The organism is Parapedobacter flavus, from assembly GCF_035818675.1.
GTDB classification, from domain to species: Bacteria; Bacteroidota; Bacteroidia; order Sphingobacteriales; family Sphingobacteriaceae; genus Parapedobacter; species Parapedobacter flavus.
Window position 1 is genome coordinate 57,672 of record NZ_JAYKZZ010000009.1, and the last position, 57,671, is coordinate 115,342.

Below are 57,671 nucleotides of genomic sequence, written 5' to 3' on the forward strand. Positions count from 1 at the left end.
CCTGCTGCTCATTGCCAAAAACCCGGAAACCTACCGGCTGGTATCCATAGAATTTGAACGCCGGCGCGTTACCAAAATATACCATGCGATCATCGGCGGTACCCATGTATTTGAAGATGTACTGGTTGATCTGCCCATACTCAACCTGGGCAATAAAAACGTGACGATAGACCGTGCCAATGGCAAACGGGCCGAAACCTATTTCAACTCGCTCCGTTATTTTAAAAACTTCACCTTGGTGGAATGCCGTCCCGTGACGGGAAGGATGCACCAGATACGCATACACCTAGCCACGCAACAAGCAGCCATTGTGGGCGATGCTATGTACCATGGCAAACCGGCATACCTGTCGCAGGTCAAGAAACGCGGATTTACGCTGGGGCGAGGAAAGGAAGAGCAGCCGATTATGCGGCGCTTTGCGTTGCACGCAAAAGAATTAAACCTTACTGTAGGCGATAAGCCCTATCATTTCGAAGCGCCATACCCCAAAGACTTCGCTACGTTACTCCGCCAATTGGAGAAATACGACGATTGATTAAGGGAAGAGCTTGCTGTCGGGGCCCCTTACCTCGAGTCCAAGCGCCTCATTGAGCCGATCGATAAAATAGGTGGAAAGGAGGGGGGATTCGACTTCAATATTTTGGTGAACAAAAAAGTAGAGCGACTGCAATCCAGCGTCTCGCAATTCTTTGATGCGGGCAACCCAATCATCCAGCCGGTTCTTATCCGTTGGGTGATTGGCGCCTACATAGCGGACGAAAGCTGTAGGCGTGGTGAGGCGCATGTGCAGCATGTCCCGCCGCCCCGCCGTATCCACAAGTACATTTGCAGTTCTTCCTTCTTCCAGCAGACTATATAATTTTTGGCTAGTGGGAGCGTCAGCGAACCATTCCGCATTCCGTACTTCAACCGCCAATGGTACAGATTTCGAAAACTTCTTGACGAACGTCGCCAATCGATCAAAATCTTTCGGTTTGAAGTTGTCATGCAACTGGAGGAAACTTACACCCAGCTTCTCCTCGAATAATGCGATCGCATCAGCGAATGTGGTCATTTTCTCATCTACATTGAGCAAACGGCCATAGTGACTGATGGATTGCGGAACCTTTGGGAAAAATTTGAAATCAGCGGGGGTTTTGGCTTTCCAGGTCTCCACCTGCTGCTTGTCGGGCGAGTTGTAGAACGTACCGTTCAACTCGATGCTGTTGAATTGCGTAGCGTAATAGGTCAACTCGTCTTTGGTACCCCGCGGATAGAATCCTTTGAGATCCTGCCTGTTCCATTTAGCGCAACCCACATACACTGCCAACGGCTTGGTGGGCTTTTTCTTGCCCAATAAGGCCAGCGTATCCGGGTGGGTGGGCGGCAAGGTGAAATCTATCGCTTCCGGATTTTCAACGCTTCCGAATTTCATAACCGAGTTGTTTTTAATGTTTAAAATGCCGTACGCCGGTAATCACCATCGCTACGCCTTTATTGTTGGCCATTTCCACCGATTCCTTGTCGCGGATAGATCCACCGGGTTGGGCTACAGCTGTTATACCCGCTTCGGCTGCAATCTCTACACAGTCGGGAAACGGGAAGAATGCATCGGAGGCCATTACCGCCCCGTGGAGGTCAAAACCAAAGGATTTAGCTTTTTCAATAGCCTGTTTCAGCGCGTCTACGCGCGAGGTTTGGCCCACGCCGCTCGCTGACAGCTGACCATCTTTGACCAGTACAATGGTATTGGATTTCGTGTGTTTAACAATTTTATTGGCAAAGAAAAGGTCGTCCAGTTCCCGCTCGGTAGGAACCTTGTCCGTAACTGTCTGCATCTGCTCAGGACCCTCTATAACGGCATCCTTATCCTGCTCGATCACGCCGTTGAGCAACGTTTTGAACTGGCTTTTGGGAAGTGTCGTTTCTTTACGTTGCAGCAAGATCCGGTTTTTCTTATTGGTGAGTATGCGTAATGCCGATTCACCGTAGGCCGGTGCGATTAATACCTCGAAGAAAAGTTTGTTGATTTCGGTGGCCGTTTGCTCATCAATTTCACCGTTGCAGATAAGCACACCGCCAAATGCCGATACCGGATCGCAAGCCAGCGCATCTTCCCATGCTGTGAGCAACTCCGAACGGGTGGCAACGCCACAGGCATTCGTATGTTTAAGTATGGCGAAGGTCGGCTTTTCAAATTCATCAATGAGTGCCACCGCAGCATCCACATCCACCAAATTGTTGTACGATAGTTCCTTTCCGTTCAGTTTATCGAACAACGCTTCCAAATCGCCGTAGAAAATTCCTTTCTGATGGGGGTTCTCGCCGTAGCGGAGCACCTGTGCCCGCTGCTCACTTTTTTTGAATACCTGTAGCGGCTCCTTTTGGTTAAAGTAATTGAATATCGCCGAGTCGTAATGTGACGATACGTTGAATGCACGTTTTGCCAGTTCCTTCCGATGGTCAACGAAAGTATAACCCTCGTTCTCGGCGAGGATATCTTCAAGGTATTGATAGTCATCTTTGGAGGCAATGATGGCCACATCGTTGAAGTTTTTGGCTGCCGCGCGGATAAGCGAGATGCCACCAATATCTATTTTTTCGATGATATCCTGCTCAGACGCGCCCGATGCGACGGTTTCTTCGAAAGGATAGAGGTCTACGATGACCAGGTCGATTTCGGGAATTTCGTATTCCTGCAATTGCTGGCTATCAGCCTCCAAGGGCCTCCGCGACAGGATGCCGCCGAACACCTTGGGGTGGAGGGTCTTCACGCGTCCACCCAAGATGGAAGGGTAACCGGTGAGGTCTTCCACGGGAACGACATCGTGGCCCAGCTCGCGGATAAATGTTTCCGTGCCACCGGTAGAATAAAAGGTGACACCTTGCTTGTTCAATAGGTTAATTAAAGGTGCAAGGCCATCTTTGTAGTATACGGAGACCAGTGCATTTTTGATTTTTACGGGATGGCTCATTCGCTATTCAGCTATTTAGTTTATGAGCCGCAAAGATAATAAAAATCCCGTCGGTCACATTTTCTTCAGTAGGCTTTCGATGACTTTTGGGTAATGGAGATGCTCCAGTTGCTGGCCCTTGAACTTAATGACTTCTAAATTGTCTGTAGATTCTATGCGGAAACGGCCTTGATAGATGACTTCTCCCTCATCGAAACGCTCATTGACAAAATGGATAGTGATGCCCGATTCCTCCTCGCCGGCGTCAAGGACGGCTTGGTGTACTCGGTCGCCGTACATCCCCTTACCACCATAGGCAGGCAGCAAAGCCGGATGGATGTTGATGATTTTATTGGGGTATTTTGCCAATAGGTTTTTGGGAACCAACCACAGAAATCCTGCAAGGACGATCAAATCAATCTGGAGTCGGACGAGAAGGTCAACGATTTCATCCGTTTCATATAATACGTGCCGATCGAAAATATGGGTAGGCACCTCGAAATTGTCTGCACGCTGGAGTACATAGGCGTCCGGATTGTTAGTGAGCACCAAAGCAACTTCGGCTCGGTCGTCGTATTTGAAGTGTTCCATGATTTTCTGGGCATTCGACCCAGACCCTGAAGCAAAAATAGCGATTCGTTTCTTCACGTTTTTTTGTTGAATTGATGTATTCTCCAGCAGAATGCACCCAAACTTAATAAAGTTTGCTAAATAAAACAAGACAAACGATTATCTTTGGGCGCTGCAAAAATAGTGTTTATATTGTGGTCGACCAATAATTGCAGTAAGCCCATGAATCCTTCTAGCATGCAACACCTCGCCTGCGAAGGTTATATATTAAAATTGTGACAGCACACCCCAAGTTTTATTAATATAATTATTTAAATAATCTCATTTTTTTGAAAAAATGATTAAAAAAAATAGTTTTTGTTGCGAATGTCAATATTTTATGCGTTACTTTGCAACATTAGCAATAATGAATATTTAACTGTATTACATTTATGTGTGGAATCATTGGAGCTTTTGACTTGAAAACAAAGTCGGAAGAATTGCGCCCCCAAGTATTGAAGATGTCGAAGCGGATTCGCCATCGTGGACCGGACTGGTCGGGGATATATAGCTCAGACCGGGCTATCCTTGCGCATGAACGTTTAGCAATCGTTGATCCGAAATCTGGCCAACAGCCACTGTACAGCTCGAATCGTAATATCGTGCTCGCGGTGAACGGCGAGATATATAATCACCAACAGTTGCGGAATGAGCTATCCAATTATGGTTTTTCCACACAGGTGGACAGTGAGGTGATTTTGGCGCTATACGCGCAAAAAGGACCACGCTTCATCGAAGATTTGAACGGGATTTTTGCGTTTGCGCTTTACGATGTTGAAAACGATGCTTATTTGGTAGCCCGTGATCATATGGGAATCATCCCGCTATATATGGGTTGGGACGAAGCAGGTACGTTTTATGTGGCGTCTGAGCTGAAGGCGCTGGAGGGCTTCTGCAGTCGGATCGAAACATTTCCTCCGGGGCATTACCTGTATAGTAAGGAAAGCCACACGCCGCAGAAGTGGTACACCCGCGATTGGGAACAATACGATGCCGTGAAGGATAACGTGACTGATATCGATTTGTTACGTAAAGGGCTGGAGGACGCCGTGCACCGGCAGTTGATGTCTGATGTGCCTTATGGGGTATTGCTCTCGGGCGGACTGGATTCGTCGGTAATTGCCGCTGTGACGAAGAAGTTTGCATCGCGACGGGTGGAGTCTAACGATCAGGAAAAGGCATGGTACCCACGGCTGCATTCGTTCGCGGTGGGGTTGGAGGGCTCGCCGGACCTGATTGCGGCAAAGAAGGCTGCCGACCACATCGGCACGATTCACCATGAAATCAACTTTACCATACAAGAAGGGCTCGATGCGGTTCGCGATGTGATTTACCACTTAGAAACCTATGATGTAACGACCATCCGGGCATCGACACCCATGTACCTCCTCGCACGGGTTATCAAATCAATGGGTATCAAAATGGTGTTATCTGGCGAAGGGTCCGACGAGTTATTTGGTGGTTACCTATATTTTCATAAAGCACCGAATGCCAAGGAGTTTCATGAAGAAACTGTCCGAAAGCTGGGTAAATTGCACCTCTACGATTGTTTACGTGCAAACAAATCGCTGGCAGCATGGGGTGTAGAGGGGCGTGTACCATTCTTAGATAAGGAGTTTATGGACATCGCCATGCGCCTGAACCCCGAAGACAAGATGATCCGTGAGGGGCGGATGGAAAAATGGGTAGTTCGGAAAGCATTTGAGGATTACTTACCAGAGAGTATTGCTTGGCGACAAAAAGAGCAGTTTTCCGATGGCGTAGGATACAGTTGGATCGACACCCTGAAAAAGCAAGCTGAGGAGCGCGTCAGCGATGCTGAATTAGCGGGGGCGGCGGACCGGTTCCCCGTTAATCCGCCGCAAAACAAAGAGGAATACCTGTACAGGTCAATTTTCACGGAGCATTTTCCTTCAGCCGCTGCGGCGGTAACGGTACCATCCGTTAAATCCGTAGCGTGCAGCACGCCTGAAGCGTTGGCATGGGATGCATCTTTCCAGAACTTGAACGATCCGTCTGGCCGGGCAGTGGCCAGCGTACATAACGAAAGCTACGAAAAAACGATTGTCAATTTTTAATGGTTAATTTTTAATTGTCAATTATAGAAGAAAGGGCTGGAAAACATTGAGTTTTCCGGCCCTTTCCGCATATTAACCATTGACCATTAACTAATCACAACGGCCTGATCCAGATGTTACGGAAACTTACCGGATTGCCATGGTCTTGCAATACGATAGGGCCCGGGCCATGCGCTTTGTATTTAGGAAGGCCGATGTATTCGGTTGGACCGTCCAGTTCTACGTTGTTCTGTACCAGTACGCCGTTGTGCAATACGGTAACCCGTGCTTTGCTGATTAAAATGCCTTCCGCATTGAACCTCGGAGCGGTCCAAATGATATCATATTTTTGCCATTCGCCAGGCGCTTTAGTCGCGTTGACGAGCGGGATACGCTGTTTATAGAGGCTTGCCGCCTGTCCATTGGAGTATGTACGGTTATTATAACTGTCCAATACTTGCACTTCATATAACCCCTGCATAAAAATACCGCTATTGCCGCGCCCTTGTCCGTCACCAACGATTTCTGCGGGCGACCGCCACTCCACATGGAGCTGGTAATCGGTGAATTGCTGCTTGGTTTGGATAGCCCCTTTGCCGCGCACCACCGTGAAAGCCCCATCGGCTACTTCCCATTCGGCGGGGGAAGACCCATCCTTTTGGCTCACCCATTGATTGAGAGAGGAACCGTCGAACAGCACGATGGCGTCCGACGGCGCCTTATTAGGGGAAGTAGTGACCACACGGGGTTCCGGCTCCCACACTTCGGTTTCTTCCGGTTTCATGTTTGATTGCTGTGCTAAGACCGGTAGCGTGAGTAGTACGGCCGCCCCGGCAATGATAACTGATTTTGTATACATACTTATTTTTAAATAATGATTAAAGACAAGATTAACCAAACGCATCAATTCCTGTGATATCCATCCCCGTGATGAGCAGGTGCACATCATGTGTGCCTTCATAGGTGATCACCGATTCCAGGTTCATCATGTGTCGCATAATGGGATATTCGCCGGTGATACCCATGGCACCCAATATTTGACGGGCTTCTCGGGCAACATGCAAGGCAGTCGCTACGTTATTGCGCTTGGCCATCGAAATCTGCGCCGGCGTAGCGCGATTTTCATTTTTGAGTTGCGCAAGCCGCCATACGAGCAATTGCCCTTTTGTGATCTCGGTGAGCATCTCGGCAAGTTTTTTTTGCTGCAATTGAAAGCCTGCGATGGGCCGGCCGAACTGCTCGCGTTGTTTGGCGTAGCGCAAAGCCGTGTCGTAGCAATCCATGGCCGCGCCCAAAGCGCCCCATGCGATGCCATACCGCGCCTGGTTGAGGCAACTGAGTGGTCCGCGCATACCGGTTACCCCCGGAAGGATATTTGATTTTGGCACACGTACGTTATCGAGTACGAGTTCACCGGTAGCGGAAGCCCGCAGGCTCCATTTATTGTGCGTTTCAGGCGTGGTGAAACCTTCCATTCCCCGTTCCACGATCAGTCCTTGTACCTTGCCTTCAGGACTTTTGGCCCACACCAACGCGATGTCCGCAAACGGTGCGTTTGATATCCACATCTTTGACCCATTCAATAGCACAGTATTGCCATCATCTTCGAAATGGGCGAGCATACTGCTGGGGTCTGATCCATGATTAGGCTCCGTGAGGCCGAAACACCCTAACAGTTCACCGTTGGCTAGCTTAGGTAGGAAGCGTTGCTTTTGCTCATCGCTCCCGTACGCATAGATGGGATACATCACGAGCGATCCTTGCACGGATGCCGTGGAGCGGATGGCTGAGTCGCCGCGCTCCAGTTCCTGCATCATGATGCCGTAAGCCAGGTAATCCAGCCCGGCACCCCCATGATTCCCTGGGATGGTAGGGCCAAACAGGCCTAATTGGGCCATACCGGGGAGCAGTTGTTTTGGGAATTCCGCCCGCTGGGCATACGCCTCGATTAAGGGCGTAAGCTCACTATTTACCCATTGCCTCACGCTGTTGCGGATAAGCAGGTGTTCGTCGCTGATGAGTTCGTCTAGCAGGTAATAATCCGGTGCAGTATATTGGCCCATCCATCATCTATTTGATGCACAATTATAGCGATAATATCTGGCTTTACGAATATCCCTATCGTCATCCCGGCATCCCTTGTTCCCTACGGTTTCCCTATAGGTATCCGACAAAGTGCCGTGTTTTAGCGTTTTTTCCGAGGTACGGTGAGATATCACAGGGATAGGGCAGGGATATCGCCACTATAACGTCATCAAGTTCGCCTGCGTTTAATTTAATCTAGGTTTGTACCTTTGTGGTTATGGGAAAGATTCATCAACAAGTGGCAGTTGCCGATGCACGCTTTTTTGCGTATCACGGTTATTACCCCGAGGAGCAGGTGCTCGGCAACGAATTTTCGGTCGATATCTGTGTCGCGTTCAATCGGGAGGACCGCGAAACAGCCGATGAATTGCAGTACACCGTTAACTACGAGCTGCTTTACCATATTGCAAAAGCCGAGATGCAGCAGCCCCGTAAATTGTTGGAGACGGTAGCCGAATCGATACTACGCCGTGTGCGAACCGATTTCCCTTTCGTTTCGGATATCGAAGTAAGCGTTACCAAACACAATCCACCTTTCGGTGGCGACGGTGCCAACGCCCGTGTAGTGCTTAAGTGGGAAGCCGCTTCTCCCGGTGATGTAGCGTAGCGGTCCACCTCATCTGTTATAGACCGGCTATTTCCTTTGCCGTTCTGCGGTTAGCGATTGCTGCAAGATGCTCGGATCTCATGGTACGGAAATTATGACCTTGAAACTCTTGATTACAAGACAAAATGTCATTGAGTGTTTGGTGAATAATGACACAAAGTCATTAAAATCTTTTTTTTCTCCGTTGGTATATAATTTGGAAGGTTGGTATCGAAGTCAAAAACAAAAGATATAGGAGGATAAAAAATGACACTGGTAAAATTTTCTGGAAACAAAAACAGGGGAGTAGATAACTGGGTAAACGATTTTTTCAACCCAATTTTCAACGATTCATTCTTGTCGGACCGCTTTACTTCCCGCGTTCCCGCTGTGAATGTGGCGGAAACGAGCGAAGCGTTTCACATTGAGCTGGCAGCGCCAGGCTTGGAAAAAGGTGATTTCAAAATCAACGTCGACAAGGACGTATTGACCATTTCCGCCGAGAAAAAAGTGGAGAGCACCGACGATAGTAAGAAATACAGTAAACGTGAGTACAGCTACACTTCTTTCAATCGATCATTCACCTTGCCCGAAAGCATTGACCACAACAGCATCGATGCCAACTACAAAGACGGTGTGTTGAGCGTGGCTATCGGTAAGAAAGAAGAAGCCAAAGTAGCTTCACGGTTGATTGAAGTGAACTAAAAAAATCGGCGAAACGATGAATGGTGATTCAACCATTCTAAAAACCCATGGTGCATTCCATGGGTTTTTTTGTTGCCCTGTTAGGTAGTTGTTTCTTCATAGTCCCCACCTTTGGGCAGGTGGGTGACGATGGCTTGCCATTCTTCCGGTAATACGGTAAGCTTCCGTTTTTCGATATCCATCCAAGCCCCGTCTACCGTCACCACTGCGCATTTCGTTCCATCCGAACGGTAAATCTCGTGCCGAAATGAAAACCGGGAGTTGACGGTATTGTATTTCGTCATCACGACAGTTACTTTTACTTCGTCATTGAGGTGTACCTCGCGTAGGTATACCAGTTCCTCACGGAAAAGTATAGGGCCGATATTCATTTCCGCGATTTTGTCGAGCGAAAGCCCCGTATCCCGCAGCATATTGCTCCTCGCCTGGGCGCAGAGATCGGCATAGGCAGAGTGGCGTAGGTGCCGATTGGCATCGATCTGTGCCCATATTATTTGTCCCGCGTAGAATACATTTTCTTCCATAACCCAAACATACCAATAATATCGTTAAACCAACCGCCATTTTTTTTGTTTACGTGCTAATGATGTTGGAATTTACAAAACGTGGCATATATTGTCCGCGCGCTGATATTTACATTGATCCTTGGCTTCCCGTGCAAAAGGCGCTGATCACCCACGCCCACAGCGACCATGCGCGGCAAGGTATGGGACGTTATCTCTGCCATCCGCACACCGCAGCCATTCTCCGCCTGCGGTTGGGGGCCGATACCGCTATACAGCAGCAGGAATATGGACAGATAGTCACCGTAAATGGTGTGCGTATCAGCCTGCATCCGGCTGGCCATATTATCGGCTCCGCGCAGGTAAGACTGGAATATAGCGGCGAGGTCTGGGTGGTTTCCGGAGACTATAAACTCACTCGAGACGGCATCAGCGCTCCCTACGAGCCCGTGAGTTGCCACGCCTTCGTCACGGAGTCGACATTCGCACTGCCCATATATCGTTTCCTCGATCCTGCATCCGTCTTGTCAGAAATCAACCATTGGTGGCGGCAGAATGCTGCCGAAGGTTTCAATACGGTGTTGCTGGCCTATGCTTTGGGTAAATCGCAAGTGCTTCTCCAGCACTTGGACCCCTCGAACGGACCGGTGTTCATGCACGGAGCAGTGGCCAATGTAAATGCGGTACTTGGGGGTATTGGCTATCGCTTCGCCGGTGAATACATCGCTCCGGAAACCGACCGGGCGGCGATAAAGGGGGCTGCCGTTGTGGCGCCGCCATCGGCACTTGGCTCGCCGTGGTTGAAAAAACTGGCACCTTTCCGGATTGCTTTATGTAGCGGTTGGATGCAACTACGCGGTGCACGGAGACGTCGGGGAGTGGACTGGGGGTTCGTGCTTTCGGACCACGCCGACTGGGACCAGCTGAACCGGGCGGTAGCTGCTACGGGCGCGGAGACCATATACGTAACCCACGGTTATGAGGGGCCCTTCGCCCGTTGGCTACGGGAAGAAAAAGGTCTCGATGCACACGAAGTGCATTTACAAGGCGAGGAGCCGATGGGGGGTGACTTATGAAGCGGTTTACGGAATTGTTTACAGCTATTGACCAGACGACAAAGACGAATGTAAAAGTAGCCGCCATCGTCAATTATTTGACTGATAGCGATGACAGGAACAACCTGCACACCATTGCATTACTCATTGGCAACCGGCCCCGGCGTCCTGTAAAAACGGCCGACCTGAAAGGTTGGGCTGCGGCGGCAGCCGGTATACCCGATTGGCTTTTTGAAGCATCATACCACATTGTGGGGGATTTGGCTGAGGCCATTGCCCTTGTGCTCCCGCCTCCCATGGCCTCGGGAAATGCATTCACATTGCCCAGCATCGTCGACGAATTGGCCAAACTTTCGGAGCAGACCGAAGCGGAAAAAAAGAAAACCATAACCGGTTATTGGCAACGCCTGAGCAAAGATGAGCGGTTTGTTTTCACCAAATTGATTACCGGGAATTTCCGGATGGGCGTATCCCGTCAATTGGTCATCAAAGCACTAGGAATCCACCTCGGTATGGATGAAGCTTCTGTAGCACATCGCCTTATGGGCAAGTGGCTGCCCGCAGACGAAACCATGGATTCGCTGTTTTCGAAAGCGACTTTGGGCGACCGTGATTTCCAACCTTATCCCTTTTACCTGGCTTATCAATTGGATGCATCGCCGGAGTCACTGGGCGAAGTCACCGACTGGTACATTGAAAAGAAGCTCGACGGTATCCGGGGCCAATTGATCGTGCGGAACGGGAGGCTGTTCGTGTGGAGCCGGGGTGAGGATTTGCTCACCGATAAATTTCCCGAGTTCGGGCCGCTGGCAGATATGCTGCCCAATGGCACCGTTATCGACGGCGAAATCATTCCGTGGAAGGATGGGCAACCGTTGCCGTTCCAGGTGATGCAAACACGTATCGGACGCAAGAAGCTTTCGTCTAAATCACTTCGCGATGCGCCGCTGGTGATGGTATGTTATGACTTGCTCGAATGGAACGGCGAAGATATCCGGGGCAAGCCGATGCGCGAGCGCCGCCACCTGCTACAGCGCCTGTTGTCTTCTCCCAAGTCCTATCCGGCGCTGCTGCTGTCGGAAACGATGACTTCCGATGGTTGGCGCGAAGTAGCGGAGTTCCGCCAACGGGCGCGTGAATTCCATTGCGAGGGCGTGATGCTCAAACGTAAGGAAAGCCCTTATGGCAGCGGTAGGCGGCGCGGGGACTGGTGGAAATGGAAAACGGACCCACTCACTGCCGATGGGGTGCTGATTTATGCCCAAAGTGGCCATGGGCGGCGTGCGAATTTATATACCGATTATACCTTTGGTGTGTGGGACGAAGACGGCGCATTGGTGCCATTCGCCAAAGCCTATTCAGGCCTTACCGACAAAGAAATTATCGAGCTAGACAACTGGATCAAACGCAATACGCTGGAACGTTTCGGTCCGGTACGGAGCGTCTCACCGCACCATGTCTTTGAAATCGCTTTCGAGGGCATCGGGGAAAGCAGCAGGCATAAATCCGGTGTGGCGCTACGTTTTCCGCGCATGCTGCGATGGCGACGGGACAAGTTGCCCAAGGATGCCAATACCAAAGCTGACTTGTTGCAGTTGATCGAAGCACTGAAGTAAAAGGTTATCTTTGTTAAAGGGGTATTTTCATTGAACGTATTTGCAGACACATGGTTTTTCAATAAAGGATGGCAACCCCACCGTTTCCAGCAGGAAACGTGGGCTGCTATCGCTGCCGGTAAATCGGGATTGCTGAATGCACCTACAGGATACGGCAAAACTTTCGCCGTATGGTTTGGTATCCTCCAGCGGTATTACTGGAAGAAGAAACGTAGGAAAGGACTTCATGTATTATGGATTACACCATTGCGTGCGCTTTCCGCTGAAATTTTGCAAGCCACCCAAACGGTGAGCAATGACCTGGAGCTCGACTATCGTATCGGACTGCGGACGGGCGATACCGGCACCTCCGAGCGGCAACGGCAGCGGACCAGTCCACCCGAAGCGTTGATCACGACACCCGAGAGCGTTCATCTGCTATTGGCATCAAAGGGTTATACCGACTTTTTCGGTGACCTGGAGTTCGTCGTTGTAGACGAATGGCATGAACTGGTGGGAAGCAAGCGAGGGGTGTTGGTACAGCTGGCCCTCAGCCGTCTACGCACGATTTGCCCAAAGCTCCAGGTATGGGGGATTTCAGCAACTATAGGGAATATCAACGAAGCGATGGATATCCTGTTGGGCAATGGCCATAGCGGTAAACTTGTGCGGGCTGACTTGAAAAAGGACATCCACATGGAAACGCTGCTGCCCGATGTGTTGGAGCGCTTTCCTTGGGCAGGCCACATCGGTACTTCCATGATCGACAAGGTCATACCTATTATTGAATCGCACAAATCGACATTGTTATTTACCAACACAAGGTCACAGGCGGAAATCTGGTATCATCGGTTGCTCGATGCCGCACCACAACTATCCGGTGCATTAGCTATCCATCACGGTTCGTTGAGCGAAGAACTGCGCGTATGGGTGGAAGACGCGCTGCACCGAGGGACACTTAAGGCCGTGGTTTGTACAAGCAGTCTCGACCTGGGGGTCGACTTCCGCCCGGTGGATTGCGTGGTGCAGATCGGGTCGCCGAAGGGCGTGGCCCGATTCGTGCAGCGTGCAGGTAGGAGTGGCCACCGGCCGGGTGAAACGAGTAAGATATATTTCCTGCCTACCCATTCACTGGAAATCATGGAAGGGGCTGCCATACGATATGCCGTGGCCAATGGTCTGCTGGAGCAACGACTGCCGTATGTCCGGTCGTTCGATGTGTTACTCCAATACATGGTTACGTTGGCCGTGTCCAATGGTTTCCTCGCGGATGAGTTATATGGCGAAATCAAACGGACGCATTGTTTCGAATCCATCAACCGTGAGGAATTCGACGAATGCCTATTGATGGTTACGCAGGGCGGTCGAACACTAGATACCTATGAGGAATTCCACAAGGTCGTGGTGGAAAACGGCGTATATCGCGTCACCAGCAAATGGGTGGCCATGCGCCATCGCCTGAGTATCGGTGCCATCGTTTCAGACACGATGATGCGCGTAAAATTCTTGAGCGGCAAATACTTGGGCACCATTGAGGAATGGTTTATTTCACGGCTCCAGCCCGGCGATGCCTTCTGGTTTTCGGGGAGGCTGCTGGAGTTGGTGCAGGTAAAGGATATCCAAGCCATTGTACGTCCAGCAAAAGGCAAAAAGGGTGTTGTTCCGTCGTGGATGGGCGGACGATTCCCGATGTCGGATAACTTCGGGTCTGCGCTGCGACACACGTTTGCGCAAATCCAACGGAAGGGCAGGGGACACCCCTTGGAATTACGGTTTCTGCAACCGCTGTTTGCCGAGCAGCGTCGTGTTTCGGCGCTGCCGGGTGAAGACGAACTCTTGGTGGAATACATCCATACGCGATATGGCCACCACCTATTTGTCTATCCGTTTGAAGGAAAGCTGGTACACGAAGGGATGGCCGCCGTGGTGGCCTACCGACTAAGCCGTATCCAAAAGGCGACATTCAGCATCGCAAGCAATGAGTACGGATTTGAGCTGCTTTGCGATGCCGCTATCCCCTTGGATGAGGCCCTGCAAAATGGCTTGTTTGCCACTGACGGCCTGTTCGATGATATCCGTGATGGCATCAACATCCGGGAGATGGCGAGGCGCAAGTTCCGGGACATCGCGGGTATTGCCGGTTTGGTGTTCCAGGGCTATCCAGGCAAGCCCATGAAAACGAAGCATCTCCAAGCCAATTCGGGGTTATTTTTTTCTGTTTTTGAAGAATATGATGACGGCAACCTACTGCTTAGGCAGGCCTATGATGAAGTATATGATTTTCAGCTGGAGGCTACGCGTATGCGTAAAGCATTCATGCGGATTGAGGCGCACCGGATCGTCGTACAACACCCCCGTCAGCTCACACCGTTTGCCTTCCCCGTATTCGCGGAGTCTTTCCGCGAGCGGTATAGCAACGAAGACTGGCAATCGAGGTTGGAGAAACTAAGAACCCAATTGGAGGCTTAACGATATGGGAAAAACAATCCGTTTGATGGATACAAAGCTTACGCTATTGCCTGAAAGGGCGCTGCTGCTCCCGGATTACAATACGTTGGTAGTGGCCGACTGGCACTTAGGGAAGGGCACCCATTTCCGCAAAGCGGGCATTTTCATACCGCCCGCGTCTGTTGATAAGGACGTGCTGCGCCTTCAGTCGGTTTTGGATCGGTTCGCCATACACACTGCGGTCTTTTTGGGCGATCTCTTTCATAGTGATTTGAACAGCGAATGGCTGGCATTTGAACGATTCCGCGCAGCCAATCGTTCCATCCGCCTTGTCCTTACGCGAGGCAATCACGACATCCTACCGGATGAACTGATGCGTACGGCGACTGTTGAAGTGGTAGATCATTACACCGCCGCGCCGCGCATTTATTGCACGCATCACCCCCAAAGCAATAGCCCGATCGGATGGCTTAATATTGCGGGTCACGTGCATCCGGGCTGCCTTGTTACGAATGCCGGGAGACAAAGGTATCGGCTGCCGTGCTTTTACCATCACGGGCAGACCTTATTGCTGCCCGCTTTCGGCACATTAACCGGTCTCCATTTGATGCCACACCGGTCTGCCGCTCGTATTTTTCCTGTCGTTGGCGACAGGGTAGGGGAATTGAAAAAAGGATAAAACAATCTTTCGGTCTTTGTGTAAATCCTTATAAGAAAAGGAGAATGTTTTATGGCTGATGAATTGAAAGACCGGAAGGTAGCTATTTTGACAGCGGATGGATTTGAAGAAGTCGAGCTGACAAGTCCGCGTGATGCCATCCAGATGGCCGGCGGCAAGACGTATATTGTATCACCCAACAATGACGTGGTGCGCGCAATGAAAGGAAAAGAATGGAGTTTGGATTTCGATGTTGATGTCCCGTTGGAGCAGGCGATGCCTGATGATTATGATGCGTTGCTCGTTCCCGGCGGCGTGATCAATCCGGACAAGTTGCGCGTGATCGACAAAGCGTTGGATTTTGTGAGGTCTTTCTTTGATGCTGGCAAGCCGGTGGCAGCGATTTGCCACGGACCGCAGGTGCTCATCGATGCTGACGTGGTGGCGGGTAGAAAGATGACCTCGGTAAATAACATTCGCAGGGACCTGATGAATGCGGGCGCCCGTTGGGAAGACCGCGCCGTAGTGGTAGACCAGGGGCTAGTCACCAGCCGGACACCCCACGACCTTCCCGATTTCAACGGAAAGGTCATCGAGGAATTCGCCGAAGGAAAACATGCAGGCCAGCATGCGTAATGCTAACGCGCGCCTTTCACTGCCATTTGAAGCGTGAATACCTTATCGCTCGCGGTGATGAATAAGACATCGTAATTGGGCCCACTGAAGCATACGTTAGCTGTCCAGTTTGTGGGTATATCGATGTGTTGGATTTTGTTTCCATCAGGGTCATATACGTCGATGCCCTTTCCTGTAAGGTAGATATTGCCTCTTTCGTCAATGGTCATCCCATCAGATCCTTGGTTTGCAAAGAGCTGCCTGTTGCCAACGATGCCATCCTTACGGAGCGTATAGCGGTATATTTTACTTGCCCCGATATCTGCGACATATAAAAATTTGCCATCCGGCGTGCCGATAATTCCGTTCGGCCGGTCAAATCGACCGTCTAAGCGCGTTACCTGTCCATTTTTGTACATATAGAGTGCTTCAGCGGCAAGATCGGGCATGGTGCGCTCCCAGTAATCGCGCTGGTAATAGGGGTCCGTGAAGTAGATTACCCCTGATGGGGAAGCCCACACATCGTTAGGCCCGTTGAAAAGGGAGTCACGGTAACTTACGACAAGTTTTTCGACATGCCGATTCATCCCTATACGCCAAAGCTGATTATGTTCATCGGCGCAAGCTAGCAGTCGTCCTTGTTTATCGAGATAAAGACCATTAGCCCGACCCGCCGGCTCCATAAAAATGGCGAGGTTCCCGTTGGTGCCATATCGCCATATCCTGTTATTGGGCTGGTCGGTAAAAAACACATTCCCGTACGGATCGGCAGCCGGGCCTTCCGTAAAGCGGAAGCCATCGGCAACAAGTTCCAATGATGCCTCGGAGCTAACGACTTGCGCGACGCTATGGTGTCCTACTATCACAGATAACAGCGCGGTGAGATAGATCGTTCGTTTCATATTCTGTTTATCGTTTATTCGTTCGTACTCATTCAATGATGGTGAAGTCGGTGCGTCGATTGAGCTGCCGGCCTTCCGGCGTGTCGTTGCTAGCTACGGGCTGGAAAGGGCCATATCCTTTAAACGATAGCCGGGATGCAGAGATGCCAGCGTTGAGTAAATAGTCATATACGGCTTTAGCGCGGTTTTCCGACAACTGTTGGTTATAAGCGTCGTTACCCGTATTATCGGTATGCCCTACGATTTCTATCCGGACGTTGCTGTTCAGGCTTAGGAACTTGATCAGTTGTTCGAGATCACTTTTGGACTGGGGGAGTAAGGTATATCGATCAGTCTCAAAGAAAATGTTGCTGAGCGTTGTGGATTTACCAACCTTTATTCGGGACAGAGGGATACGTATTTCGTAAGCATCATTGATTTTTGTACTGTCGGCAAGAGGATAGCTTTCCGAGAAGAAAAGGTAACCTGGCTGGTTAACGTGAAGTGCATAGGTCTTGCCAAACGGCAATGGAGCGAGAAATGTCCCGTCTTCATAATCTGCTTGTTCGTCATATAGAACGCGATTGGACGCGATATCGGTCACCGTGACCCCCGCTTGGAGCGGCGTGTTGCTTTCAGCGTCGACGATAATACCTTTAAGATAGGCCACCGGGTCGGGCCGTGATGCTTCGGGAAGCTCAAAAGTATATATATCCAATCCACCGATGGCGTCGGTACGCCGGGTAGAAAAGAACGCTTGAGCACCATTCATGCTTACCGTCAATGCACTTTGCTCGTGGTGGTCGTTAATCGGATAGCCGAGATTGACGGGTTTTCCCCATTGCCCGCCGCCATCTTTCCCACTTTTGAAGATGTCTTTGTTACCAAGGCCCGGCCACCCGTTGGAAGCGAAATACAAGGTTCGATTGTCGGCGTGGATGTAAGGTGAACTTTCATCGAACGGTGTGTTAATGGTCGGTCCGAGGTTCTGCGGCGCTTCCCATTGTCCATCGCTTTTCAAGGAGGTTTTCCAAATATCGTAGCCGCCCTGTCCACCGCGGCGGTTACTGACGAAGTAAAGCGTTCGCCCATCGGCTGCCAAAGCGGGCTGCGCTTCCCAACCAGGGGTATTAACGGGTGTTCCTAAGTTGTGAGGGGTGCCCCACTGGGTGCCCTCGCGTCTGGATACATAGATATCGCAACTGCCGAGACCGTCTGGCCGATTGCATCCCGTGAAGAACAGATACTTACCATCCGGCGAGATGCAATGGGCGCCTTCGTTGTATAGGTCTGAATTGATCTGTCCTGTTAAAAATGATGCTGCTGTCCATGCGCCGCTACTATCGCGACTGCTTTCGAAGAAATTCTCGCGGTCATCCTTCTTGCGGGTGAAAATAATGGTATGTTGATCAGCGGTAAGCCGCGGAAAATACTCATCGTACCGACTATTAATCGCAGGGCCGGCATTTTGTGGGGAAAACGGAACTGGGTTGCGCACTGCTGATACGCCAAACTCACAATCCGCAATATATTTATCGGTAAGCCGTTTGCCTTCCGCTGCCAAGCCCGGCGTATCCCGATACCGATTCAGGGCAGCCAGCGCATCGGTGTAATTACCGGTGTGGAGCAAGCTTTCGCCGAGACCAAACCAAGTGAGTGGCGTCAGCGTAGAATCCAGCCGGATGACCTTCCTATAGCGATCAACAGCTATCTCGTAGTCGCGTTGCTTGCGGTAGATGTCGCCCAGTTGTTGATAGGCAGCGGCAAATTCGGGATCCAATGAAATGGCCTCTTCCAGCGACGCGACGGCAAGTCCATATTTTTGGTTCTTAAGTTGCGATCCCGCTTTATCGAACGCCCGCTGTGCGCGCCTATCATTGGAGCCCCGCTGTGCCGCGACAGGCAACGCGTATAACACAGCGAGTAGAATCAGTATATATATAGCATTGGCTGCTTGCATAATGCAGACCTTTTTTGTTTTGCCTACCGTTGTTTGAATTCGCGGAGCGAACGTTTCGATTCTTCACTTAGCGCGAGACGGCCGCTCACCGCTGCGAGATCATACAGCAAGACCTCCCAATGGTCGGTGTTCTGCCATAACACCCGTTTTAGCGAGGTGAGCGCTTCCTGGCTTTTACTAAGCAACGGACGGCAGAATTGCCCGATAGCCAGATCCATTTCGTTAACGGTTGGTTCTAGGGCATGGATTAAGCCATGCAGCTGCGCCCAGTGGGCATCGAAAAACACGGTTGGATTTAACGAAAGCATCGTGAATGCGGAGAGGCCGATTTTCCGTTCCAAGGGCGGAGCGATAACGAATGGGCCGATATTGATGCTGATTTCACTGAGTTTCACGGCCGTGCTTTCGGAGGCGAAACAGTAATCGCACGCGGCCATAAGCCCTACACCTCCGCCTACCGCCTTACCTTGGACCCTACAAACAATGATTTTTGGCGACCGGCGGATGGCGTTGATGACATGTGCAAATCCGGAGAAAAACGCTTTGCCAGCCGCTTCATTGGTTAGTGAAAGTAATTCATCAAAACTTGCTCCCGCACAAAAGGTACGATCTCCCGCACTTTTAAGCAGGATAAGTTTGGTGGAAGCCGCGGCTCCGGCCGATTGGATATGGTCACTGAGTTGATCGAGCAACGAAGAAGGCATCGCGTTATGTGCGGGATGCCCGAATGTGATCACGGCTAGCCCATCGGGGTCAATTTCTGTTGTTACGAAGCCTGAATCCATATTAACCTGGGTTCCATTATCAAATATATTTATTTCCAAATTTCCCTTTCACATCCGCTACAATTTCCTTGACGTCCTGTTCCTCGTCTTTGGGGCAAATCATCAATGTGTCTTCGGATTGGACCACGATGAAGTTGTGAAGTCCTTTCAGAATGACAAGTTTTTCTTTCGGCACATGGATCATGCAATTCGATGAATCGTATGCGATCACGTTTTCGGAGGAAGAAGATACATTCCCGAGGTAGTCCTTTTCGGACAATTCGTAAACAGAGCTCCAGGTACCTAAGTCGGACCATCCGAAATCGGCGGGCAGTACAAATACATTGTCGGCTTTTTCCATAATGGCAAAGTCGATCGAAATATTGACGCAGCGTACAAATGCGCCCGAAATGAATTTAACCTCCCGGCTGGAGTTGTACACTTCCAATCCCTCCTTGAATACCTCGTTCATCTCTGTCTGGTACTTCTGGAACGCTTTGATAATCGCTTTAGCTGACCAGATAAAAATCCCTGCGTTCCAGAGAAAATCCCCACTCTGCAAAAATGTTGAAGCGAGTTCCAAATTAGGTTTTTCGGTAAACGTTTTCACCTTTCTGAAACCTTGAACGGCCGCACTTTTACCGTATTGGATATAGCCATAGCCGGTGTCCGGGCGGGCGGGCTTTATGCCCAAGGTGATGAGCCAGTCGTTGCTTTCGGCACACATGAGTCCTTTCGTTACATCGGCCAGGAAAACGTCGGGCTCCAAAATTAGATGGTCGGCCGGCGCAATAACCATAACGGCATCGGGATTCAACTGCTGTATCTTATGACTGGCATAAGCGATGCATGGCGCGGTATTGCGCATAATGGGTTCCAGTATGAGTTGTCGGGATGACAGGTCGGGCAATTGTTCGCGGACCAGCTGAGCATACGACTCGTTTGTAGCTACAAAAATATTTTCTTGCGGAATGATCTTTCGAAAGCGGTCGTACGTAGTCTGAATAAGTGTTTTTCCCGTACCCAGCATATCAATGAATTGCTTGGGTAATTTTGTTCGGCTCACAGGCCAAAACCGGCTACCGATGCCACCCGCCATAATGACGGCGTAATAATTCTTCATGTGCTTTTGTTCCTCGTTATTTTGTAAGTATGCCGTTGGCGCTCAATCATTAAATTATATGTTGTTTTCGTGCATAATATAAACATTTTATCGGAGCGCCGGTAGGCGGTGTCCTTTTCTCTTCATTGGATGTTTCGCCTGCCGGTTCGTTACGGCGCTACGGCCCATCACATTAGAGAAATGCATAAAGTCAGTTTTTTTAATTTTGGATTGCTAATCACAAATATATTTTCTAATTTTAGATACTGATATGCGCAAAAATATGTTATTTTGGGCATTCTTTGGTTATCAGTCTATCTGAATTTTTGCGAAAGGCGCAATGGAAATAGAGAAAAGATTATTTGACAATCTACAGGATTTTTTTGGGTTTGATACATTCAAGGGCGACCAAGAAGCGATAATCACCAACATCCTACAGAAACAAGACACGTTTGTAATTATGCCAACCGGCGGCGGTAAGTCGATATGCTACCAATTGCCCGCATTGATGAGTGAGGGGACAGCTATTGTTATATCGCCCCTGATTGCGCTGATGAAGAACCAAGTGGACCAGTTGCGTTCATTTGGTGGAGACGACAGTATTGCCCATTTCTTAAATTCCTCATTAAATAAAAGCGAGATTGCTCGTGTTCGCCAAGATGTGGTAGCGGGCAAAACGAAGTTACTTTATGTAGCGCCCGAATCGCTAGCGAAGAGTGAGAATGTGGAGTTCCTTAAACTGATTACGGTCTCGTTCGTTGCCGTGGATGAAGCGCATTGTATTTCAGAATGGGGCCACGACTTCCGGCCTGAATATCGTAAAATCCGCTCGGTCATCAATTCCATAGGCGAGGGCATCGCAGTAATTGCGTTGACGGCCACAGCCACACCCAAGGTGCAGTCGGATATCCGTAAGAACCTGCAGATGAATGATGCGACGTTGTTCAAGTCGTCGTTCAACCGGGCGAATCTTTTCTACGAAGTGCGACCCAAACGGAATGTCGTTAAGGAAATCGTGCGGTTTATCAAAAATAACGCCGGAAAATCGGGTATTATCTACTGCCTAAGCCGTAAGAAAGTGGAGGAGATAGCAGAGGTGCTGAATATAAATGGTATAAGGGCATTGCCATATCATGCTGGTCTGGACGCCAAGACCCGCGCGGATACGCAAGACAAATTCCTAATGGAAGATGTCGAGGTTATTGTTGCCACGATCGCCTTCGGCATGGGTATAGACAAGCCAGATGTGCGGTACGTTATCCATCACGACATCCCCAAAAGCATGGAGGGCTACTACCAAGAAACCGGGCGAGCCGGCCGGGACGGGGGCGAGGGGCTTTGTTTAGCCTTTTATTCTGAAAAGGATATCGAGAAGTTAACTAAATTCATGAAGGATAAACCGGTATCTGAACGGGAAATCGGCACGCAGATACTTAAAGAGGTGATCGATTATTCCGAGTCTTCGGTGTGTAGGCGGAAGCAGATCCTTCATTATTTTGGCGAGAACTTTGATGAAACGGGTTGCAACAGTATGTGCGATAATTGCAGTGCGCAGCAGACAACTTTTGAGGCTGAAGAATCACTGCTGAATGTATTGAAATTTATCCAACAACAAGGGGAGAAATTTGATGACCACCACATTATCAATGTTTTTATCGGGCAGAATAACCAGCCAGTGTCATCCTACAAACATGATATACATCCGCTTTTTGGAAGCGGAAAGGAACAGGGTGTCCTCTACTGGAAATCGCTTATCCGGCAAGCGGTACTGAATAACTTCTTAGCCAAAGACATCGATAACTATGGGCTGCTCATGCTTACCGATGCCGGAAAACGATATATCGACAATCCGTATGGCTTAAAGTTTATCCTAAATAAACCCATGGAATTGGCTGGCGACGATAGCGGCGACGAACCCGCGCACCAAAGCGGTGGGGCAGTGGATACGCAACTGCTTACAATGCTTAAGGAATTACGAAAAAAAATCGCCAAGCAAAAAGGATTGCCGCCGTTTGTTATTTTCCAAGATCCCTCTCTCGATGAAATGTGTACCCACTATCCTGTTTCTATCGATGAACTCAAACAAATTCATGGCGTAGGTGCAGGAAAAGCGCTCAAATTTGGTGGTAAATTTATCGAACTCATTAAGCAGTACGTTGAAGAGAACGAAATTGACCGACCACAAGACCTAGTAATTAAAGGCACGGCGAATAAATCTGCACTCAAAGTTTCCATTATCCAAAACATCGACCGTAAAATCGGACTTGAAGATATTGCGCATGCGAAAGGGATTACTTACGAGGACTTATTGAAGGAGGTTGAATCGATCGTCAACTCCGGCACGAAGTTGAATTTAGGATACTTTGTAGACGAGATTATCGACGAGGATAGGCAAGACGAAGTTTTCGATTATTTTCGAGGTGCCGAAATTGATTCTGTCGATCAAGCGCTAAGCGATTTAGGCTCCGACGACTACACTTACGAAGAAATCCAGTTGATGCGGATCAAATTCATGTCGGAATTGGGCAATTAATTCAACACACTGTATTTTAGTTGGTTAATCAAATTAATCATCTATTTTTCATTTTAATACTACTATTTCTATATACATTAGGTATATTTGTACCCATATGGGAGCGGCTCATTAAATGCCAGCCCTTCATAAGAACATAGGATAAAGGTAGATAGGTGGATATATTCCATTTTAATTAGCTAAACAACACTCATGCAGAGTTTCAGGACCGAACTGGAAAACCCGGTCGTAGAAAAGGAGATTATTGAACTTGAACGCAAAATAAGGGCGTTTCAGGACGGGTCATTACCAGAACAAAAATTCAAAAGCTTACGGCTAGCCCGTGGCATCTATGGACAGCGGCAGCCCGGTGTACAAATGGTGCGGATCAAATTGCCCTTCGGCAAAGTCACATTCAAACAGTTGTTGCGTATATCGGATATTTCCGATGAGTACGCCATCCGTAATCTGCACTTCACCACGCGTCAGGATATCCAAATCCACTTTGTTAGCCTAGATCGTACCCCGGAGTTGTGGGCAAAGTTGGCTGCAGACGACATAACGATACGTGAAGCCTGCGGCAATACCGTGCGCAATGTAACGGCATCGCCCGAGGCGGGCATCGATCCCAACGAGCCTTTCGATGTGTCGCCCTATGCCCATGCCACATTCTCTTATTTCCTAAGGAATCCAATTTGCCAAGAGCTTGGCCGGAAGTTTAAGTTCGGCTTTTCATCCAGCTCCCGCGACACTGCTTTTGCTTTCGGGCAAGACCTTGGATTTATCCCAAGAATTCGAACAGTGAACAATCGGGAGGAACGGGGATTCCGAGTGACACTGGGGGGAGGCCTAGGCGCTCAACCCATGGCCGGGCAGGTTGTGCATGAATTCCTGCCAGAGGACCGCTTAATTCCCTATTCTGAAGCTGTACTCCGGACATTTGATCGGTACGGTGAACGGAATAACCGAAACAAGGCAAGGTTTAAATACCTGATTCAAAAACTAGGGTTTGAAGAAGTAAAACGGCTAATTGAGGAGGAGCAGACGGCAAGCAAAGTAAAAACATTTGCAATTGACCGTGGCGCGGTATCCCAACCCGCCCCCCCAACTCACGTTCCTACTGAGGTAACACCGGTGGTTGATAGCGTTGCTTACGAAATCTGGCGGAAAACCAACGTTTGGGAACAAAAGCAAGCAGGGTTCTATGCGATAAATATTAAGGTCCCGACCGGCGACATGCCTACCGAGAAAGCAAGGGTATTGTTGGCGGGTATCCATGGCCATGTGGCTGATGAGTTGCGGGTAACGCAAAACCAAGGGCTGTTGCTGAAGTTCGCACGCGAAGAGTCGCTCCCCCATATCTACAATACACTACTTAAAATCGGCTTTGCGAAACCGGGGTTCGATAGTGTGGCGGACGTGACTACCTGTCCCGGTACAGATACCTGTAACCTCGGTATTTCGAATAGTACGGAAATGGCTCGGGTCTTGGAGTCACTGATATATGAAGAATACGAAGATTTGGTTTATGACCGTGACCTTAAAATCAAGATAAGTGGCTGCATGAATTCATGTGGACAGCACGGAATCGCCCATATTGGGTTGCACGGAAGTTCGTTGAAAGCCAACGGGAAAGTGGTTCCTGCGGCGCAGATTATGCTTGGCGGCGGTGTTTTGGGCGACGGGATCGGCCGAGTGGCCGAACGGGTTATCAAAGTGCCATCGAAGCGGGTAGATCAAGCTGTAAGGTTGCTGCTTGACGATTTTTCCGCCAACGCGCTTCCTTCGGAATATTTTCATGATTATTTCGACCGGCAAACCAAGGATTATTTTTACCGGATGTTGAAACCGCTGGCGGACCTCACCACGTTGGTGGCAGATGAATTTGTTGATTGGGGCCACCAAGAAACCTATCAGCAGGCAATCGGGGTGGGCGAGTGTGCCGGCGTGGTCATTGACTTGGTTTCTGTTCTGCTCTTTGAAGCCGAAGAAAAGCTGGATTGGGCAAACGAAAGTTACCGTACAGGTGGGTTTGCTGATGCCATTTATCACAGCTATAGCATGTACATCAGCGCAGCTAAAGCATTGCTCCTTGAGAAAGGCATCCATAGCAGCACCCAAATTGCAGTCATTAACGAGTTTGAGAAAAATTTCGTGGAAACTGGCGAGTTTACTCTCCCTGGAGGGTTTGCCAATCAGGTACTTGAAATCAACAAACAAGAGCCTTCCGAAGCATTCGCACGGCAGTATCTGGCGAAAGCAATCGATTTCCACGAGGCAAACGTCGCTAAACGATCGGTGATGGCCGAGACAGCAAACGGTTAGCGAAGCCTTTTCCGACGTGGACAAAAATAATTAAACGACAAAATGAACGGACATTCAAAAATAACGTTGGTGGGGGCGGGGCCTGGCGATACCGACCTGATCAGCTTGAAAGGTTTGAAAGCGTTGGCGACAGCAGACGTGGTATTATATGACGCCTTGGTAAATGAGGAGTTGCTCGATTACGCTCCTGAGCATGCGCTTCGCATCTTTGTTGGAAAACGAGCACGCCACCACACATTCAGCCAACTGGAAATCAACCAGATGATGGTTGAACTTGCGCAAACGAACGGTCATGTGGTTCGCTTGAAAGGGGGTGACCCATTTGTGTTTGGACGAGGTGGGGAAGAATTGGACTATGCCGCCCAATACAATATCCCTACTGCGGTGGTGCCCGGTATCTCCAGTGCCGTTGCGCTAGCCGGGCTACAAGGGGTTCCATTGACCTATCGTGGCATAAGCGAAAGTTTTTGGGTGATTACCGGTGCCACCACGGCAGGTCTCGTTTCAAAGGACATCCATGTAGCTGCCCGCACAGATGCCACGGTAGTGGTACTCATGGGATTAAATAAGCTACCAGAAATTGCTCGTATTTATCAGGAAGCCGGACGTGGAGGATTGCCGATAGCGGTTATACAGAATGGGTCGCTACCCGAGGAGAAAACCGCATTAGCTACCATGGATAACATTGTCGATGAAGCCGAAGCCCAGCAAATTGGGGCGCCGGCGGTAATCATCATCGGCGAAGTGGTGGCCAAGCACGTGCATTTTAGGTTAAAACGGGACCAGCGAGATGCAATAGCCGTATGAGCGAACAAGTAGGCAACCAGCTGTTCCCCATTTTTTTACAGTTGAATCAACTGCATACCCTTCTTGTAGGTGGTGGGAATGTGGCGTTGGAGAAACTTACTGCACTACTTGGTAATAGCCCCACGGCAGCGGTTAAGGTTGTCGCCAAAGAAATCAGTCCGGACGTACGCGTTTTTGCCAACAACTATCCGTCAGTCGCCTTGCACGAGCGGGTTTTCGAAGATGTCGATTTGGATGGAGTCGATGTGGTCGTGGTAGCGGCCGATAGTGCCGAATTAAACGCACACATCCGCCAAGAAAGCCGCAAGCGGCATCTGTTGATTAACATTGCAGACAAACCGGATTTGTGTGATTTTTATCTCGGCTCTGTCGTAAAAAAGGGAAATTTAAAACTTGGTATATCTACAAACGGAAAATCACCCACCATTGCAAAGCGGATCAAAGAGCTGTTAAATGAAGCGTTACCCGAAGAAATCGACGAGACGCTGATTTATATGAGCCAGCTTCGAAATCTGTTAAAAGGTGATTTTACCGATAAGGTAAGAGCATTGAATGCGCATACGGTATCTTTGCTCGCGTCAAAAGAGAAGAAATGAATGCACTGACAACAGAAATCGATAACCTTGTGGATGGAAAGGCCATATCGGACGCGTTGGCCTCGCTTGCCGAGCGTTTTCCAGAACGAGTGGTTTTTTCCACAAGTTTTGGAATAGAAGATCAAGTCATCACGCATATGATCTTTAGCAATAATTTGCCTATACGCGTTTTCACGCTTGAAACAGGGCGGCTGTTCCGCGAAACATATTACGTGTGGAATCGCACCGTAGAGGTCTATAAGAAAAAGATCGAGGCTTATTTTCCAGATACACACGCGGTGGAGCAATTAATCAGTGATAAGGGCCCCGCCAGTTTTTATGAGTCGGTAGAAAACAGGAAGGAGTGCTGCCGCATTCGCAAAATAGAACCCCTTCAACGGGCTTTGAATGGAGCGTCCTGTTGGGTAACAGGCATCCGGGCTTCCCAGTCGGATAACCGGCAAGACATGGCGCAGGTCGAATGGGATGCGGGCCACGGCCTTATCAAGTTCCATCCCATCTTCCAATGGTCGAAAGATGATGTCTGGGACTACGTCAAAAAACACCAAATACCCTACAACCCTCTGCATGATAAAGGATTCCCCAGTATCGGTTGCGCTCCCTGTACACGGGCAGTGGGAGAGGGGGAGGACTTTCGCGCAGGCCGTTGGTGGTGGGAAGACCAAAGTAAAAAAGAATGTGGCTTGCATGCTACGTAATCGATCTGAAGATTTGATAATTCTTTGATTTGATTGATGATTGAACGAATAACGAAAAGAAAATAAGGAAAACAACGAACATGGATTATTTAGACCATTTGGAGGCAGAAGCCATATACATTTTACGGGAAGTCGCGGGGCAGTTTGAGAAACCGGCACTGTTGTTTTCGGGCGGGAAGGATTCGATTACCTTGGTGCACTTGGCAAAAAAAGCTTTCCGGCCTGGGAAATTCCCTTTTCCACTGGTTCATATCGATACCGGCCATAACTTTCCAGAAACAATCGCTTTCCGCGATACATTGATTGCCGAACTACAGGAAGAGCTGATCGTTGGCTATGTGCAGGAAAGCATCGACGCGGGAAAAGTAGTTGAACAGAAAGGAAAGAACGCTAGTCGTAACCAGCTGCAAACCACCACGCTGCTAGATACTATTTCGGCATACGGGTTTGATGCATGTATTGGTGGGGCGCGTCGCGATGAAGAGAAGGCGAGAGCAAAGGAGCGGATTTTCTCCGTGCGGGACGAGTTTGGCCAATGGGACCCTAAACGGCAGCGTCCAGAATTGTGGAACATTTATAACGGACGCATTCATAAAGGAGAAAATGTACGCATATTCCCCATCAGCAACTGGACCGAGCTGGACGTATGGAATTATATCCGCAGGGAGAACATCGACTTACCTTCAATCTATTTTTCGCACGAACGTGATGTAATCACTCGTAATGGACAACTGATGGCGGCGACGGAATTCCTTAGCATCGACCATGAGGACGTTGTGGAGCGCAGGAAAGTGAGGTTCAGGACGGTTGGCGACATGACCTGTACAGCTGCAGTGCCATCTGAAGCATACCATATCGATAACATTATAGAAGAAATACAATTGTCGAACATCAGTGAACGCGGGGCAAGGATGGATGATAGGGTGTCGGAAGCAGCTATGGAAGACCGTAAAAAGGGCGGCTATTTTTAATCCGTAACGCCAGAACAGCATTTTAAATTTTAAGTAACAATAAAAGAAAAATCCAACAATGGATCTATTGAAATTCATAACAGCGGGCAGTGTAGATGACGGTAAAAGCACCTTGATTGGCAGGCTGTTGTACGATACCGATTCGATATTAGATGATCAACTGGAGGCGATCCAACGTGCCAATAGAAAAAACGACGACGGCACACTGGATCTTGCTATCTTAACCGACGGGTTGAAAGCTGAACGCGAGCAGGGTATAACGATTGACGTAGCTTATAAATATTTCCACACGGATAAACGCAAGTTTATCATTGCTGATACGCCGGGGCATATACAGTATACCCGCAATATGGTTACAGGTGCTTCCAATGCCGATCTTGCCATCATCTTAATCGATGCCCGCAAAGGCGTGGTGGAGCAGACCAGACGGCATTCGTTCCTCGTATCGTTATTGGCTATTCCGAATATCTTGGTATGTATCAATAAGATGGATATGGTCGATTACGATAAAGCTGTATTTGACAAAATCAAAGCTGATTATGAGCGATTGACCGAAAACATGAACACCACTCAGGTAGATTATATTCCTGTCAGCGCATTGAAAGGCGATAATATTGCCAGTTGGTCGTCGAATACACCTTGGTATGATGGGAAACCACTATTGGATTTCTTGGAAACCGTTGAGGTAAATCAACGACCGCAAGCCCAACAGGCTCGGTTTCCCGTTCAGTGGGTTATCAGACCGCAGACGGCCGAACTGCCTGATTACAGAGGATATGCTGGTCGTGTAGTTGGTGGCTCTTTCGCTGTAGGTGATCAGGTCATCGCCCTGCCTTCGGGGTTTACAAGCACGGTGACGGGTATCGAATTCGCCTCCGAAGATCTCACCACAGCCGAAAGCGGGGCATCGGTAATCATTCATCTGGCAGATGATATCGACGTCAGCAGGGGAGACATGCTCGTTAAAGCCGGTGAACAGCCGGTGCTTTCCCAAAATTTCGAGTCTGATATATGTTGGATGGACACAAGGCCGTTGGATGTTAACCAAACCTATTTGCTCCAGCAACATGGGAAAACGACCAAAGTGAAAGTTCAGGATATCGTTTACCGAGTTGATATTGAAACCCTTGATAAATCAGCAAGCGATACCTTCGGATTGAACGACATTGGCAAAGTTCAGTTTAAGTGTGCCGAGCCTGTGGCATTTGACAGCTATGTAGCCAACACGGCAAATGGCGGAGCCATTCTTATCGACTTACGAAATAACTTGACTGTAGCCGCTTTGATGATCAGCAGACCTATTGATTATTGAACGATTGGATTGGGCGTGTGTTTTTGAATACATTAAATACACGCCCACCGCCTTTGCTGTATATGGCCCGTTGTCTGGAATTGCCTATTGATCATAATTACCGTTATGTTAAATAGAGATTTCAGCACCCTTCTGTACTATTGATATAACCGGTAATTCATTTCCTATAATTAGCATATCTCGATGTACCAAACCTTTGACATAATTTTAATAAAAACAGGATGAATCGTTGAGTATTCATAAAAAATGGCTTATTTGATTAAATTTTTGTTAAATTTGCCTGCTTCATAAGATTATATCACAGTTTAATATGTCAAATTACTTCGAATCGTTCGTCGACTACGTCTCAGTGCGCAACCCAAACCAGCCAGAGTATCTTCAAGCCGTAAGAGAAGTTGCCGAAGATGTTATACCCTATATCGAGACCCAAGCGAGCGATTTAATTGCCTGTAAGCTCTTCGAACGCATCACGGAGCCCGAGCGCACCGTTTCCTTTCGGGTGGTCTGGTTAGACGATTCAAATAATGTGCAAATCAATCGTGGTTATCGTGTCCAAATGAACAGTGCTTTGGGCCCCTATAAGGGTGGGTTACGATTCTCCCCTACTGTCAATCTAAGTGTATTGAAATTCCTTGCTTTTGAACAAACATTTAAAAATAGCCTTACGGGGCTTCCGCTCGGTGCGGGGAAAGGCGGCTCAGATTTCGATCCCAGAGATAAGTCAGACAATGAAATCATGCGTTTCTGTCAAAGCTTTATGACCGAGCTTTATCGTCATATCGGCGGTGATACGGACGTTCCCGCGGGAGATATTGGTGTTGGCGAACGCGAAATTGGATACCTATTTGGCCAATATAAACGGATTCAGAATAGTTTTACGGGCGTTTTAACCGGCAAAGGGCCCGCTTGGGGTGGCAGCTTCATCCGGCCGGAGGCTACTGGTTTTGGCCTGCTCTACTTTGTTGAGCGCATGCTTTATGAAAAGCAAGATACGCTCAAGGGAAAAAAAGTGGCGATATCCGGTGCCGGCAACGTCGCTTATTACGCTGCGCTTAAAGCTATCTCTTTGGGCGCGAAAGTAATAACCATATCCAACAGCAACGGAACCATATACGACGAACAGGGTTTCTCTCAGGAAAAGCTGGATTACGTAAATACACTCAAGCGTAACCTCAAGGAATATACAAACCGCTTCCCGGCGGAATACCACTCAGGAAAAAAACCGTGGCAGTTTGTTTGCGATATCGCACTCCCCTGTGCTACACAGAATGAGCTAGACGAGCAGGATGTCAAACAACTGCTAAAAGGAGGCTGTATCTGCATTGCAGAAGGTGCCAATATGCCTTGTACAGAACTTGCCGTAAAGGCGATAATGAAGGCCAAAATACTTTATGCACCCGGTAAAGCAGCGAATGCAGGCGGTGTGGCGGTTTCAGGCCTAGAAATGTCGCAAAATCGGATAGGCCAGCAGTGGAATGCCGACAAAGTAGATGGCAAACTCAAGAAAATCATGCAGGAAATACACGATACATGCGTACATTACGGTAAAGACAGAAATGGTGTGATTAACTACATGAAAGGGGCTAATATCGGTGGGTTCGTAAAAGTTGCGATGGCTATGAAGGCTCAAGGATATGTTTAAGACCGGTGTATGCGAACCATAGCAGAACTCCCCCACCCCGACTTCAAGATCACCATTTTTTCAATGAATCAGAAGTTTATCGTAAAGTTTGAACAGGGAGCGCTCGAACAGGTTTATAAGATCGCGGAAGCCGACATGACTGATGGGGTCGACGATGTATTTCAACTAATCGATGCTGAGTTTACCGAAGCGGTTTCTAAAAATTTCGCTGAGATGCGGAAAAGCTTCGTTGCCGCCTACAAAAGGCACGAATATTAACCAGGTCTGCATCTGCACATATAAAACAAGCAATTTATACCTAATCGACAGGACGATTCCGATAGGAATGGTTTACCTTTGGGCCGATGATCGAACTATATACAGACGGGGCATCCAGTGGTAATCCGGGACCCGGAGGATACGGCACGATTCTGCGTTCGGGCCCTCATTATAAAGAGCTATCCGAAGGGTTCCGTAAAACGACGAATAACCGCATGGAGCTGATGGCCGTAATCAAGGGACTTGAGGCACTCAAGAAAATCAACCAGCAAGTGATTGTTTATTCCGATTCGAAGTACGTTGTCGACGCCGTAGAAAAGGGTTGGGTGCATGGGTGGGTGCGGAAAGGGTTTGCAGGAAAAAAGAATAGCGACCTCTGGATTCGCTTTCTCAATGTTTACAAATTGCATAATGTAAAGTTCGTCTGGGTAAAAGGGCACGCCGGCCACTCCGAAAACGAGCGATGTGACCGACTTGCGGTACAAGCGTCTCAAGACACAGCAAGCTGGAAAATTGATAGCGTGTTCGAAGTGGGCGATGCCTGACAAAATACCTAATTTGGTGTATTGCCGGCACCCAGGTTTTTCACGATGTTTGTCATATACGAATAGAACGTTTTTTAAAAGACCGTAATTATGAAAGGCAAACGCGAAAACATTCAAAAGAAAAGTAAATTAAACCTTATCCCTGTGGAACTGGCCCAGCAGATGATCAATGCGTACGACAAGCAACGACGCGGCCCGGCTGCGGTGGAACGAAGTAAGGAGCTGGGTAAAAAAATGGATGAACCCCGCTCTTTTTGGGTGAGTAAAGAAGCACTTCTCGAGTTGCTGGAAATCAATAAAGCAGATGGAATCCGTTTTTACTATGCCATTGCGGATGATTATCCTGGTTTTGAATTGAAAAAGCGCGAACATAAAAAGGCACATACTGCCGTAATGGTTGCTACAAAATCTGCCGATCCGGATAATCCCACCATGCTGAATAGCGTCGATTGCCTGAATATACCCAAGACGGCGACAACTGTAAGCAAAGGAAAAACCGGGCCGGTGCTTCTTCCTATCGCTCCATCGCGAGCAGGGTTGCCGGCAGACGAATTGGATTTATGTCCGCCGCCATCGCCAGGGGGGCAATTGCTATGAAAACCGATCCATATAACGGACTAGCAAGGGAATTTAATCGGTAAGAGATCATGCTTCACCGCGCCGTAGCCCAATACGGTGCGGTCCATTGTTTTCCATACCGATAAAACGTCAACCTATGAATAGCATTACGATTGTTTTATTAGGTCTAGTCTTACTGGGCGCGCTAATTGGATTTTACAGACGGCACACCCTACGTCTGCCGGTACTGAAATTATTCCCGTATTTCCTGTTGTTCCAGTTTCTCTATCAACTAACCGCGTCATTGTATTCCTTTGTGTTTACCAAACACGCTTCCAACCATTTCATCTTTAATTGGGCACTACCGATAAACATTTTGTATTTCGGAGCACTATTCTACGGTGTGGTCAGGCACCCGGGTAAACGAAAGGTTATTGTGGCAGGCACGGTACTGAACCTTCTGTTTTTCCTCATTGATTTATTATTTATTCAGAACATTTCATTTTTGATGACCTATCCCCGTACCACCATGGCGATGTCTTTAGTTGTTTTTGCACTATTGTACTTTCATGACCTTGTCAAATCTGATCGCCAATACGATACCAACCCGGCCCGAAATGCAACCTTTTGGATTGTTACTGGAATATTTTTCTTCTATTTGAGTAGCACGCTTACGATAATCTTCTGGACCTATTTTGTGGTCAATAATGTTTATTTCGGATCCGTGATGTTACGGGTTTTTGCATTCATATTATATTCCATGTATGTTGCTGGTATGTTGCTGCATAAACCGTCAGTTAACCGAATTATGAATCATTGAATCGTGGAAAACTCCATCGAAACGACAAACATCGAAATAGCTATCGCCGTCCTATTTGGAAGCTTGATGCTCGCATTGATTGGTGTATTCATGTTCCTTATGGTCATTATTTACCAGAAGCGAAAAATAAATGCCATCAGGGAACAGCAACAGCTGATCGTGCAATACGAGCAGGCAGTGTTGAAGGCCAAGGTAGAGATACGTGAAGAGACATTGAAATATGTGGGGCAAGAGCTCCACGACAATGTGGGGCAGGTGCTTTCTTTAATTAAACTTTACCTTTCCCGTCCAGACACGCAACGCAAAGCAGATGTTGGACAATTGATCGACCAAGCGATCAAAGATATCCGGCTATTGTCACACGATCTCAACATCAATCGCGTGGAACAGTATTCGCTCAACGATTTTATTGAGCAGGAACTTAATAAAGTTCTTAAGGCGGGCATCGTCAAAATATCCTTCGAAAACCAAGGGTTTTGCGAACCGACCTCGTTCCACGACCGCTTGATGATTAGCCGGATATTCCAGGAATGCATCAATAATATCCTGAAACATGCGGACGCTAAGCATATAATTGTTAAGTTAGTAGCGGAGGACGGGGGCTGTGCGTTATCGATAGCCGATGATGGTATTGGGTTCGAATCAGATTCGACGTTAAAGGGTGCTGGACTAAACAATATATATGACCGTGTGAGACTGATCGGCGGAAGAATCGAGATTATGTCTTCCCCGGGGGACGGAACGAAAGTTATATTACGGATTCCGCAAGAATAATAATTTTTGTGAGGAAAATGAGTGACAACCAATGATAACTATCGCTATAGCGGATGATCACAAATTGATGTCGGAAGGTATCGCGTCAATTCTGCAGTCGGATGCAGAACTATCGGTACTAAAGATATGCAGTAACGGCAGGGAGCTTATTGAATACCTACGGACCGATATGGTGGATTTGGTATTGGTTGATCTGAATATGCCAATACTTAATGGTCCCGATACAATTCGTATCCTAAAAAACGACCAGATTTCCTGTAAAATCGTTGTGTTGAGCATGTATGCCGATGAAAATATCTATGCCAAATGCCGCGAATTGGATATTAATGGCTATTTACACAAAGATTCAGATGCCCAGCATCTCATTGACACGATTAAGCTTATCCATCGTGGCCAGAACTACTACGATTATGACCACACAACAGCGGCTTCCGAGCCCAGCGCGCTTTTTGACGATAAGTTTCTGAACAAATTCAAACTCTCGCCGCGCGAGTTACAAATCATCACTTTGGTAAGTAATGGGCTCACCAACAACGAAATTGCAAATAAGCTTTTCCTATCTGTACATACTGTGATGACCCATCGGAAAAACATCCTCCACAAATTGGAAGTGCGCAATACGGCGGAAATGCTTTCTCTGATCAACAGTTAAGTGGAGAAAGCTGGTCGCTGTATACATATCGTATTTCTTCGCGGAGGTTATACCTCGAAGCCATTACTTCGCCGTAGGCCCCAGCGGTCCGTATGGCGATGAGATCTCCCCGTTGGGTCGTAGGGAGAGGTACTTCCTTTCCAAAGCAGTCACTACTTTCGCAGATGGGGCCAACCACGTCATAGTGTACCGGGTCGTCAGTAAGGCTGGCTGAGTATGCCGTAAGATTTTCTATCCGGTGATAAGCCTGATACAACGCCGGGCGCAACAGCTCCGTCATTCCGGCGTCGATGATGATAAAGTTTTTCTTGATGCCATTCTTTACATACAGCACCCGCGAAACCAAACTACCGCATTGTGACACCAATGCTCTACCCAGTTCAAAATGTACCTCTTGACCGGGTTTCCGCTCCAAGAACTCATGGAAAACTGAAAAATAGCTTTGAAAATCAGGTGTCGAGTGGGCGTCGGGTTCATAGTAGTCAACGCCCAGGCCACCGCCCACATTGAGTACCCTTAATCGGAAGCCCCGCGCGTCAAACCAATTGTTCAACTCGTTGACCTTCACACATAAGCTTTTGAAGACGTTAAGATCGGTTATCTGCGATCCCACGTGGAAATGGATACCCACGAGTTCGATGTGGTGGCATCGTCTTAACGTTTCGACGGCTTCTGTCAATTCCCAATGGGCAATACCGAATTTATTTTCATCCAAACCGGTCGTGATATACTGGTGGGTATGAGCATCTACATTCGGGTTGATACGCAATGCCACGCGAGCCGTTTTACCAACTTCGGCGGCGAGCGTGTCGATCACTTCGAGTTCCTGAATGGATTCGACATTGAAGGTAAAGATATCGTTGCTCAATGCATAAGTAATCTCTTTGTCAGACTTACCCACTCCAGCAAACACTATTTTACCCGAATCGAATCCAGTTTCTATGGCTTTACGTACTTCATTTCCACTTACACAATCCGCACCGAATCCCATGTCTCGAATGCAAGCTAAGAGGCGATCATTGAAATTTGCCTTGAGGGCGTAGTGTACATGAAAACCCAAGGCATCCGCAGATTGGCGGGCTGCTGTCAGCGTTTGTTCCAGCAGGGTCATGTCGTAGTAGTAAAAGGGGGTCTCCTGTTGAGTAAATGCGTTAACACGGCCAGAATCGAACATCATATTCGGTCACTTACTTTAGTAATTAGAAAAGCCTATTATGCAGCGATCGAAGGGCTTCGACCTTGTCTCCCGTCTGCAGCAATAAAGAAATGTTATAGTTACTACCACCATATGATATCATCCGCACGGGGATGTGTTTAACAGCATCCAATACGCGCGACGCATAACCGTGTGTATTCCAGCCGAAATCGCCCACCACGCAGATAATCGTTTGATTGCGATCAATCTCTACGGTACCAAAATCCCGAAGTTCTTGTTCAATCTCTTGTAAGTATTTTGTGTCGTCTATGGTCAAGGAAACGGCTACTTCCGACGTTGTAATCATATCTATAGGCGTCTTGTAGCGTTCAAACACTTCAAAAACCCGTCGCAGAAACCCGTAAACCAATAGCATGCGCGACGAATGGATGCGGATGGCGGTAATGCCATCTTTCGCTGCAATGGAGCGCACGATGCCCTTTGCCGTCCCATCTTTGCTGATCAATGTGCCGGCAGCGTTGGGTGCCATGGTATTGAGCAAGCGTACGGGAACATTGAAGCGTTGTGCTGGAAAAACGCTCTGCGGATGGAGAATTTTGGCCCCGAAATAGGCAAGCTCGGCAGCCTCGTCAAAGCTCAAGTGGGCAATGGGCTCGGTGCCCTTCACAATCCGCGGATCGTTGTTGTGCATACCATCGATATCCGTCCATATCTGTATTTCATCGGCACCGATAGCGGCACCGATGAGCGATGCGGTATAGTCGCTGCCGCCCCTCCGGAGGTTATCGATTTCACCGAAAGCATTCCGACAGATATACCCTTGGGTGATGAAGAAATTGTGATCATTTGATTGGAGTAGCAACTCATTCAATTGTTCACGTATAAAATCAATTTTCGGCTCGTTATCCTCATCTATTTTCATAAAATCCAGGGCCGGTAATAACTTCGACCGTACTCCCAATTCCGTTAGATGGAAATGAAACAGCGTAGTAGAAATCAATTCTCCCTGAGCAAGTATGATTTTCTCTTCTACCGGCGTGAACAACTTACTCGAAAAAGACGCAATCAAGTTAAAGTGGTAGTCGATTAGCTCTTCGCCATTATGGCGCCCCTCATCCGATGTGAATAGTTCGGCAATCAACTTACGGTAGTGATCGTGCAATGCATTGATAAGCCCAGAGGCCCTATCCTTATCACCTGCGAGATAAGCCTGTGAAATTTCCACCAAGGCATTGGTCGTACCAGCCACGGCCGATAACACGATGATTTGGCGGTTTTGAGGGTTGATAATGTCCAATAACCCCTTTATGCGCTCCGCACTCCCTACGGATGTTCCCCCGAATTTTAATATTTTCATCGATGGTATGATTTGACTAACCCCAATCCTGGCTATGATTTTATTTTTTGAGGTGCTCAATGATCAATTGCGCCAGTTCGGCGCCGATCCGCTCCTGTGCTTCGCCCGTTGCTGCCCCAATATGCGGTGTAAGAGAGACCTTCGGGTGGGTGAGCAGCTCCTTGCGTGGTGTTGGTTCGTTGTCGTATACATCCAACCCCACAAATGCGACCTTGCCACTATCGAGCGCTTCGATAAGCGCGAGTTCTTCGATGACCCCACCCCGTGAAGCATTCACCAGGCCGACACCGGGTTTCAACTGATCAAATTCCGCTTTTCCAATGATGGGTTTATCTGTAAAAGGCACGTGGATGGAAATGAAGTCTGCCGTGCGGAGCAATTCTTCGGTCTCCACCTGTTGTATGGGCACGTCGACGGTTATTCCTCCCGAAAGCTCCAACGGGAGGCTTTTTGGTGCTTCGTATAGATCACTTACGATCACATCCATGCCTAGACCCAGACCCACCTTTGCCGTTTCGCGACCAATGCGGCCGATACCGATAATCCCTAGCGTTTTCCCACGGAGCTCTACGCCTTTAGCATAGGCTTTTTTAAGGGCACCGAAGTTTGTATTGCCCTCTACGGGCATTTTCCGTTGGGCATCATATAGAAAGCGAACGCCACCCAACAGGTGTGCGAATACCAATTCCGCAACCGAAAGCGAGGACGCAGCAGGGGTATTCACAACGGCTATGCCTTTGGAACGCGCATATTCCACGTCAATGTTATCCATCCCTACACCGCCCCGGCCGATTAGCTTCAGGTTCGGGCAACCATCAATCAGCGCTGCGCGCACTTTGGTTGCGCTACGTACCGTAATGGCATCGTAAGCCGGCAACTTTTCCGCCAGCTCCGCTTGGGGTATATGGGTCGTGTCTACTGTAAATCCCGCATCCTCAAGCAATTGTTTGCCCAAGGGGTCTATGCCGTCATTTGCTAATATCTTCATGTCTAAAAGTCTATTTATTTTTCTCTTCAAATTCTTGCATGGTATCAACCAGTGCATTCACACCTGTTATGCTCAGCGCATTGTATATCGATGCACGGAAGCCACCGACACTTCGGTGCCCTTTCAAGCCTACCAATCCACGTTCCTTTGCCAGTTCCAAGAAAGCGCCTTCATGTGCTTTTTCTTCGGTTACAAACGTCACGTTCATCCTTGACCGATCGTCGGTGTGGGCGGTTCCTTTAAACAGCGGGTTCCGCTCAATTTCATCATACAGTGTACGTGCTTTGATGATATTTTCCTGCTCGATGACCGATATACCGCCTTTGTTCTTCAACCAACGGAGATTAAGCATCGCTACATAGATAGAGAAGACTGGCGGCGTGTGGTACATCGACTGTGCGTTTATGTGCGATTGGTAGTCGAAAATCGTCGGCAGTGTCCGGCCCGTCTTTCCGAGCAACTCCTCTTTTACGATCACCACTGCTGCACCTGCCGGTCCTACATTTTTCTGCAGGCCTGCGTAAATGAGACCGTAATCGGCTACATTGATTGCACGACTCATGATGTCGGATGACATATCGGATACTAACGGCACACTGGTCTTGGGCGTTTCGAAGATTTCCGTACCAAAGATGGTGTTGTTACTTGTATAATGCAGGTATGCTGCATCGCTAGGTACTTCGTAGGTTTTGGGCACATAGTTATAATTTGCGTCTGCCGAAGATGCTACCACCACCACGTCACCGAGCTTTTTCGCTTCCTTGATGGCTTTGCTCGCCCAGGTGCCAGTGTCTAGATAGGCCGCTTTGCCCCCTTCGGGCAGCAGGTTCATCGGCACTAAGGGGAATTGCGTGCTGGCTCCACCCTGCATGAAAATGACAGCGTACCCTTGGGGTACCGACAGCAGTTCGCGTACTAATTGCTCGGCTTCAACCATCACCGCTTCAAATTCTTTGCTGCGATGCGATATTTCCAAGATAGACAGCCCGGTGTCATTGAAATTCAATACGGCTTGGGAGGCTTCCTGAAAAACTTCTTGGGGCAATATGCATGGCCCCGCTCCAAAATTATGCTTCATATTGTTTTATCTGAGAGGTGTATCCTTTTAATTTGCCGCAAAAATAAGAATTATTTATTGTAATTCATTCAATAATTCCAATAATATGTTGCGAATAATTCAAAGATAAACGCTAGTTGTTAAATCAACAACAACGTTTTCCAAGCCTTCGTTACCTCGCCCCCATCGAGCAGCGCAGCGGCCTTACGGTGCAGGTGGATTTGTAGCGTCGCCTTGTCGCCGATAAAGGCATCCAGTATCTCCCGGGTTTCGGGATCTGTGCGCAATGTGTCTATCTCATCCTCCGTGGGGAGCACCTCGACATTCCCCAGTTTTCCCAAATGATTGCCCGTGAGCATTGGCGACTGCCGGATGTGCTGCGGCAGTTGGTCTACGCCTATTCCGCGGTTCCGCAACGGTTTGGCAACTTCAAATAGATTGGCGGTAGTAACACGGCAATACCAGTCGCCACCGAGCCGTGCCACTAGGTCGAGCTCGGCTTGGTCTACGCGGTCATCTATGCCTAGCAAGGTGTCGTGTATGTGCATCCGCACCACTTCGGCCAGCACCAAATTCCCCGCTCCGGGGATGTCGGCCAGCTCGACCACCTGCCGTACCTTGCATTCCAGTTGAACGGGTGATTCGGCCACGCGTGGCGGCGATACCAGTTCCGACGCCAATGGCGTAAAGCCCGACTTGATAAATTCGTCAACACCGCGCTCGTATTCGGTACTTGCGAGCGACTGCTGTTGTACCATGGCGTAGTTCACGATGTTGATCACCACTTCCGGCACCTCTTGAATATTGTCCAACGTGTGTTTTGTGCTGCCATCTCGCATTCGTCGCAACGGCGAAAATACGCAAATGGGTGGGCGCTGAGACATCAGGTTAAAATAGCTGAAAGGGCTCAGATTAACCTTGCCGGATTTGTCTACCGTACTTGCAAAACAAATGGGGCGCGGTGCGATGGCAAATTTCAGCAGGTTATCAAACTGCGGATGGGTAAGCGGATCAATGGTTTTCGTCATTTGGCATTTTCACTATCGGAAATTAAACTCCAAGGCCCAAAGCTATGAAAATACGGCCATTTTTCGAACTCAAAGTTAGGAGGAAGGCTTCATTCAATTCCGTATTTCTCCATTTTGTTGTATAGTGTTTTCCGATCGATGTTGAGCATTTGGGCGGCCTTACTTTTGTTATATTTGGCTTTTTGCAAGACATCCACGATTAATTTTCGCTCATGCGCTTCGCTGTGCAGCCTAAGGTCGGGGTTTTCAGCCGACGGTGCTGCGGCCGGATTGTCTGCCGATCGTTTGATCGCGTAGACCATCTCTTCGGGCAAGGCCGATGCATCGGCTTTTGTGCCGGGCGAGAGCAGTACCATGCGCTTAATCACATTCTTCAATTCGCGCAGGTTGCCCGGCCAGTCATACGTATTAAAAATATCTTTCACTTCGCTGGCCAGCTCCACCACGTCCCTACCCAGTTCTTTATTGGCTTTCCTTACGAAAAAATCAACGAATTGCTGGAAATCCCCACGCCGGTCGCGCAACGCTGGTACGATAATTTCAAACTCATTGATGCGGTGGTATAAGTCTTCTCTGAATTTGCCCGAGCCCAGTAGGTCCTCATTCGTGGCTGCAATTACACGAACGTCCACGTTGATGGTCTTATTTGCACCCACAGGTTGTATGACCTGTTCCTGCAACGCGCGCAGCAGCTTCACCTGTACGTCGTAAGAGAGGTTGCCTATTTCGTCGAGAAACAGTGTGCCCCCTGTCGCCTCTTCAAACTGACCGGTCTTGTCATTCATTGCGCCGGTAAACGATCCCTTTACATGGCCAAAAAGTTCACTCGATGCCAACTCTTTAGATAAAGTACCGCAATCAATTGATACAAAGGGCTTGCTTGCCCTTTTACTCTTCTGATGGATTGCCCGTGCTACGTATTCCTTCCCGGTCCCGCTTTCGCCACGTATTAGTACTGACATATCGGTGGGCGCCACCAATGCAATATACTCGTGCAGCTTGCGTGCCGCTGTACTAGCTCCTTCTACAAAGTCCAAACCCGGCGTGGTATCGATATGGGTTTTACGCGCTTTTGAGGTGCCATCTGCTTTGCCAGCCGATTTCCCCTCCAAGGCATCATTAACGACCATCAATAGCTCATCGGGGTTAACAGGTTTGGTGATATAGTCAAATACGCCCTGCCGTATGGCATTCACCGCGGTGCGGACGTCATTGAAACTGGTCATAATGACAGAGGGAATTACCTTGTCCTGGGCGCGTAGGGCGTCCAACACTTCCAGTCCAATGCCATCACCTAACCGGTAATCCAGCAATATTAACTGGAATTCATGCGCCTTGAGTGCCTCAATGCCACTTCTCACACTATACTTCACGACGACATCGAAGCCTTTCTTTCTCAGAAAATTGTCGAGTATCGTAGCAAATGTGGTATCATCTTCTACCAAAAGAATATTGGCCATGTGCAAGCAATTATAAAGTCAAGTATCTGTTATTAGTATTTCGAACGGTCAAAACCCTATTTTATTTTATCGATAATTGCCGATGCGAATTCACTTGTTTTCAAGAGCTTTCCATCGGGCATCTGATCAAAAAAATCAACCGTTACGGTCTTATCCAAAATCGTTTGCTTCAATGCCGTCACCATCCGTTCGGCGGCTTCGTTCCAGCCGATGTATTCCAAGAGCATCATACCACTTAACAGCACAGAAGAAGGGTTCATGCTGTCGGTATCTGCAAAACGGGGTGCTGTGCCGTGCGTTGCCTCGAAGACCGCGTGGCCGGTCTGGTAATTGATGTTTGCACCGGGTGCTATACCAATGCCGCCAACAATGGCTGCAAGTGCATCCGATATGTAATCGCCGTTTAGGTTTAACGTGGCGACGACCGAATAGTTTTTTGGGTTCAATAAGATCTGTTGCAAAAAATTGTCGGCAATCACATCTTTGATGATGATTTTTCCATCCGATTCAGCAGCGGCCATTTCCGCATTTGCTGCCTTTTCGCCATTAGCATCTTTCCTTCGCTCCCATTGTTGCCAGGTATAAGTGGCATCTGCAAATTCGGTTTCGGCAAGTTCATACCCCCACCCTTTGAACGCCCCTTCGGTATACTTCATGATATTTCCTTTATGCACCAGGGTCACCGATGGCAATGTATGCTCTATGGCGTGTTCAATGGCTGCTTTGATCAGTCGTTTGGAGCCGTGCTCGGAAACCGTTTTGATGCCGACAGCAGTGTCGTCCGTGAAATCGAAGTCGACGCCAATATCTTGCGTAAGGAATTCCTTGACCCGTTGCCCTTCGGTAGACCCGGCCGGAAACTCAATGCCGGTGTAGATGTCTTCGGTATTTTCCCTGAAGATGACCATGTCGACCCGTTCCGGGTGCTTCACCGGTGAGGGTACCCCCTCAAACCAACGGGTTGGCCGTTGGCACACATATAGGTCGAGGGCTTTCCGGATGGCCACGTTGAGCGACCGTATCCCACCGCCTATCGGTGTGGTGAGTGGGCCCTTAATCCCCACGAGGTATTCCCTGAAGGCGTCCAGCGTTGCTTCGGGCAACCACTCACCAGTCTGCTGGAAAGCATTTTCGCCGGCCAAAACCTCTTTCCATTCTATTTTCCGCTTGCCGGCGTACGCTTTTTCAACCGCGGCATCAAATACCCGAACGGATGCCCGCCAAATATCGGGGCCAATGCCGTCGCCGATAATGAATGGAATGGTTACCTGATCGGGAACGGCCAGCGTTCCATCATCCAACTTTGTTATGCGGGTAGTTGCCATAATCAGTTTTATTTGTCTTTGGTGAATATGTTGCCGATACCTTGCCCTATCCGTCGGAGTATTGGGCTCGTTGGCACCTCCTCATATTCATCCAGGGAATGTCCGCCACGCCTGCGCGGGAATATCAGAATTCGGTTGAACTGGCTATATACATTTCCGAGCTTTTTCGGGATTCGGTCAAAGGAATATCGATAAGAAACCTCACCTTGTCGGGCGGACACAAACACGATGAGGTCATTATCCCTTACAAAGGCATTCAGCTTGCTCAACTCATCCCAGTCGCCATGCAACTCAAAATTTAGGACGGTGCTCGTTTTGTTTTTTACTAGGTATGCTTCTATGACCGATTTGGTTCTTTCAATGCAAACAAAATGTATGGGTAAACTCAATTCGCCCGAAAGGCGCATCATTTTCGCTAGACAGAACTCGAATCCAAGCTCAGATTCGGTAAGCGGGGGACAAAACATGAGGATGCGTTTATGGCTTACGAGCGGTTTGTCGACATGGCACATAAACAAGTTAGCATCGGTTTTATTTAGGATACTTTCCGTCTTCTCCCCTACCAACTTTTCAATAATTCCTGGCTTGCTAGGCCATCCTAGCAAGATAGCATCGGCCGATTGCTCCAAAGCGGCTCTGCTAATGCCGTTCGGTATATTATAATCGATAGTTGCCATAATCGACACCTCTGTTTCACTCCCAGAGGCATACTTTGCCGTCGAGTCGAGGTTTCTGCGGGCCTTCAGCAGGTTCTGTTCGGCCGATTCGTTGTTGGGTACCACGGTAACCACAGTGAGCGGGTGGAGCGAGTGTTTGCTTTTTATAAGTGTAGCAAAATCCAAAAGCGCCTCCATATTGTTCAAATTGGCTATCGGCAAAATCAGCCTTTCGTCTTTTGGCAGATTACGCTTTCCCACTGGCGTGTCCTGGTCGCCTGCCACCACGATTTTCTTAGACGCACCTTCCGTTACCAGCGATGCTACGATGCAACTTGCCAAAATCAAGATAATCGCACCGTTTAACAGATTCTCACCCACAATACCGTATTCGTGGCCCACCATGATCACCGCCAGTGTCGCGGCAGCGTGGGCACCACTGAGGCCATAAATGACCTGTCGCTGGGCCGACGAATACCTAAAGATCAATTGGGTGAAAAATGCAGCCCCCCATTTGCCTGTTATCGAAACGGCAATGAGTGTACCGGCAATGAGTAATGCTTCCGGCTTTTCGATCAGTATCCGGATGTCCACGATCATGCCTACACTAATCAAGAAGAACGGTATGAAGATCGAATTACCGATGAACTCGATCCGGTTCATCAAAGCGGACGAGTGTGGAATTAAGCGATTTAATGCGAGCCCGGCCATGAACGCACCAATAATGGGTTCCAGTCCGGCGATTTCCGACAGAAAAGCTGCGAAAAACACAACGGAAAGGACAAAAATGTAATGAGAAGTTTTTTCACCTTCTACTTTTTGGAAAAACCACTTGGCAATTTTTGGGATAATACCAAATATCACGAGCAGCAGAACGGCAAAAGAAATTCCGAATCCCCACCAGAATTGCGGATTAAGATTATCGTAAAACGCGGCTACAATCACGGCCAATATAACGAGAACGGCTGTGTCGGTAAGTATGGTGCCGCCTATCGCTATGGCCACCGCCTCATTCTTTGAGATGCCGTAATTATTGACAATCGGATAGGCAACGAGTGTATGCGTTGCCAGCATGCTGGCAATCAGCAAGCTGGGTACCATGTCATAATCCAGCAAATAATAGAACACAGAATAGCCGATAGAGATCGGTACCGCAAATGTAAGCAAACCGAATAGCAGACTTTTATGCTGTGACTTTTTGAATTCATTCATGTCCAATTCCAAACCAGCAATGAACATGATATAAATCAGGCCGATCGTCGAAAATAAGTCGACCGCCGCATTCTGTTCCAACAAATTCAACCCGTGGGGTCCTACGATGATTCCCGAAATAATCAACCCGATGATTCCCGGTATTTTAATCCGGCGTAGCAATATCGGCGACAGCAGGATGATGAACAGGACAAGGGCAAAGATAAGAACAGGGTTACTTAACGGCGTATCAAACGCATGCCGGATATGGTCGAGTATGTTTTTATTCATAAATATTGCTAATGAATCACCGCACAAATGCTATGAATACCGTCCAAACTTACGCAAAATCGGGCAAAATAAGATAGTTTATTGAAATTGGATGGCCTTGATCGGACTGATGCGACCGATGAGGTACGACGGGATAAGCAATACGGCTAGGGCGACTCCAGCTATCCCGATGTTGAGCAAAAGCACCTCGAACAGGTTGATGTCAACCGGGATATAAGCAACGTAATAACTGGCTTCGTCCAACGTAAAAAAATGGGTTTGCCGTTGGAACCAATAGAGTCCATACCCTAGCAGGTTACCGATCAAAAGGCCCCATCCGATGAGGTATGCCGCCTGGTATAGGAACACCTTTCGGATACCGCCGTCGGTATATCCCAGCGCCTTTAAAATGCCAATCATCGAAGTGCGTTCCAAAATGATGATGAGCAAGGCTGATACCATATTGACCACGGCAACAACAACCATCAAAATCAGGATAATGACGGTATTGACATCCAATAAATCCAACCATTGGAAGATTTGGGGAAGTTGGTCGCGCACGCTGACGGCGTCGACCGAAACCGGCAATACCGCAGTGACCGCTTCCGTAAGAATTCCTAACCTACCGAAATCATCGATGGCCACTTCATAGCCGCCAACGGCACTGGCATCCCAGTCGTTAAGCCGCCTAACCATTGATAAAGCACCGATTACGTAGGTGTTGTCGAGCTCTTCCACGCCGGTATGGAAGATGCCGGCTATCTGGAATTTCCGCGGGCGTGGCCGGCCTTCCAATTGCACGAAGTACATAATGAAATCGTCGCCCACGGTCAGTTGCAGCCGGTTCGCCGTGTACTGCGATAGCAGCACCTGCCCCATTGCTTTCGCGCTATCTGCAAAATCGATCGGGTGGCCGTCTATCAGCGTAGCTGTCAGGTACTGTTGGTTGTAACTGCTGTCTATTCCCTTGAATAACACACCTTCCGCTTCGTTGTTTACATTGATGATGCCGGCTTTGGTTGCAAAATACCGCACGTCGGTTACGCCGGGCACCGCCCGTAGTTCCCTTATTTCCGTAGCAGTAAGTGCTATCGGTTCAGGTTCGTAAGACTCGTTGAGATCGTAGTTGCTCAGGGTGATATCGCCAAAAAAACCTCGTTGTTTTGCCGTTACTTCTTCCTTGAAGCCTTTCAGCACGGCAATGGAAAGCATCATCGCCGCAATGCCCAAGGCAATGGCACCGACAGCCACACGCACAATCAGGCCCGAGAACGTCCTTTTTCCGTCCATCGAAATCCGTTTTGCTAAAAAGTATGGGAAATTCAAGCCGCTCGATATAATTTGTACCTTTGCAAAGGTAAGTCACCGGATTAGAAATACGAAATACGAATTATAACATGCGCATCATCTTCATGGGTACGCCCGAGTTTGCCGTTGCTTCGCTTGCCGCCCTACTCGATGCAGGCAATGACATTGTGGCGGTGGTAACCGCACCCGATAAGCCGGCGGGCCGTGGCCGCAAACTACATCAATCGGCCGTAAAGGAATACGCCCTTACCCAGGGAATACCGGTTTTGCAACCAGAGAAGCTGCGCAATGCCGATTTCCTTGCCGAGCTCAGGGCCCTGCGGGCCGATCTACAGGTGGTCGTAGCCTTCCGGATGCTGCCTGAGGTCGTCTGGAGTATGCCCCCACACGGCACAGTTAACCTGCATGCCTCCCTCCTGCCCCAATACCGCGGCGCGGCGCCCATCAACCATGCGGTGATCAATGGCGAGACGGAAAGCGGTGTCAGCACGTTCCTGCTGCAGCACGAGATTGACACCGGCCATATCCTTTTTTCCGAGCGCGTAGCTATTGGCCCGGACGATACCGCAGGCGACCTGCACGACCGGTTGAAGGACATAGGTGCTGCCCTGCTTGTTAAAACAGTGCATACCATCGCTACGGGTACCGTCGAACCCGTTCCACAGGCTCAGCTCTCCATCGGCTCCGAACTTAAGCACGCACCTAAGATTTTCAAGGACGATGGGCGGATCGACTGGCACAGGCCTGTAGACGAGATATACAACCTGATCCGCGGACTTAGTCCTTATCCGGCCGCATATGCCGAGTTGGATAGCCACTCCATCAAAATTTTCAGGGCTGCGAAGGAGAAGGTCAACATATCGTATCCTGTCGGCACCTATGTTACCGATGGCTTATCCTACTTAAAAGTTGCTTGTCCCGATGGTTACATCCATATACAGGAGTTGCAAATGGCCGGAAAAAAGCGGATGGATATCAGCGCCTTTTTAAGAGGATATCGGCCCTCCTCTGTCACAATTGTTTCATAATCAAACAGGTTAAAATCACGGAAGCATCCTTTTTTCAGCGTTAACAAGCTGATTTATAACGCGTAACGCTGCATGCCACAGCGCTCGCACTATCTAGTACGTCATATACTTTGGAACACTTTTTGAGGTAACGATTAAGGTAAAAAAATCGGATAATTTCCTCTAAATCAGACAACTTTTTCCGAAAAAATCAGTTTATATGATTAGAAAAACCGTATTTTTGCACTCTTTTTAGAAAGGAAGGTACTTAACAGATTAAATGAGACAGCTCAAAATTACACAATCCATTACCAATCGCGAGTCACAATCGTTAGATAAATACTTGCATGAGATTGGTAAAGTAGACTTGATTACAGCCGAAGAAGAGGTGATCCTCGCCCAGAAAATAAGGGAAGGCGACCAGGCCGCTTTGGAGCGGTTGACGAAGACGAACCTTCGTTTCGTCGTCTCCGTGGCCAAGCAGTACCAAAACCAAGGGCTCACTTTGGGCGACTTAATCAACGAGGGGAACCTCGGATTGATTAAAGCCGCTAAGCGTTTTGATGAAACTAAGGGTTTTAAGTTTATCTCTTACGCCGTATGGTGGATCCGTCAATCCATCCTGCAGGCTATCGCCGAGCAATCGCGTATTGTCCGTCTTCCATTGAATCAGGTAGGTTCGTTAAGCAAAATCAGCAAAGCATTCTCCAGGTTGGAGCAGGAATACGAACGCGAACCCTCACCTGAAGAATTGGCAGACATCCTCGAGACCACGGTTGATAAGGTTTCCGACACATTGAGCAATTCCGGGCGCCATGTTTCCATGGATGCACCGTTCGTGCAAGGTGAAGAAAACACATTATTGGACGTGCTCGAAAACGCCGACCCGGATACGGACAGCACACTGATAGACGAATCGCTTTCCGAAGAAATCAAACGGTCATTGGCCACGCTCACCGAGCGCGAACGTGAAATCATCGTATTGTTTTTCGGCCTGGGTTCGAACCACCAATTGTCTTTGGAAGAAATCGGCGAGAAATTCAACCTCACTCGTGAGCGTGTGCGCCAAATCAAAGATAAAGCGTTGCAACGCCTGCGCCACACATCACGCAGTCGCATCCTGAAATCTTATCTAGGCTAATATACATCAAGGTCTACAACAAGGTCTAAATGACAAAACGCCCTGACAACCATCAGGGCGTTTCTTGTTCCACACGCGGGTATTATTGCGCTTCGGGCATAAGCACAAATTTAAATAGTCGCTCTTCCCCAAGGTATTTGTTCGCTACGGCTTTTACGCTTTCCGGAGTCACCTTACTCAGTTCATCCACATACTTTAAAATGTAGGCAGGGTCCTCATTGCGCTGGTAAGCGCCGGATAAGTGGCCCAACCAAAAGCTGTTTTCGCGCAACTGCACTTCCAACTGGCGTTTCTGTTCGCTCACGAACTTCTCGATGTCTACTTGCTCCGGACCATTCTGCTTGATTTTATTAATCTCATCGAGTGCCGATTGCATCAGCGGTTCCACCATATCCGGGCTGGTTCCGTAAGCCACACTGAAGGAATACCTAAAGCGCGGCGATTTCGAGTACGATGCCCGTGCGGACACACCGTAGACCCCACTTTCGGCCTCGCGCAGGCGTTCGATCAATTTAATGTTCAAGATGCTTTCCAACGCATCGAGTTGCATATTTTCCGCTTCTGAGTAATCGTAATCGCCAAAATAGTAGAGCCGTACGCTCGATTTCTGTTCCTTCCCCCGATATACCGTGCGCTCCAATCCTTCCTTAGGCGGATAAAGGCCGAGGTCGCGGGCTTCCTCCTCCCTATCTGTACTCGGCAGGCCGCCAAGATACTGCAATATCAAAGGCATCAGCTCATCTTCCGTAAAACTCCCCACAATGGTCACGGTAAAGTCGGACGCATCTGCAAAACGCTGCGTGTAAATGGCATATGCCATCTGGGGGTCTATCTGGTCCACTTGTTCTACCGTCATGCTCGTACGGCGGATGTTGTGATCATACAACACGGCATTGATCGTGTCGGAAAATACGGCGTTAGGATCGTCCAATCGGTTGGCAAGCGAGGCTTTTATCCGTTGCATATACCCTTCAAAAACCTCCATATCCAGGCGTGGTACCGTAAAATAAGCATATATAAGTTCAAATGCCGTCTGCAGGTCTTTCTTCCCACTGGTGGCGTTGAAGCCTTCCGACAGCTCACTGATGTACGGCCTTACCGACACTTTCTTGCCACTGAGGTATTTCGACAGTTGGGTAGCGTCATAATAGCCGAGACCACTGCCGCCTACCACACTTGCTGCATAGGCCGCCGAGAGAAAATCTTTGTCATCATAAAGCGACGTTCCCCCGGGACTGAAAGCGGTTATTCTTATTTCATCATTCTTGAAATCAGTTGGCTTAAGCACTACACGTACACCGTTGCTTAATATCATTTCCGTTACGCCAAGCTCAGGGCGCTCATTCCGTTCGGTAACCGTCCCCGGCTGCGGTAGCTCTTCCAATAGCGGCATCTCCTGCACGTTGTCGTCATACGGTTCGATATCCGATGCCTTTATGGCAGTCAGCCATCCATCCACGGTCTGTTCGTCGGGCAGGCTGTCCCGATCTTTTTCGGGGGCCAAGATGAGGATATCCCGGTTCACATCGGTATAATACTGGTCCGCCAGTGCATTTACGTTAGCTAATGCAATGGTGCCGATGAGTGATTTACCTAAGCGGTAGCGATCTTCATTGCTCAGCGCCCGTTCGTCTTGCAGGAAATGGTTTAGGTAGGTACCTACGTAGCTTTCCGACTTCCGTTTGTCGCGTTCGGCATATGAAGATTCTACACTGGTGATAAAATTACTTTTGGCACGCTCCAATTCGGTGGCCGTAAATCCATGCCGTTTGATGCGTTCAAACTCGGTGACCACCGCCTCAAAACCACGTTGTATCTCACCAGGCTTCGCGGCCACATACATCGTAAAAGCATCCAGCCCCCGTAGAAATCCGCCAATGCTGCCGCCACCCTGGATGAAAGGTGGATCCGACTGGCGTGTCAGTTCCGCAAAGCGGGCTCCGGCCATCTGGTTGAAGAGCGACTTGGTAAGCTGCATGCGGTAGTCGCCCACTGTTTTCACCGTTGCCTCGGGGTGCTTGATGATGACCTGGACCACGGTCTGCGGCATTTCGGCGTCCGTTACTGCCATAAACTGGTTTTCGCTCGTCAATGGGATGGTGTACTCCGCCCTCGCAGGTGCATCTGCAGGGTTCTTCAAATCTGAAAACAGGGCCTTAACACGCTGTTCCATATCCGCCACGTCGATGTCGCCCACAATGATAAGTGATTGCAGATTAGGTCGGTACCAGTTGTGGTGGAAATTTCGTAGCGTCTCGTGGTCAAACCCCTCAATCAGCTCGCGTGTGCCTATCGGCAGCCGCTGTGCGTATCGTGAGTCGTTCAATATCATCGGGAAATATTGGTCGCGCATACGCTGCTGCGCCCCCCTGCCACCGAGTAGCTCATTAAGTACAACACCGCGTTCCTTGTCTATTTCCTCGCCATCCAGCAGTGCATCCTGCGCCCAGTCGCGCATCACCTGTAGGCCGCTGTCCAGCAGGGCCGGGTCGTCCGATGGGATGGGCAGTTGATAAACCGTTTCATCAAACGAGGTGTACGCATTCAGGTCGGAGCCAAATCGCACACCGGCCCGCTGCAGGTAATCCACCAGCTCATTTTTCGGGAAGTTTTTGGTGCCGTTGAACTGCATGTGTTCAAGGAAATGGGCCAGTCCCCTTTCGTCATCCGTCTCTAATATCGAACCCACCCTCGTGGCCAAATACATCACCACGCGGTCTTGGGGCTCTTCGTTATGACGTATGTAATAGGTGAACCCGTTGGCAAGTTTACCGCGCAGCACTGTGGTATCCATCGGCAGTGTGTCGGTCAGCAATAAGCTGTCTACCGATGGCAGTGCGTTGGATATGGCCACCTGCGGAGCGAAAAATAAGATAAACAAAGGTGTTGTCAGCAAATAAAATAATCGATTCATGTTGTGCATTTTATGTTGAGCATATAAAGGTTAATGGCCGCGATGAAAATCGGCTCGTGCCAAAAGTAGTAAATATTTTTTTTGATGGGTGCGAAAATAATGTTAATCGCAAAACGTTGGAATAACTTTTGCAAATCGATACCTTTGAAAATAAACGTATACGTATGGCAATATCTATCCGCTTACTATCGATGCTGTGCTTGGTCACGATTTTCGGGGCCTGTGGCAGCGACAAATCCATCAGCGACCGTGTGGCGCTGGGCGAAATAAGCTTCTTTCTTGAATCCAACCCGGTTTATGAAACCGCCGAGATAGATTACGGCGAGGTAAAATTCAGTCAGAAACAGGATGCCGATCTGTTCACCGCATATGAGGCGCTTGAAAAGAACGGCTACGTGACGATGGAGTTACTGAAGGAACGCAAACGGTTCCTATCGAAAGACAGCATCTTCATTTATTTGGTTAAACTTACGGACAAGTCCATCCCTTTTGTGTTGGAAAAGACAGAAAAGCGGGCTAAGGTAAAAACGGCAACATACGCACTGGATGAAGGCGGCGGCGCCCATATTGAACAAACCGGTAAGAACCGTGCTAAAGCCACAGTAACGCTTTCAAAGTCCGAAACGGATTTCGCCGACTTCGCCAAAAAAGGCGCGGACAATAATGCTTCATTCATTAAAAAGACCTATTCGTTGCGCTTCAATAGTGAAACGGGCTGGGGCGTAACCAAATAGACGATGAAAGGCTTGTCCACCCTCATTGCCATACAGGCACTCCTATCCACCATTTCCGGCGTCTTGCTCTCGCAGATGTCGTTTATCGGCAAGGTCGGCATCAGTGTGATGTATCGCGAATACGGCCTGTTCAAAATTTGGTGGCAAACCGCTACCTTACTGTTTGTCATCCAGCTGGCCCTGCTGCTCGTACTATGGCTAGTGAAGCGGCTACTGGTCCGCCGACTGGCATTTGCAGTATTCCTACTCTTCCTGCTTTTCGGGCTGGTGGGTGCCTATTTCACCTACCTCGATTTCACGACCACCACCCACCGGGTAATGAAGGCGAATTTCCACGCAGGCGTTTACCTCTTTTGGGGCACGTGGGCATTGGTGTGCATCTATTTCATGGCGGTGCCCCTGAAAAAGCGTCAGCGCAGTGGGGCCATAACTGAATCGGCGGAGGGCGATACCCCCGTGGCACCGCTTCCGCCGACCGATCGTTCTTAAAAGTCCCATCGTTCTTAAAAGTCCCAGTTATCCGTCCGGAATGGAGCGACTGGCAACCCGTTGGTGTTAAACAAGTTGGGCATAGCCGTTTCCGTAAAACCGAAGCGTACTGCTACAGGTTCGGTCACCTCGGGCGACGATACGATGAGTTCATTCCCTTTGATGACACCCTGTGCCTCGTGGAAAACATGATCGGCACCAGCGATATAGAGGTCCGTAATCCGGTCGCCTTTCACCTTCAATCCATCTGTGAGGTAATCAAAAGAAACCGCAATCGCTTTACCCTGCACCCGATGTGTTTTATACAACGGTGACCGATAATCCGAGTCGTTTCGCACCCCGTAGTGTGCATTCAATGCGATAGTGGCCAGCCTATTGGCTACTTCCCGCTTTTGCGCGGGATGGATATTCTTGATGTCGTCCACGAGGTCGCTCACAACCACCATGCCCGTGTTAGGCAGGGTCTTCGCCGTCATGTCCTGCTGTTCGCGGAGAAGCGCCGCCAATGGCTGTTCATTACCGTAGGTAAATGGAGCAATCTGCACAAAATAAAAGGGTAGCTCCGCGTCCCAGGCCATCCGCCATGAGGTCACCATGGCGCGCATCAGCTTATCATAGCCTTGCCATGTACCCACGTTGCTTTCGCCTTGGTACCAGTAAAAACCCGATAGTGCGAATGACGTCAACGGCCTGATCATGCTGTTCCAAAGTACGCCGGCATCATTTGGCCGATAAGGTGATTCGCCCTGTAGGTCGCCCAGCCGGTGTAGCTCTTTGTCATTTTCAATGAGGTAGTCGGGTGTCCATACCTCGGCTGGCGTGCCGCCCCAGGAGGCATTGATGATGCCGATGGGGACGTCCAGCTCCGCGCGTAGTTTCTTTGCAATGAAATAGCCAATGGCCGAGAACGGCTTCAGCGACTCGGCGCTCAGCGTCTGCCAGTTGTTGGGAATATCGTCTTGCGGATAATCTGCCGCGGTTCGGCTTACCTGCAGTAAACGTATTTGGTTGTCGTTGGCTTGGGGCAGCTCATCCAGTATTTCCTGCAATTGTTGATTACCGCCCCATTCCATGTTCGACTGCCCCGAACACAGCCATACGTCGCCCAATAGGATGTTATCTAGCGTGATTTTGGTTCCTGCTGACGCAATTTCCACCTCGTAAGGACCGCCCGCTTGGGTAGTGGGCAGTTGGACCATCCAGCGGCCGCCGTTGTCGACCGTAGTCTTTACCGTGTCGTCAAGCCACGAGGCTTTGATGGTCACCTCACTGGCGGCGTATCCCCAACCCCAGATATTGGCGTCCGCATTTCGCTGCAACACCATGTTATCCGATAGTACGTGCGGTATCCGTAGTTGACCGAAACAGGCGAGTTGGAGTGCCACCGCGAGGCACGTAAGCAGAAACGTTTTTCTCATGTTTGTGTTATTTTAAATCGACCGCCAATATAGAAAAATAGGCCGGAAAAATAAATCGGGCACCATCAACTAATTAATTTAGTACTTTTGCATGCATGAAGCCATCCACCACTTCCGTCCAATACGCTATCGTGGATATCGAAACCACGGGTGGCTACGCATCGGGCAGCGGCATTACCGAGATTGCCATCCTTATCCACGACGGGCATCGGGTTGTCGACCGTTATGAAACGCTCATCAACCCCCACCGCCCCATACCGCTGGCCATCCAAGCCCTCACCGGCATTACCGACGCGCTCGTGGCCGATAGCCCTGCGTTTCACGAAGTGGCCCCGCGTATATACGCGCTGCTTGCCGACCATATATTTGTTGCTCACAACGTCAACTTCGACTATTCGTTTGTAAAACACCACCTCGCCGCAGCAGGGTATCACCTCGACGTACGCAAACTGTGCACCGTACGGATGAGTCGCAAGCTGCGCCCGGGTCTCCCATCTTACAGCTTGGGGAAGCTTTGCGATGCGTTGGGTATATCCATCAACAACCGTCACCGTGCGATGGGGGATGCCGAAGCGACGGCCATCCTGTTCGGTCAATTGATGGAGGGCGATACACAAGGGGTCATCGTCGATATGCTGAAGAAGACATCGAAGCACCAGCAGTTGCCCCCCAACCTACCCAAGGAGCAGTTCGATGCACTTCCCAACGGCATTGGGGTTTATTATTTCCGCGATAAAGGCGGCAAGACCATCTATGTAGGCAAGGCTCGCGATATCCGCAAGCGGATTGCCCAGCACTTCACGGGGCACACCCCGCAGTTACAACGCCAGCATTTCCTGCGCCACATCCATTCCGTTACGTATGAGCGCTGTGGCACCGAACTGATGGCGCTGTTGTTAGAAGCCGCCGAAATACAACGCCTATGGCCCGCATACAACCGGGCACTGAAGCGCTTCGAACCCAAGTTTGCATTGTATGCGTATGAAGATTGTGGTGACTACCTACGCCTCGCCATCGGGAAGCACGGTAAGCACCATAACCCTGTGCATGTTTTTCATCGGCACCTCGATGCGTACAACCTGCTCCACCGGCTCATCCGAGAATTTGACCTCCATCCGGGACTTTGCGGCATAGGGAAACCCATCGCACCACCCCCTCCCAGCACCCACAACCCAAGAATACAACAAGCTATTTACCACCTTGGGCACCATCTGCCCACCTTTGCCATCATCGATCAAGGGCGCAGCGGCGATGAGAAAAGCTGCATTTGGGTAGAACAGGGCAAATTATATGGCATGGGTTACATCAGTCAGCATGCCGACCTGGCTACTCCGGGGGCGGTCAAGGAGGCGCTCACCCCCTATCCCAGCAATCATTACATGATGCAGCTTATCTACAGCTATGCCGAAAAGCATCCGGCCGTCGTATGGAGGCCGGATCTGCATAGCCAGCAGGTTTAACACGGTACTTCGTTAATCGGGTTGCTCGCTGAGCGGATTCCGCCACACTTCGCGGATGAACTTGGCATGGCCGAAATCCTCTCCGTTTACCTTGTTATTGCCAGCGAACCCACCAAGCCCGCCAATCACCTTGCATTCGGCATCCTTTACCTCCGAAACCCAATCGCAGCAACAGGCGCTGTTGAACACGTAAACGTATTGGTTTTGGAAAACGTATTCGGTCACCACCGCATGATCACATATCCGGTCCGAAGTTGAGAAGGCCGCAATCTCCTCGCGCATACACGCCGTCAAGGCGCCTACGTCGCGTTTTGAACACGATAGCATCGTGGCAATCAGCAACAGGGCAATCATTCGTAACTTGTCCATTACTAAGTCGTATTTGTTTGGTAATACGAATATCGGGTTTATTTTGCTACACCGCAATTGTGTAAGTTTGCGCCCATATGATGAATACACATTTCGCTTTATACTGCACACTCACGCTGATGGCTGGCTCGGCCGCCGTGTTAAACCCATTTACCAACAATGCGGCCCCCGTTCGTTTTTCGGCGCCTGTGGATCGTATGGCCGTTGCCGACCTTGCCACACAGAACCTGCATAGAGCCATGGAACTCGCAGACAGTGCTTTCACCCATTACTTTACCGGTGAGGGCATGGCGATGGCCCGGTTTTATGATCCCTATACGGGTGACCACTCGCAAGAGAAGGGAAGCGTATGGATGTATACCGCTGCCATCGAGGCAACAAATGCCATCCTGCATGCGCTCCAGACGCACAATCCCAACAACCAATCCCAGCTGTACAACGCACACACCACCCGTTACCGCGACCAGCTCGCACGGCTTTACGACAACCTGGCCTATTATCGCGGCACGTTTGAGCTCACCTCGTTTACGCAAACCAGCGAATGGTCTGTCTACGGCGTACACCGCGCCACCACCAAGGGACGTGCCCAGGTTGCAGGCAAGGAAAACGTCTATGACGACCAGCAGTGGCTGGTACGAGAGCTGCTCCATTCGTATAAGCTTACTGGCGAACCAAGATATCTTGAAGAAGCGGAATATCTTACGGCTTACGTACTTGATGGGTGGGATTGTACGCTCAATGCGTCTGGCAAAGAACATGGCGGCATCCCATGGGGCCCGGGCTATACCACCAAGCATGCATGCAGCAACGGTCCCTTCATCAGCCCCTTGGTGTGGTTACATGAGCACTACGCGGACAGCGATGAGGAAATCACCCACCGGTATATTACGCCGGACGGCAGCCGGAAAGCCACCGTCGTGAAAAAGTCCGACTATTACCTCCAATTTGCCGAGAAAGTATACGCTTGGCAGAAAGCTCATCTCCTGCGGCCGGATGGCGTATATGACGATTTCATGGGCGGCGGCGGCAAAATCCGATACGAGAAGGTGGATGGCGTGCCGTACCGAGCACATACCCCTTTGCATCAACAGGTGGGGCCTCCATATTCGTATAATGCAGGTTCTCCACTATCCGGTGCGGTAGACCTCTACCGCGTTACCGGAAAGCCGGAATATCTCGACGATGCCAAGCAGCTTGCTGATGACAGCTTCCGCTATTTCGCGAAGCCGAGTGATCAATTGACGGGTTATTATGAATTTAAAGTGAAAGGATTCAACAACTGGTTCAACGGTGTGCTTATGCGTGCATACATGGAGG

General features: G+C 49.2%; 51 protein-coding genes (2 of these 51 cut by a window edge). 29 read left to right on the forward strand and 22 right to left on the reverse strand.

Features of this window, described 5'->3' with window-relative positions:
* Nucleotides 1–535: the 3' portion of an RluA family pseudouridine synthase gene (locus tag U9S71_RS08355; protein ID WP_326326694.1), read on the forward strand. Its footprint begins 209 nt before the window's first position; the window shows 535 of its 744 coding nt (coding positions 210–744); its start codon lies off the left edge, out of view; the stop codon is at nucleotides 533–535.
* On the opposite strand, the gene U9S71_RS08360 is transcribed toward U9S71_RS08355, so the two are convergent.
* From U9S71_RS08360 to purN, 3 genes are read right to left on the reverse strand one after another with little or no spacing between them, the layout of a single operon-like run.
* Nucleotides 536–1,414, reverse strand: a complete 879-nt coding sequence (locus tag U9S71_RS08360) for a DUF72 domain-containing protein (protein ID WP_326326696.1) — start codon at nucleotides 1,412–1,414, stop codon at nucleotides 536–538.
* Nucleotides 1,415–1,427: 13 nt separating this feature from the next.
* Nucleotides 1,428–2,954, reverse strand: coding sequence for a bifunctional phosphoribosylaminoimidazolecarboxamide formyltransferase/IMP cyclohydrolase (gene purH, locus U9S71_RS08365; protein ID WP_326326698.1), 1,527 nt, complete (start codon nucleotides 2,952–2,954; stop codon nucleotides 1,428–1,430).
* A gap of 54 nt (nucleotides 2,955–3,008) precedes the next feature.
* Entirely contained in the window at nucleotides 3,009–3,581 is a 573-nt protein-coding gene (purN, locus tag U9S71_RS08370) for a phosphoribosylglycinamide formyltransferase (RefSeq protein ID WP_326326700.1), read from the reverse strand.
* A 353-nt stretch (nucleotides 3,582–3,934) separates the two neighbouring features.
* Here purN and asnB point away from each other — a divergent pair, with 353 nt between their 5' ends.
* On the forward strand, nucleotides 3,935–5,620 hold the full coding sequence (gene asnB / locus U9S71_RS08375) for an asparagine synthase B (RefSeq protein WP_326326701.1): 1,686 nt from the start codon (nucleotides 3,935–3,937) through the stop codon (nucleotides 5,618–5,620).
* Between the two features lie 94 nt (nucleotides 5,621–5,714).
* Here asnB and U9S71_RS08380 read toward each other — a convergent pair whose 3' ends face one another.
* Nucleotides 5,715–6,458 carry a 3-keto-disaccharide hydrolase gene (locus U9S71_RS08380; RefSeq protein WP_326326702.1) on the reverse strand — a complete coding sequence of 248 codons (744 nt, stop codon included), beginning with the start codon at nucleotides 6,456–6,458 and terminating at the stop codon, nucleotides 5,715–5,717.
* Nucleotides 6,459–6,489: 31 nt separating this feature from the next.
* The gene (locus U9S71_RS08385; protein ID WP_326326703.1) at nucleotides 6,490–7,662 is read right to left on the reverse strand and encodes an acyl-CoA dehydrogenase family protein; all 1,173 of its coding nucleotides are present in this window, start codon (nucleotides 7,660–7,662) and stop codon (nucleotides 6,490–6,492) included.
* 239 nt (nucleotides 7,663–7,901) lie between these two features.
* On the opposite strand from U9S71_RS08385, the gene folB reads away from it, so the two are divergent.
* Both folB and U9S71_RS08395 read left to right on the forward strand, forming a co-directional pair.
* Complete coding sequence (gene folB, locus U9S71_RS08390; protein ID WP_326326705.1) at nucleotides 7,902–8,291, forward strand: dihydroneopterin aldolase; 390 nt, start codon at nucleotides 7,902–7,904, stop codon at nucleotides 8,289–8,291.
* A gap of 246 nt (nucleotides 8,292–8,537) precedes the next feature.
* Nucleotides 8,538–8,975, forward strand: coding sequence for an Hsp20/alpha crystallin family protein (locus tag U9S71_RS08395; RefSeq protein ID WP_326326706.1), 438 nt, complete (start codon nucleotides 8,538–8,540; stop codon nucleotides 8,973–8,975).
* 80 nt (nucleotides 8,976–9,055) lie between these two features.
* On the opposite strand, the gene U9S71_RS08400 is transcribed toward U9S71_RS08395, so the two are convergent.
* Complete coding sequence (locus U9S71_RS08400) at nucleotides 9,056–9,499, reverse strand: acyl-CoA thioesterase (protein WP_326326708.1); 444 nt, start codon at nucleotides 9,497–9,499, stop codon at nucleotides 9,056–9,058.
* Between the two features lie 62 nt (nucleotides 9,500–9,561).
* Between U9S71_RS08400 and U9S71_RS08405 the strand changes: the two genes are divergently transcribed.
* Genes U9S71_RS08405 through U9S71_RS08425 form a run of 5 tightly spaced genes read left to right on the forward strand, consistent with a single transcriptional unit; the run spans nucleotide 9,562 to nucleotide 15,870 of the window.
* Nucleotides 9,562–10,554, forward strand: coding sequence for a ligase-associated DNA damage response exonuclease (locus tag U9S71_RS08405; RefSeq protein ID WP_326326834.1), 993 nt, complete (start codon nucleotides 9,562–9,564; stop codon nucleotides 10,552–10,554).
* Nucleotides 10,551–12,149, forward strand: coding sequence for an ATP-dependent DNA ligase (locus U9S71_RS08410; protein ID WP_326326709.1), 1,599 nt, complete (start codon nucleotides 10,551–10,553; stop codon nucleotides 12,147–12,149). Before U9S71_RS08405 ends, U9S71_RS08410 begins: the two co-directional genes overlap by 4 nt.
* Before the next feature lie 30 nt (nucleotides 12,150–12,179).
* Nucleotides 12,180–14,597 carry a ligase-associated DNA damage response DEXH box helicase gene (locus tag U9S71_RS08415; RefSeq protein ID WP_326326711.1) on the forward strand — a complete coding sequence of 806 codons (2,418 nt, stop codon included), beginning with the start codon at nucleotides 12,180–12,182 and terminating at the stop codon, nucleotides 14,595–14,597.
* Nucleotides 14,598–14,622: 25 nt separating this feature from the next.
* A complete protein-coding gene (pdeM, locus tag U9S71_RS08420) occupies nucleotides 14,623–15,255 on the forward strand; it encodes a ligase-associated DNA damage response endonuclease PdeM (protein WP_326326712.1) in 633 nt (210 codons plus the stop codon).
* 51 nt (nucleotides 15,256–15,306) lie between these two features.
* The gene (locus tag U9S71_RS08425) at nucleotides 15,307–15,870 is read left to right on the forward strand and encodes a type 1 glutamine amidotransferase domain-containing protein (RefSeq protein WP_326326714.1); all 564 of its coding nucleotides are present in this window, start codon (nucleotides 15,307–15,309) and stop codon (nucleotides 15,868–15,870) included.
* 2 nt (nucleotides 15,871–15,872) lie between these two features.
* On the opposite strand, the gene U9S71_RS08430 is transcribed toward U9S71_RS08425, so the two are convergent.
* The 4 genes from U9S71_RS08430 to U9S71_RS08445 are packed head-to-tail and all read right to left on the reverse strand — an operon-like array spanning nucleotide 15,873 to nucleotide 20,577.
* Nucleotides 15,873–16,751: an SMP-30/gluconolactonase/LRE family protein gene (locus U9S71_RS08430; RefSeq protein ID WP_326326715.1), complete on the reverse strand. Its 879-nt coding sequence runs from the start codon at nucleotides 16,749–16,751 to the stop codon at nucleotides 15,873–15,875.
* 28 nt (nucleotides 16,752–16,779) lie between these two features.
* Nucleotides 16,780–18,690, reverse strand: coding sequence for an OmpA family protein (locus U9S71_RS08435; protein WP_326326716.1), 1,911 nt, complete (start codon nucleotides 18,688–18,690; stop codon nucleotides 16,780–16,782).
* Between the two features lie 23 nt (nucleotides 18,691–18,713).
* Nucleotides 18,714–19,475 carry an enoyl-CoA hydratase/isomerase family protein gene (locus U9S71_RS08440; protein ID WP_326326718.1) on the reverse strand — a complete coding sequence of 254 codons (762 nt, stop codon included), beginning with the start codon at nucleotides 19,473–19,475 and terminating at the stop codon, nucleotides 18,714–18,716.
* Between the two features lie 19 nt (nucleotides 19,476–19,494).
* The gene (locus U9S71_RS08445; RefSeq protein WP_326326720.1) at nucleotides 19,495–20,577 is read right to left on the reverse strand and encodes a mannose-1-phosphate guanylyltransferase; all 1,083 of its coding nucleotides are present in this window, start codon (nucleotides 20,575–20,577) and stop codon (nucleotides 19,495–19,497) included.
* Between the two features lie 319 nt (nucleotides 20,578–20,896).
* On the opposite strand from U9S71_RS08445, the gene recQ reads away from it, so the two are divergent.
* The 14 genes from recQ to U9S71_RS08515 all read left to right on the forward strand — a co-directional run bounded on the left by recQ (nucleotide 20,897) and on the right by U9S71_RS08515 (nucleotide 35,026).
* Nucleotides 20,897–23,089, forward strand: a complete 2,193-nt coding sequence (gene recQ / locus U9S71_RS08450; RefSeq protein WP_326326722.1) for a DNA helicase RecQ — start codon at nucleotides 20,897–20,899, stop codon at nucleotides 23,087–23,089.
* A gap of 192 nt (nucleotides 23,090–23,281) precedes the next feature.
* Nucleotides 23,282–25,393, forward strand: coding sequence for a ferredoxin-like domain-containing protein (locus tag U9S71_RS08455; RefSeq protein ID WP_326326723.1), 2,112 nt, complete (start codon nucleotides 23,282–23,284; stop codon nucleotides 25,391–25,393).
* Between the two features lie 42 nt (nucleotides 25,394–25,435).
* Complete coding sequence (gene cobA, locus U9S71_RS08460) at nucleotides 25,436–26,200, forward strand: uroporphyrinogen-III C-methyltransferase (RefSeq protein WP_326326725.1); 765 nt, start codon at nucleotides 25,436–25,438, stop codon at nucleotides 26,198–26,200.
* Complete coding sequence (locus tag U9S71_RS08465) at nucleotides 26,197–26,796, forward strand: precorrin-2 dehydrogenase/sirohydrochlorin ferrochelatase family protein (RefSeq protein WP_326326727.1); 600 nt, start codon at nucleotides 26,197–26,199, stop codon at nucleotides 26,794–26,796. The genes cobA and U9S71_RS08465 overlap by 4 nt, the downstream gene beginning before the upstream one ends.
* Nucleotides 26,793–27,494 (forward strand): phosphoadenylyl-sulfate reductase, encoded by a 702-nt coding sequence (locus U9S71_RS08470; protein ID WP_326326729.1) that lies wholly within the window; start codon nucleotides 26,793–26,795, stop codon nucleotides 27,492–27,494. The genes U9S71_RS08465 and U9S71_RS08470 overlap by 4 nt, the downstream gene beginning before the upstream one ends.
* A gap of 62 nt (nucleotides 27,495–27,556) precedes the next feature.
* Complete coding sequence (gene cysD / locus U9S71_RS08475; protein WP_326326835.1) at nucleotides 27,557–28,465, forward strand: sulfate adenylyltransferase subunit CysD; 909 nt, start codon at nucleotides 27,557–27,559, stop codon at nucleotides 28,463–28,465.
* Nucleotides 28,466–28,523: 58 nt separating this feature from the next.
* The gene (locus tag U9S71_RS08480) at nucleotides 28,524–29,777 is read left to right on the forward strand and encodes a sulfate adenylyltransferase subunit 1 (protein WP_326326730.1); all 1,254 of its coding nucleotides are present in this window, start codon (nucleotides 28,524–28,526) and stop codon (nucleotides 29,775–29,777) included.
* Between the two features lie 310 nt (nucleotides 29,778–30,087).
* Nucleotides 30,088–31,419, forward strand: coding sequence for an NADP-specific glutamate dehydrogenase (gdhA, locus tag U9S71_RS08485; RefSeq protein ID WP_326326731.1), 1,332 nt, complete (start codon nucleotides 30,088–30,090; stop codon nucleotides 31,417–31,419).
* Nucleotides 31,420–31,428: 9 nt separating this feature from the next.
* Complete coding sequence (locus U9S71_RS08490) at nucleotides 31,429–31,677, forward strand: hypothetical protein (protein WP_326326733.1); 249 nt, start codon at nucleotides 31,429–31,431, stop codon at nucleotides 31,675–31,677.
* Between the two features lie 86 nt (nucleotides 31,678–31,763).
* The gene (rnhA, locus tag U9S71_RS08495; RefSeq protein WP_326326735.1) at nucleotides 31,764–32,222 is read left to right on the forward strand and encodes a ribonuclease HI; all 459 of its coding nucleotides are present in this window, start codon (nucleotides 31,764–31,766) and stop codon (nucleotides 32,220–32,222) included.
* Between the two features lie 90 nt (nucleotides 32,223–32,312).
* The gene (locus U9S71_RS08500) at nucleotides 32,313–32,819 is read left to right on the forward strand and encodes a hypothetical protein (RefSeq protein WP_326326736.1); all 507 of its coding nucleotides are present in this window, start codon (nucleotides 32,313–32,315) and stop codon (nucleotides 32,817–32,819) included.
* Between the two features lie 118 nt (nucleotides 32,820–32,937).
* The gene (locus U9S71_RS08505; RefSeq protein WP_326326737.1) at nucleotides 32,938–33,600 is read left to right on the forward strand and encodes a hypothetical protein; all 663 of its coding nucleotides are present in this window, start codon (nucleotides 32,938–32,940) and stop codon (nucleotides 33,598–33,600) included.
* A 3-nt stretch (nucleotides 33,601–33,603) separates the two neighbouring features.
* Entirely contained in the window at nucleotides 33,604–34,374 is a 771-nt protein-coding gene (locus tag U9S71_RS08510) for a sensor histidine kinase (protein WP_326326739.1), read from the forward strand.
* A gap of 31 nt (nucleotides 34,375–34,405) precedes the next feature.
* A complete protein-coding gene (locus U9S71_RS08515; protein WP_326326740.1) occupies nucleotides 34,406–35,026 on the forward strand; it encodes a response regulator transcription factor in 621 nt (206 codons plus the stop codon).
* Here U9S71_RS08515 and lysA read toward each other — a convergent pair.
* The 9 genes from lysA to U9S71_RS08560 all read right to left on the reverse strand — a co-directional run bounded on the left by lysA (nucleotide 35,016) and on the right by U9S71_RS08560 (nucleotide 46,804).
* Nucleotides 35,016–36,200 (reverse strand): diaminopimelate decarboxylase, encoded by a 1,185-nt coding sequence (lysA, locus tag U9S71_RS08520; protein ID WP_326326836.1) that lies wholly within the window; start codon nucleotides 36,198–36,200, stop codon nucleotides 35,016–35,018. The two genes, U9S71_RS08515 and lysA, sit on opposite strands and share 11 nt — an antisense overlap.
* A 25-nt stretch (nucleotides 36,201–36,225) precedes the next feature.
* Nucleotides 36,226–37,539 (reverse strand): aspartate kinase, encoded by a 1,314-nt coding sequence (locus U9S71_RS08525; RefSeq protein ID WP_326326742.1) that lies wholly within the window; start codon nucleotides 37,537–37,539, stop codon nucleotides 36,226–36,228.
* Between the two features lie 40 nt (nucleotides 37,540–37,579).
* Nucleotides 37,580–38,527: a D-2-hydroxyacid dehydrogenase gene (locus U9S71_RS08530; RefSeq protein ID WP_326326744.1), complete on the reverse strand. Its 948-nt coding sequence runs from the start codon at nucleotides 38,525–38,527 to the stop codon at nucleotides 37,580–37,582.
* Between the two features lie 10 nt (nucleotides 38,528–38,537).
* The gene (gene serC / locus U9S71_RS08535; RefSeq protein WP_326326745.1) at nucleotides 38,538–39,605 is read right to left on the reverse strand and encodes a 3-phosphoserine/phosphohydroxythreonine transaminase; all 1,068 of its coding nucleotides are present in this window, start codon (nucleotides 39,603–39,605) and stop codon (nucleotides 38,538–38,540) included.
* A 119-nt stretch (nucleotides 39,606–39,724) separates the two neighbouring features.
* The gene (locus tag U9S71_RS08540) at nucleotides 39,725–40,612 is read right to left on the reverse strand and encodes a flavin reductase family protein (protein WP_326326747.1); all 888 of its coding nucleotides are present in this window, start codon (nucleotides 40,610–40,612) and stop codon (nucleotides 39,725–39,727) included.
* Between the two features lie 89 nt (nucleotides 40,613–40,701).
* Nucleotides 40,702–42,072, reverse strand: coding sequence for a sigma-54-dependent transcriptional regulator (locus U9S71_RS08545; protein ID WP_326326749.1), 1,371 nt, complete (start codon nucleotides 42,070–42,072; stop codon nucleotides 40,702–40,704).
* 56 nt (nucleotides 42,073–42,128) lie between these two features.
* Nucleotides 42,129–43,397 (reverse strand): NADP-dependent isocitrate dehydrogenase, encoded by a 1,269-nt coding sequence (gene icd, locus U9S71_RS08550; RefSeq protein WP_326326750.1) that lies wholly within the window; start codon nucleotides 43,395–43,397, stop codon nucleotides 42,129–42,131.
* 8 nt (nucleotides 43,398–43,405) lie between these two features.
* Complete coding sequence (locus U9S71_RS08555) at nucleotides 43,406–45,535, reverse strand: cation:proton antiporter (protein WP_326326751.1); 2,130 nt, start codon at nucleotides 45,533–45,535, stop codon at nucleotides 43,406–43,408.
* 78 nt (nucleotides 45,536–45,613) lie between these two features.
* Nucleotides 45,614–46,804: an ABC transporter permease gene (locus U9S71_RS08560; RefSeq protein ID WP_326326753.1), complete on the reverse strand. Its 1,191-nt coding sequence runs from the start codon at nucleotides 46,802–46,804 to the stop codon at nucleotides 45,614–45,616.
* Nucleotides 46,805–46,911: 107 nt separating this feature from the next.
* Here U9S71_RS08560 and fmt point away from each other — a divergent pair, with 107 nt between their 5' ends.
* Together fmt and U9S71_RS08570 are read left to right on the forward strand one after the other, a co-directional pair.
* On the forward strand, nucleotides 46,912–47,850 hold the full coding sequence (gene fmt, locus U9S71_RS08565) for a methionyl-tRNA formyltransferase (RefSeq protein ID WP_326326755.1): 939 nt from the start codon (nucleotides 46,912–46,914) through the stop codon (nucleotides 47,848–47,850).
* 259 nt (nucleotides 47,851–48,109) lie between these two features.
* A complete protein-coding gene (locus U9S71_RS08570; RefSeq protein WP_326326757.1) occupies nucleotides 48,110–48,970 on the forward strand; it encodes a sigma-70 family RNA polymerase sigma factor in 861 nt (286 codons plus the stop codon).
* Between the two features lie 82 nt (nucleotides 48,971–49,052).
* Here U9S71_RS08570 and U9S71_RS08575 read toward each other — a convergent pair whose 3' ends face one another.
* On the reverse strand, nucleotides 49,053–51,884 hold the full coding sequence (locus tag U9S71_RS08575) for a M16 family metallopeptidase (protein WP_326326759.1): 2,832 nt from the start codon (nucleotides 51,882–51,884) through the stop codon (nucleotides 49,053–49,055).
* Between the two features lie 164 nt (nucleotides 51,885–52,048).
* Here U9S71_RS08575 and U9S71_RS08580 point away from each other — a divergent pair, with 164 nt between their 5' ends.
* Nucleotides 52,049–52,618: a hypothetical protein gene (locus U9S71_RS08580; protein ID WP_326326760.1), complete on the forward strand. Its 570-nt coding sequence runs from the start codon at nucleotides 52,049–52,051 to the stop codon at nucleotides 52,616–52,618.
* A gap of 3 nt (nucleotides 52,619–52,621) precedes the next feature.
* On the forward strand, nucleotides 52,622–53,107 hold the full coding sequence (locus U9S71_RS08585; protein ID WP_326326762.1) for a hypothetical protein: 486 nt from the start codon (nucleotides 52,622–52,624) through the stop codon (nucleotides 53,105–53,107).
* A gap of 14 nt (nucleotides 53,108–53,121) precedes the next feature.
* On the opposite strand, the gene U9S71_RS08590 is transcribed toward U9S71_RS08585, so the two are convergent.
* Nucleotides 53,122–54,525, reverse strand: a complete 1,404-nt coding sequence (locus U9S71_RS08590) for a sialate O-acetylesterase (RefSeq protein ID WP_326326764.1) — start codon at nucleotides 54,523–54,525, stop codon at nucleotides 53,122–53,124.
* Between the two features lie 95 nt (nucleotides 54,526–54,620).
* Between U9S71_RS08590 and U9S71_RS08595 the strand changes: the two genes are divergently transcribed.
* Nucleotides 54,621–55,985, forward strand: coding sequence for an exonuclease domain-containing protein (locus tag U9S71_RS08595; RefSeq protein ID WP_326326766.1), 1,365 nt, complete (start codon nucleotides 54,621–54,623; stop codon nucleotides 55,983–55,985).
* Nucleotides 55,986–55,997: 12 nt separating this feature from the next.
* Here U9S71_RS08595 and U9S71_RS08600 read toward each other — a convergent pair whose 3' ends face one another.
* On the reverse strand, nucleotides 55,998–56,354 hold the full coding sequence (locus U9S71_RS08600) for a DUF6970 domain-containing protein (protein ID WP_326326767.1): 357 nt from the start codon (nucleotides 56,352–56,354) through the stop codon (nucleotides 55,998–56,000).
* Between the two features lie 77 nt (nucleotides 56,355–56,431).
* Here U9S71_RS08600 and U9S71_RS08605 point away from each other — a divergent pair, with 77 nt between their 5' ends.
* A protein-coding gene (locus U9S71_RS08605) for a glycoside hydrolase family 76 protein (RefSeq protein ID WP_326326769.1) crosses the window boundary here: on the forward strand, nucleotides 56,432–57,671 show its 5' portion. 224 nt of this gene lie beyond the right edge of the window; 1,240 of the gene's 1,464 nt are visible here — the first part of the coding sequence; it begins with the start codon at nucleotides 56,432–56,434; its stop codon lies off the right edge, out of view.

Bases quoted from the DNA above. Each gene is read 5' to 3' on its own strand.
- U9S71_RS08445 (WP_326326720.1), bottom strand. From the start codon at position 20,577: ATGAAGAATTATTACGCCGTCATTATGGCGGGTGGCATCGGTAGCCGG.
- folB (WP_326326705.1), top strand. From the start codon at position 7,902: ATGGGAAAGATTCATCAACAAGTGGCAGTTGCCGATGCACGCTTTTTT.
- U9S71_RS08540 (WP_326326747.1), bottom strand. From the start codon at position 40,612: ATGACGAAAACCATTGATCCGCTTACCCATCCGCAGTTTGATAACCTG.
- U9S71_RS08525 (WP_326326742.1), bottom strand. From the start codon at position 37,539: ATGAAAATATTAAAATTCGGGGGAACATCCGTAGGGAGTGCGGAGCGC.
- U9S71_RS08425 (WP_326326714.1), top strand. From the start codon at position 15,307: ATGGCTGATGAATTGAAAGACCGGAAGGTAGCTATTTTGACAGCGGAT.
- U9S71_RS08580 (WP_326326760.1), top strand. From the start codon at position 52,049: ATGGCAATATCTATCCGCTTACTATCGATGCTGTGCTTGGTCACGATT.
- U9S71_RS08405 (WP_326326834.1), top strand. From the start codon at position 9,562: ATGTTGGAATTTACAAAACGTGGCATATATTGTCCGCGCGCTGATATT.
- icd (WP_326326750.1), bottom strand. From the start codon at position 43,397: ATGGCAACTACCCGCATAACAAAGTTGGATGATGGAACGCTGGCCGTT.
- U9S71_RS08500 (WP_326326736.1), top strand. From the start codon at position 32,313: ATGAAAGGCAAACGCGAAAACATTCAAAAGAAAAGTAAATTAAACCTT.
- U9S71_RS08595 (WP_326326766.1), top strand. From the start codon at position 54,621: ATGAAGCCATCCACCACTTCCGTCCAATACGCTATCGTGGATATCGAA.
- U9S71_RS08480 (WP_326326730.1), top strand. From the start codon at position 28,524: ATGGATCTATTGAAATTCATAACAGCGGGCAGTGTAGATGACGGTAAA.
- U9S71_RS08545 (WP_326326749.1), bottom strand. From the start codon at position 42,072: ATGGCCAATATTCTTTTGGTAGAAGATGATACCACATTTGCTACGATA.
- U9S71_RS08385 (WP_326326703.1), bottom strand. From the start codon at position 7,662: ATGGGCCAATATACTGCACCGGATTATTACCTGCTAGACGAACTCATC.
- rnhA (WP_326326735.1), top strand. From the start codon at position 31,764: ATGATCGAACTATATACAGACGGGGCATCCAGTGGTAATCCGGGACCC.
- U9S71_RS08455 (WP_326326723.1), top strand. From the start codon at position 23,282: ATGCAGAGTTTCAGGACCGAACTGGAAAACCCGGTCGTAGAAAAGGAG.
- U9S71_RS08555 (WP_326326751.1), bottom strand. From the start codon at position 45,535: ATGAATAAAAACATACTCGACCATATCCGGCATGCGTTTGATACGCCG.
- U9S71_RS08585 (WP_326326762.1), top strand. From the start codon at position 52,622: ATGAAAGGCTTGTCCACCCTCATTGCCATACAGGCACTCCTATCCACC.
- cobA (WP_326326725.1), top strand. From the start codon at position 25,436: ATGAACGGACATTCAAAAATAACGTTGGTGGGGGCGGGGCCTGGCGAT.
- U9S71_RS08530 (WP_326326744.1), bottom strand. From the start codon at position 38,527: ATGAAGATATTAGCAAATGACGGCATAGACCCCTTGGGCAAACAATTG.
- U9S71_RS08380 (WP_326326702.1), bottom strand. From the start codon at position 6,458: ATGTATACAAAATCAGTTATCATTGCCGGGGCGGCCGTACTACTCACG.
- purH (WP_326326698.1), bottom strand. From the start codon at position 2,954: ATGAGCCATCCCGTAAAAATCAAAAATGCACTGGTCTCCGTATACTAC.
- U9S71_RS08435 (WP_326326716.1), bottom strand. From the start codon at position 18,690: ATGCAAGCAGCCAATGCTATATATATACTGATTCTACTCGCTGTGTTA.
- U9S71_RS08410 (WP_326326709.1), top strand. From the start codon at position 10,551: ATGAAGCGGTTTACGGAATTGTTTACAGCTATTGACCAGACGACAAAG.
- U9S71_RS08360 (WP_326326696.1), bottom strand. From the start codon at position 1,414: ATGAAATTCGGAAGCGTTGAAAATCCGGAAGCGATAGATTTCACCTTG.
- fmt (WP_326326755.1), top strand. From the start codon at position 46,912: ATGCGCATCATCTTCATGGGTACGCCCGAGTTTGCCGTTGCTTCGCTT.
- U9S71_RS08440 (WP_326326718.1), bottom strand. From the start codon at position 19,475: ATGGATTCAGGCTTCGTAACAACAGAAATTGACCCCGATGGGCTAGCC.
- lysA (WP_326326836.1), bottom strand. From the start codon at position 36,200: ATGTTCGATTCTGGCCGTGTTAACGCATTTACTCAACAGGAGACCCCC.
- U9S71_RS08590 (WP_326326764.1), bottom strand. From the start codon at position 54,525: ATGAGAAAAACGTTTCTGCTTACGTGCCTCGCGGTGGCACTCCAACTC.
- U9S71_RS08600 (WP_326326767.1), bottom strand. From the start codon at position 56,354: ATGGACAAGTTACGAATGATTGCCCTGTTGCTGATTGCCACGATGCTA.
- U9S71_RS08430 (WP_326326715.1), bottom strand. From the start codon at position 16,751: ATGAAACGAACGATCTATCTCACCGCGCTGTTATCTGTGATAGTAGGA.
- U9S71_RS08560 (WP_326326753.1), bottom strand. From the start codon at position 46,804: ATGGACGGAAAAAGGACGTTCTCGGGCCTGATTGTGCGTGTGGCTGTC.
- U9S71_RS08570 (WP_326326757.1), top strand. From the start codon at position 48,110: ATGAGACAGCTCAAAATTACACAATCCATTACCAATCGCGAGTCACAA.
- U9S71_RS08575 (WP_326326759.1), bottom strand. From the start codon at position 51,884: ATGAATCGATTATTTTATTTGCTGACAACACCTTTGTTTATCTTATTT.
- asnB (WP_326326701.1), top strand. From the start codon at position 3,935: ATGTGTGGAATCATTGGAGCTTTTGACTTGAAAACAAAGTCGGAAGAA.
- U9S71_RS08465 (WP_326326727.1), top strand. From the start codon at position 26,197: ATGAGCGAACAAGTAGGCAACCAGCTGTTCCCCATTTTTTTACAGTTG.
- U9S71_RS08505 (WP_326326737.1), top strand. From the start codon at position 32,938: ATGAATAGCATTACGATTGTTTTATTAGGTCTAGTCTTACTGGGCGCG.
- U9S71_RS08400 (WP_326326708.1), bottom strand. From the start codon at position 9,499: ATGGAAGAAAATGTATTCTACGCGGGACAAATAATATGGGCACAGATC.
- U9S71_RS08490 (WP_326326733.1), top strand. From the start codon at position 31,429: ATGCGAACCATAGCAGAACTCCCCCACCCCGACTTCAAGATCACCATT.
- pdeM (WP_326326712.1), top strand. From the start codon at position 14,623: ATGGATACAAAGCTTACGCTATTGCCTGAAAGGGCGCTGCTGCTCCCG.
- U9S71_RS08395 (WP_326326706.1), top strand. From the start codon at position 8,538: ATGACACTGGTAAAATTTTCTGGAAACAAAAACAGGGGAGTAGATAAC.
- recQ (WP_326326722.1), top strand. From the start codon at position 20,897: ATGGAAATAGAGAAAAGATTATTTGACAATCTACAGGATTTTTTTGGG.
- serC (WP_326326745.1), bottom strand. From the start codon at position 39,605: ATGAAGCATAATTTTGGAGCGGGGCCATGCATATTGCCCCAAGAAGTT.
- U9S71_RS08470 (WP_326326729.1), top strand. From the start codon at position 26,793: ATGAATGCACTGACAACAGAAATCGATAACCTTGTGGATGGAAAGGCC.
- U9S71_RS08515 (WP_326326740.1), top strand. From the start codon at position 34,406: ATGATAACTATCGCTATAGCGGATGATCACAAATTGATGTCGGAAGGT.
- gdhA (WP_326326731.1), top strand. From the start codon at position 30,088: ATGTCAAATTACTTCGAATCGTTCGTCGACTACGTCTCAGTGCGCAAC.